This is a genomic window from Proteus sp. TSJ240517 (assembly GCF_047921575.1).
Taxonomy (GTDB): Bacteria; Pseudomonadota; Gammaproteobacteria; order Enterobacterales; family Enterobacteriaceae; genus Proteus.
Map to the genome: position 1 here is coordinate 173,015 of NZ_JBLRMH010000002.1, position 57,671 is coordinate 230,685.

General features: G+C 35.6%; 48 protein-coding genes and 1 pseudogene (2 of these 49 running past the window's edge). 31 read left to right on the plus strand and 18 right to left on the minus strand.

Annotated features, from left to right (window positions below; all coding sequences use genetic code 11):
* The 7 genes from ACNARN_RS04415 to ACNARN_RS04445 all read left to right on the plus strand — a co-directional run.
* Nucleotides 1-313 carry the end of an MASE1 domain-containing protein gene (locus ACNARN_RS04415; RefSeq protein WP_416304191.1) on the plus strand. The gene continues 1,244 nt to the left of window position 1, outside the view, so 313 of the gene's 1,557 nt are visible here — the last part of the coding sequence; its start codon lies beyond the left edge, outside the window; its stop codon occupies nucleotides 311-313.
* Between the two features lie 67 nt (nucleotides 314-380).
* Nucleotides 381-1,733 carry an MFS transporter family glucose-6-phosphate receptor UhpC gene (gene uhpC / locus ACNARN_RS04420; protein ID WP_311747287.1) on the plus strand — a complete coding sequence of 451 codons (1,353 nt, stop codon included), beginning with the start codon at nucleotides 381-383 and terminating at the stop codon, nucleotides 1,731-1,733.
* Between the two features lie 2 nt (nucleotides 1,734-1,735).
* Nucleotides 1,736-2,767: an ABC transporter substrate-binding protein gene (locus tag ACNARN_RS04425; RefSeq protein ID WP_069368510.1), complete on the plus strand. Its 1,032-nt coding sequence runs from the start codon at nucleotides 1,736-1,738 to the stop codon at nucleotides 2,765-2,767.
* Nucleotides 2,768-2,841: 74 nt separating this feature from the next.
* On the plus strand, nucleotides 2,842-4,920 hold the full coding sequence (locus ACNARN_RS04430; protein WP_416304192.1) for an ABC transporter permease: 2,079 nt from the start codon (nucleotides 2,842-2,844) through the stop codon (nucleotides 4,918-4,920).
* Between the two features lie 15 nt (nucleotides 4,921-4,935).
* Nucleotides 4,936-5,976 carry a ferric ABC transporter ATP-binding protein gene (fbpC, locus tag ACNARN_RS04435; RefSeq protein WP_109371582.1) on the plus strand — a complete coding sequence of 347 codons (1,041 nt, stop codon included), beginning with the start codon at nucleotides 4,936-4,938 and terminating at the stop codon, nucleotides 5,974-5,976.
* A gap of 216 nt (nucleotides 5,977-6,192) precedes the next feature.
* The gene (locus ACNARN_RS04440) at nucleotides 6,193-8,271 is read left to right on the plus strand and encodes a TonB-dependent receptor domain-containing protein (RefSeq protein ID WP_198632111.1); all 2,079 of its coding nucleotides are present in this window, start codon (nucleotides 6,193-6,195) and stop codon (nucleotides 8,269-8,271) included.
* 15 nt (nucleotides 8,272-8,286) lie between these two features.
* Nucleotides 8,287-10,656, plus strand: a complete 2,370-nt coding sequence (locus ACNARN_RS04445) for a TonB-dependent receptor (RefSeq protein WP_109371586.1) — start codon at nucleotides 8,287-8,289, stop codon at nucleotides 10,654-10,656.
* 230 nt (nucleotides 10,657-10,886) lie between these two features.
* Here the strand turns inward: ACNARN_RS04445 and ACNARN_RS04450 are convergent, their stop codons facing one another.
* Both ACNARN_RS04450 and dsdX read right to left on the minus strand, forming a co-directional pair.
* Nucleotides 10,887-12,215 carry a D-serine ammonia-lyase gene (locus ACNARN_RS04450; RefSeq protein WP_198619398.1) on the minus strand — a complete coding sequence of 443 codons (1,329 nt, stop codon included), beginning with the start codon at nucleotides 12,213-12,215 and terminating at the stop codon, nucleotides 10,887-10,889.
* A 12-nt stretch (nucleotides 12,216-12,227) separates the two neighbouring features.
* Nucleotides 12,228-13,565, minus strand: coding sequence for a D-serine transporter DsdX (gene dsdX / locus ACNARN_RS04455; protein ID WP_416304193.1), 1,338 nt, complete (start codon nucleotides 13,563-13,565; stop codon nucleotides 12,228-12,230).
* A 223-nt stretch (nucleotides 13,566-13,788) separates the two neighbouring features.
* Here dsdX and dsdC point away from each other — a divergent pair, with 223 nt between their 5' ends.
* Complete coding sequence (dsdC, locus tag ACNARN_RS04460) at nucleotides 13,789-14,733, plus strand: DNA-binding transcriptional regulator DsdC (protein ID WP_416304194.1); 945 nt, start codon at nucleotides 13,789-13,791, stop codon at nucleotides 14,731-14,733.
* Nucleotides 14,734-14,912: 179 nt separating this feature from the next.
* On the opposite strand, the gene gss is transcribed toward dsdC, so the two are convergent.
* A complete protein-coding gene (gss, locus tag ACNARN_RS04465) occupies nucleotides 14,913-16,790 on the minus strand; it encodes a bifunctional glutathionylspermidine amidase/synthase (RefSeq protein WP_198632110.1) in 1,878 nt (625 codons plus the stop codon).
* A 602-nt stretch (nucleotides 16,791-17,392) separates the two neighbouring features.
* Here gss and ACNARN_RS04470 point away from each other — a divergent pair.
* The 6 genes from ACNARN_RS04470 (at nucleotide 17,393) to efeB (ending at nucleotide 21,965) form a co-directional block, all read left to right on the plus strand.
* Nucleotides 17,393-17,680, plus strand: coding sequence for a helix-turn-helix domain-containing protein (locus ACNARN_RS04470; RefSeq protein ID WP_072063612.1), 288 nt, complete (start codon nucleotides 17,393-17,395; stop codon nucleotides 17,678-17,680).
* Between the two features lie 303 nt (nucleotides 17,681-17,983).
* Nucleotides 17,984-18,541: an iron transporter gene (locus ACNARN_RS04475; RefSeq protein ID WP_109371597.1), complete on the plus strand. Its 558-nt coding sequence runs from the start codon at nucleotides 17,984-17,986 to the stop codon at nucleotides 18,539-18,541.
* A 69-nt stretch (nucleotides 18,542-18,610) separates the two neighbouring features.
* Nucleotides 18,611-18,958, plus strand: a complete 348-nt coding sequence (locus tag ACNARN_RS04480; RefSeq protein WP_088493623.1) for a cupredoxin domain-containing protein — start codon at nucleotides 18,611-18,613, stop codon at nucleotides 18,956-18,958.
* A 2-nt stretch (nucleotides 18,959-18,960) separates the two neighbouring features.
* Nucleotides 18,961-19,797, plus strand: a complete 837-nt coding sequence (locus ACNARN_RS04485) for an FTR1 family iron permease (protein WP_198619396.1) — start codon at nucleotides 18,961-18,963, stop codon at nucleotides 19,795-19,797.
* Nucleotides 19,787-20,710 (plus strand): EfeM/EfeO family lipoprotein, encoded by a 924-nt coding sequence (locus ACNARN_RS04490; RefSeq protein WP_349442770.1) that lies wholly within the window; start codon nucleotides 19,787-19,789, stop codon nucleotides 20,708-20,710. The genes ACNARN_RS04485 and ACNARN_RS04490 overlap by 11 nt, the downstream gene beginning before the upstream one ends.
* Nucleotides 20,700-21,965 carry an iron uptake transporter deferrochelatase/peroxidase subunit gene (efeB, locus tag ACNARN_RS04495; protein WP_198630223.1) on the plus strand — a complete coding sequence of 422 codons (1,266 nt, stop codon included), beginning with the start codon at nucleotides 20,700-20,702 and terminating at the stop codon, nucleotides 21,963-21,965. The genes ACNARN_RS04490 and efeB overlap by 11 nt, the downstream gene beginning before the upstream one ends.
* Before the next feature lie 64 nt (nucleotides 21,966-22,029).
* On the opposite strand, the gene ACNARN_RS04500 is transcribed toward efeB, so the two are convergent.
* Nucleotides 22,030-22,719 carry a helix-turn-helix domain-containing protein gene (locus ACNARN_RS04500; protein WP_416304195.1) on the minus strand — a complete coding sequence of 230 codons (690 nt, stop codon included), beginning with the start codon at nucleotides 22,717-22,719 and terminating at the stop codon, nucleotides 22,030-22,032.
* Nucleotides 22,720-22,950: 231 nt separating this feature from the next.
* Here ACNARN_RS04500 and ACNARN_RS04505 point away from each other — a divergent pair, with 231 nt between their 5' ends.
* From ACNARN_RS04505 to htpX, 5 genes are all read left to right on the plus strand, one after another.
* Nucleotides 22,951-25,287 carry a molybdopterin-containing oxidoreductase family protein gene (locus tag ACNARN_RS04505; RefSeq protein WP_416304196.1) on the plus strand — a complete coding sequence of 779 codons (2,337 nt, stop codon included), beginning with the start codon at nucleotides 22,951-22,953 and terminating at the stop codon, nucleotides 25,285-25,287.
* Between the two features lie 2 nt (nucleotides 25,288-25,289).
* Nucleotides 25,290-25,841 (plus strand): 4Fe-4S dicluster domain-containing protein, encoded by a 552-nt coding sequence (locus ACNARN_RS04510; RefSeq protein WP_198619391.1) that lies wholly within the window; start codon nucleotides 25,290-25,292, stop codon nucleotides 25,839-25,841.
* Nucleotides 25,842-25,843: 2 nt separating this feature from the next.
* On the plus strand, nucleotides 25,844-26,662 hold the full coding sequence (locus tag ACNARN_RS04515) for a dimethyl sulfoxide reductase anchor subunit family protein (RefSeq protein ID WP_198619390.1): 819 nt from the start codon (nucleotides 25,844-25,846) through the stop codon (nucleotides 26,660-26,662).
* Between the two features lie 247 nt (nucleotides 26,663-26,909).
* Nucleotides 26,910-27,470 carry a LemA family protein gene (locus ACNARN_RS04520; protein ID WP_196532269.1) on the plus strand — a complete coding sequence of 187 codons (561 nt, stop codon included), beginning with the start codon at nucleotides 26,910-26,912 and terminating at the stop codon, nucleotides 27,468-27,470.
* A 76-nt stretch (nucleotides 27,471-27,546) separates the two neighbouring features.
* Nucleotides 27,547-28,512 (plus strand): zinc metalloprotease HtpX, encoded by a 966-nt coding sequence (htpX, locus tag ACNARN_RS04525; RefSeq protein ID WP_196532270.1) that lies wholly within the window; start codon nucleotides 27,547-27,549, stop codon nucleotides 28,510-28,512.
* Between the two features lie 100 nt (nucleotides 28,513-28,612).
* Here htpX and ACNARN_RS04530 read toward each other — a convergent pair whose 3' ends face one another.
* The 4 genes from ACNARN_RS04530 to ACNARN_RS04545 all read right to left on the minus strand — a co-directional run bounded on the left by ACNARN_RS04530 (nucleotide 28,613) and on the right by ACNARN_RS04545 (nucleotide 32,003).
* Complete coding sequence (locus ACNARN_RS04530) at nucleotides 28,613-28,795, minus strand: DUF2526 family protein (protein WP_198619389.1); 183 nt, start codon at nucleotides 28,793-28,795, stop codon at nucleotides 28,613-28,615.
* 87 nt (nucleotides 28,796-28,882) lie between these two features.
* Nucleotides 28,883-30,115, minus strand: coding sequence for an MFS transporter (locus tag ACNARN_RS04535; RefSeq protein WP_416304197.1), 1,233 nt, complete (start codon nucleotides 30,113-30,115; stop codon nucleotides 28,883-28,885).
* 185 nt (nucleotides 30,116-30,300) lie between these two features.
* On the minus strand, nucleotides 30,301-31,071 hold the full coding sequence (locus ACNARN_RS04540) for an ABC transporter permease (RefSeq protein WP_109371619.1): 771 nt from the start codon (nucleotides 31,069-31,071) through the stop codon (nucleotides 30,301-30,303).
* Complete coding sequence (locus ACNARN_RS04545; protein WP_109371621.1) at nucleotides 31,068-32,003, minus strand: ABC transporter ATP-binding protein; 936 nt, start codon at nucleotides 32,001-32,003, stop codon at nucleotides 31,068-31,070. The genes ACNARN_RS04540 and ACNARN_RS04545 overlap by 4 nt, the downstream gene beginning before the upstream one ends.
* Nucleotides 32,004-32,851: 848 nt before the next feature.
* Here ACNARN_RS04545 and can point away from each other — a divergent pair.
* From can to ACNARN_RS04560, 3 genes and pseudogenes are all read left to right on the plus strand, one after another.
* The gene (can, locus tag ACNARN_RS04550) at nucleotides 32,852-33,505 is read left to right on the plus strand and encodes a carbonate dehydratase (RefSeq protein ID WP_072070989.1); all 654 of its coding nucleotides are present in this window, start codon (nucleotides 32,852-32,854) and stop codon (nucleotides 33,503-33,505) included.
* 146 nt (nucleotides 33,506-33,651) lie between these two features.
* Nucleotides 33,652-33,962, plus strand: a pseudogene (locus ACNARN_RS04555) (type II toxin-antitoxin system HigB family toxin).
* Entirely contained in the window at nucleotides 33,959-34,375 is a 417-nt protein-coding gene (locus ACNARN_RS04560; RefSeq protein ID WP_198619387.1) for a helix-turn-helix domain-containing protein, read from the plus strand. Before ACNARN_RS04555 ends, ACNARN_RS04560 begins: the two are co-directional and overlap by 4 nt.
* Nucleotides 34,376-34,431: 56 nt before the next feature.
* Here the strand turns inward: ACNARN_RS04560 and hpt are convergent, their stop codons facing one another.
* Nucleotides 34,432-34,974: a hypoxanthine phosphoribosyltransferase gene (gene hpt, locus ACNARN_RS04565; RefSeq protein ID WP_151434361.1), complete on the minus strand. Its 543-nt coding sequence runs from the start codon at nucleotides 34,972-34,974 to the stop codon at nucleotides 34,432-34,434.
* 159 nt (nucleotides 34,975-35,133) lie between these two features.
* On the minus strand, nucleotides 35,134-36,714 hold the full coding sequence (gene cueO, locus ACNARN_RS04570; protein ID WP_198619386.1) for a multicopper oxidase CueO: 1,581 nt from the start codon (nucleotides 36,712-36,714) through the stop codon (nucleotides 35,134-35,136).
* 213 nt (nucleotides 36,715-36,927) lie between these two features.
* On the opposite strand from cueO, the gene ACNARN_RS04575 reads away from it, so the two are divergent.
* Entirely contained in the window at nucleotides 36,928-37,278 is a 351-nt protein-coding gene (locus ACNARN_RS04575; protein ID WP_198630229.1) for a YacC family pilotin-like protein, read from the plus strand.
* A 113-nt stretch (nucleotides 37,279-37,391) separates the two neighbouring features.
* On the opposite strand, the gene ACNARN_RS04580 is transcribed toward ACNARN_RS04575, so the two are convergent.
* Complete coding sequence (locus ACNARN_RS04580; protein ID WP_196532273.1) at nucleotides 37,392-38,429, minus strand: AbrB family transcriptional regulator; 1,038 nt, start codon at nucleotides 38,427-38,429, stop codon at nucleotides 37,392-37,394.
* A 113-nt stretch (nucleotides 38,430-38,542) separates the two neighbouring features.
* On the opposite strand from ACNARN_RS04580, the gene ACNARN_RS04585 reads away from it, so the two are divergent.
* Nucleotides 38,543-38,953, plus strand: a complete 411-nt coding sequence (locus tag ACNARN_RS04585) for a GNAT family N-acetyltransferase (RefSeq protein WP_416303464.1) — start codon at nucleotides 38,543-38,545, stop codon at nucleotides 38,951-38,953.
* Between the two features lie 22 nt (nucleotides 38,954-38,975).
* Here the strand turns inward: ACNARN_RS04585 and ACNARN_RS04590 are convergent, their stop codons facing one another.
* The 4 genes from ACNARN_RS04590 to ACNARN_RS04605 form a co-directional block, all read right to left on the minus strand.
* Entirely contained in the window at nucleotides 38,976-41,789 is a 2,814-nt protein-coding gene (locus ACNARN_RS04590) for a hypothetical protein (protein WP_416304198.1), read from the minus strand.
* 74 nt (nucleotides 41,790-41,863) lie between these two features.
* Nucleotides 41,864-43,852, minus strand: a complete 1,989-nt coding sequence (locus tag ACNARN_RS04595; RefSeq protein ID WP_416304199.1) for a hypothetical protein — start codon at nucleotides 43,850-43,852, stop codon at nucleotides 41,864-41,866.
* A gap of 222 nt (nucleotides 43,853-44,074) precedes the next feature.
* Nucleotides 44,075-44,707 (minus strand): helix-turn-helix transcriptional regulator, encoded by a 633-nt coding sequence (locus tag ACNARN_RS04600; RefSeq protein WP_006535016.1) that lies wholly within the window; start codon nucleotides 44,705-44,707, stop codon nucleotides 44,075-44,077.
* Nucleotides 44,708-44,771: 64 nt separating this feature from the next.
* Nucleotides 44,772-45,404, minus strand: a complete 633-nt coding sequence (locus tag ACNARN_RS04605) for a TetR/AcrR family transcriptional regulator (RefSeq protein WP_109371635.1) — start codon at nucleotides 45,402-45,404, stop codon at nucleotides 44,772-44,774.
* 230 nt (nucleotides 45,405-45,634) lie between these two features.
* Between ACNARN_RS04605 and ACNARN_RS04610 the strand changes: the two genes are divergently transcribed.
* Both ACNARN_RS04610 and ACNARN_RS04615 read left to right on the plus strand, forming a co-directional pair.
* Complete coding sequence (locus ACNARN_RS04610; protein ID WP_109371637.1) at nucleotides 45,635-46,846, plus strand: Tm-1-like ATP-binding domain-containing protein; 1,212 nt, start codon at nucleotides 45,635-45,637, stop codon at nucleotides 46,844-46,846.
* A gap of 16 nt (nucleotides 46,847-46,862) precedes the next feature.
* Entirely contained in the window at nucleotides 46,863-47,690 is an 828-nt protein-coding gene (locus ACNARN_RS04615; protein WP_198619381.1) for a phosphoenolpyruvate hydrolase family protein, read from the plus strand.
* An 84-nt stretch (nucleotides 47,691-47,774) separates the two neighbouring features.
* Here ACNARN_RS04615 and ACNARN_RS04620 read toward each other — a convergent pair whose 3' ends face one another.
* Complete coding sequence (locus tag ACNARN_RS04620) at nucleotides 47,775-48,674, minus strand: diaminopimelate dehydrogenase (RefSeq protein ID WP_198619380.1); 900 nt, start codon at nucleotides 48,672-48,674, stop codon at nucleotides 47,775-47,777.
* Between the two features lie 200 nt (nucleotides 48,675-48,874).
* Between ACNARN_RS04620 and ACNARN_RS04625 the strand changes: the two genes are divergently transcribed.
* Nucleotides 48,875-50,215: an MATE family efflux transporter gene (locus tag ACNARN_RS04625; protein ID WP_198619379.1), complete on the plus strand. Its 1,341-nt coding sequence runs from the start codon at nucleotides 48,875-48,877 to the stop codon at nucleotides 50,213-50,215.
* A gap of 257 nt (nucleotides 50,216-50,472) precedes the next feature.
* Here the strand turns inward: ACNARN_RS04625 and ACNARN_RS04630 are convergent, their stop codons facing one another.
* Complete coding sequence (locus ACNARN_RS04630) at nucleotides 50,473-51,816, minus strand: hypothetical protein (protein ID WP_416304200.1); 1,344 nt, start codon at nucleotides 51,814-51,816, stop codon at nucleotides 50,473-50,475.
* A gap of 465 nt (nucleotides 51,817-52,281) precedes the next feature.
* Here ACNARN_RS04630 and ACNARN_RS04635 point away from each other — a divergent pair, with 465 nt between their 5' ends.
* The gene (locus ACNARN_RS04635) at nucleotides 52,282-52,467 is read left to right on the plus strand and encodes a hypothetical protein (RefSeq protein WP_349442759.1); all 186 of its coding nucleotides are present in this window, start codon (nucleotides 52,282-52,284) and stop codon (nucleotides 52,465-52,467) included.
* A gap of 133 nt (nucleotides 52,468-52,600) precedes the next feature.
* Here ACNARN_RS04635 and ACNARN_RS04640 read toward each other — a convergent pair whose 3' ends face one another.
* The gene (locus ACNARN_RS04640) at nucleotides 52,601-53,857 is read right to left on the minus strand and encodes a hypothetical protein (RefSeq protein WP_416304201.1); all 1,257 of its coding nucleotides are present in this window, start codon (nucleotides 53,855-53,857) and stop codon (nucleotides 52,601-52,603) included.
* A 444-nt stretch (nucleotides 53,858-54,301) separates the two neighbouring features.
* Here ACNARN_RS04640 and pepT point away from each other — a divergent pair, with 444 nt between their 5' ends.
* From pepT to ACNARN_RS04655, 3 genes are all read left to right on the plus strand, one after another.
* Nucleotides 54,302-55,555, plus strand: coding sequence for a peptidase T (gene pepT, locus ACNARN_RS04645; protein WP_198619375.1), 1,254 nt, complete (start codon nucleotides 54,302-54,304; stop codon nucleotides 55,553-55,555).
* Nucleotides 55,552-56,919 carry a C4-dicarboxylate transporter DcuC gene (gene dcuC / locus ACNARN_RS04650; protein WP_198619374.1) on the plus strand — a complete coding sequence of 456 codons (1,368 nt, stop codon included), beginning with the start codon at nucleotides 55,552-55,554 and terminating at the stop codon, nucleotides 56,917-56,919. Before pepT ends, dcuC begins: the two co-directional genes overlap by 4 nt.
* A gap of 676 nt (nucleotides 56,920-57,595) precedes the next feature.
* Nucleotides 57,596-57,671, plus strand: the beginning of a protein-coding gene (locus ACNARN_RS04655) for a serine dehydratase subunit alpha family protein (protein WP_349442756.1). The gene runs 1,247 nt beyond the window's last position; only the first 76 of its 1,323 coding nucleotides appear in the window; the start codon lies at nucleotides 57,596-57,598; the stop codon falls past the right edge of the window.

The window sequence follows — 57,671 nt, forward strand, 5'->3', positions numbered from 1 at the left end:
AAATGAAACCATTATTTTTACCCTCTACCGTTTAGTACAAGAGCTGTTAAACAACATTAGTAAACACGCCAACGCGACCTATATCCAAATCTCACTGACTCAAAACCAAAACCGATTACGACTGATGATTAGTGATAATGGTATTGGCATGTTACCCACGTCATTATCAGCACAACAAAGTAGTGGCTTTGGATTACGCGGAATTGAAGAACGCATTCGTGCTTTAGGTGGAGAATGGGAAGTGGTAAATCATCACGGTACGAAAATAATTGTTAACTTACCCACAAATTCAAAAGAAAACAGTGAAAACTAAGAATAAGTCTTAGTCATCTACAACCTTATCTCATTCTTTTTCGCGACATTTTTTTTACATTTGCAACATCAAAGAGGATGTTATGTCAGGTAAAAATTCGGCATCAATAAATAAGACCTATAACTTTTGGCGCAAAAATTTAATGCTGTCGATGATTATTGGTTATGCCACCTTCTACCTCACACGTAAAAGCGTCAACTTTGTGATGCCCGTTATGCAAGTTGAATTGAATTTAGATAAAGGAGATATCGGTTGGATAGCCAGCCTTTTTTATCTCACTTACGGTTTATCTAAATTTGTTTCTGGTATTTTCCACGATAAGTGGGGATACCGCTGGTTTATGGGTGTTGGATTAGTAATGACAGGCATTATGAATATTATCTTTGCCTATTGTCTTTCGTTTCCTGCACTGCTTTTGGTCTGGGCACTAAATGGTTTCTTTCAAGGCTTTGGATGGCCACCTTGTGCAAGGTTGTTAACACACTGGTATTCACGCAATGAACGTGGCTTCTGGTGGGGATTATGGAATATCTCAATCAACCTTGGCGGGATGAGTCTTCCCATTTTAACTGCGTGGCTAGCGACGCATTATAGTTGGCAAGTCGCACTGCTTGTTCCCGGTATTATCGGCATCATCATCGGGCTATGGTTGTGTGTACGATTAAAAGGGACTCCCGCAGAAGAAGGACTTCCTACTGTGGGTGTGTGGCGGCGCGATGTGTTTGAATTACGTCAAGAACAAGCCTCTCCGCCTAAACCTATGCTAACTATTTTGAAAGAGAGCATTTTATTTAACCGAATGATTTGGTTGCTAGGGTTTTCTTATATTTTGGTTTATCTCATACGTATGGCGATAAACGATTGGGGAAATATCTGGTTATCAGAGACACATGGCGCCAATTTATTAAGTGCAAATGCCATTCTTTCTTTGTTTGAAGTAGGTGGCTTGCTCGGGGCGTTATGTTCAGGCTGGGGCTCGGATTTATTATTCCGCGGCCAACGAGCACCAATGATATTGCTGTTTTCACTCGGGCTTTTTACCGCAGTAACAGCACTTTGGTTAATTCCAATTCATCATTATGCGTTACTCGCAGCCTGTTTTTTTAGTATCGGTTTTTTTGTGTTCGGACCACAGATGTTAATCGGGCTTGCTGCAACAGAATATTGCCATAAAAACGCAGCAGGCACGGTAACTGGCTACTTGGGATTGTATGCCTATTTAGGGGCGGCAATGGCAGGTTGGCCATTAAGTCAGGTCATGGCGCATTATGGTTGGACTGGGATGTTTGCATTATTAACCAGTGCTGCGGCCTTAATGGGACTCTTACTAATGCCGTTGTTGATTGCTGATGTTAGCAAACAAGAGCATTCAGTTGGCCCACTTTCATTTTCCGATGACGACACATTTAAAAGGTTCTGAACATGAAATTGAAAACCCTCTCTACACTCGTTGCTGCTGGTCTGGCTCTTTCTGCGGTTAGCTTATCAACAAATGCGGCTGGTCGCTTAGTCGTTTACTGTAGTGCAACAAATGCGATGTGTGAAGCTGAAACAAAAGCCTTCGCCGAAAAGTATGATGTTAAAACTACCTTCGTTCGTAATGGTTCTGGGAGTACTTTAGCTAAAATTGAAGCTGAAAAACGTAACCCACAAGCTGACGTTTGGTATGGCGGTACAATGGATCCTCACTCACAAGCGGGTGAAATGGATCTGCTAGAGCCTTACGTTTCTCCTAATCTCGATCAGATCATGCCACAATTTCGTGATCCAGCTAAACGCAAAGGAAACTACTCTTCTGCGGTCTATGTCGGTATTTTAGGTTTTGGCGTCAATAAAGATCGCTTAAAAGAAAAAGGCATTGCTATTCCAACCTGCTGGAAAGATTTAATTAAGCCTGAATACAAAGGCGAAATTCAAATTGCTGATCCACAAAGCTCAGGTACGGCTTACACTGCACTGGCAACCTTTGATCAATTATGGGGCACTGAACAAGCCTTTGATTACCTGAAGAAAATCAATACAAATATCTCTCAATACACCAAATCAGGTATTGCTCCTGCACGAAATGCAGCCCGTGGTGAAGCAGCCATTGGTATTGGTTTCCTACATGATTACTCATTAGAAGTTGAAAATGGCGCCCCACTTGAATTGATCTCGCCTTGTGAAGGTACAGGGTATGAAATCGGTGGTGTCAGTATCATTAAAAATGCCCGCAATATGGATAACGCAAAATTATTCGTAGATTGGACACTCTCAAAAGAAGCGCAGGAAATTAGCTGGAAAGAAGGTAAATCTTACCAAATTCTAACCAATACCTCGGCTGAATCTTCACCTATGGCACTGAAATTATCAGACTTAAAACTCATTAACTACGACATGGATAAATATGGCGATAGTGAAGTACGTAAGGAACTGATTAATAAGTGGGTTACCGAAGTAAAAATGGGTAAATAGCTCATTAACAGAGCGAGATAACCTCTCGCTCTCTTTTTCTCATAATAATAAATACATTTACTCTCGGGGGATTTATGTCTCACACACTCGCTTTACCTGAAAAAAAGAGGCGGGATCCCATATTTTTATGGATCCTAATTGCATGGATGGCATTTGCGTTACTGCCATCATGGAGCCTTGACTACGGTCTTTTAGACTCAACAGCAGATGAATTGCTCACCTCTTATGGCTGGAGTAGCCTAAATATCAGTTGGCTCTGGTTTTTATTACCGAGTTTACTGCTATTTCGCCCATTAACTGCACCTAAACGTGAAAATCGCTCTCGCCACTATTTTGATGCGGGTTTTGCCCTATTTTGTGCATTTATTACGATAGTCAGTGCAACCCTTGAAGGGCGTGGCTTAGGTTATTCTGCGATCATCCTTTTTATTTCTCTGGGAATGATCATGAAAACCACCTTAACACGCCTTGAATGGCTGGGCGGTGATAGCTTTGTTATCGGCTCTTTGATAGCTGTTGTTGCACTGATTGGCGTCTTTATTATCTTCCCTAGTATCGCTATTTTTATTCCGATGTTTAAAGATAGCGCGGGCAATTTTGCACCTTTTGAGTTTATCGCGATTTTAAGCCAAGCCCATATTGTGCAAGTGATGCTTAACTCAATTGTGCTTTCTATTGCTGTGGGGATAGGTTGTACTTTCTTTGGTTTAATACTGGCCATTTATACGTCACGTATTGCGGTGCGCTCTGCCATTATCGGCCGTGTATTTTCTATCTTACCTATTGTTACACCACCTTTTGTTGTCGGTTTAGGGGTGACGTTAATGATGGGACGTTCGGGTTATGTGACAGAGTTTCTGGCCACTTACGCAGGACTTGAAAATACCAACTGGTTATATGGCTTTACAGGGATTTGGTTGGCGCAAGTGCTCGCCTTTACCCCTATGTCATTTATGATTTTAGATGGCGCCATTAAAACCATTCATCCTTCATTAGAAGAAGCCTCTTACACCTTAAGAGCAAACCGTTATCAAACTTTCTTTAACGTCTTTATGCCGTTGCTTAAACCTGCGTTAGCCAATGCGTTTTTAATTGTAATTGTGCAATCTCTTGCTGACTTTAGTAATCCGTTAGTTTTAGGAGGCAACTTTGACGTTATCGCCACACAAATTTATTTCTATATCACAGGCTCTCAGCTTGATTATCAATCAGCCAGTACATTAGGCGCATCACTGTTAGTTTTCTCACTATTAGTGTTCTGTGTGCAGTATATGTGGATTGGTAAACGCTCTTACGTCACGGTATCAGGTAAATCTTATCGCGGTGATGTTCAACCTCTTCCATCGTCACTGATCGCATTTGTGACTACTGTTTTAGGTATTTGGGTTGTCTTTAATATCCTGCTCTATGGCAGTATTTTCTACGGTAGCTTTACCGTTAACTGGGGAGTTGATTACACCTTAACACTCGATAACTTTATCAAATTATTTGGTCAAGGAATGAGTGACGGTGCATGGCCTTCATTATTAGATACCTTGTTATATGCGGGTATCGCCGCGCCGATCACGGCAATTCTCGGACTATTAATTGCCTATATCGTGGTGCGCCAAGACTTTAAAGGTAAAAAAAGTATCGAGTTCACAACCATGCTTTGTTTTGCCGTACCAGGAACCGTCGCAGGTGTCTCTTATATTCTTGCGTTTAACGACTCGCCTTTCTATTTAACGGGAACGGCGGCAATTGTGATTATCTCTATGACAATGCGTAACGTGCCTGTGGGAATACGTGCGGGTATTGCGGGATTAGGGCAAATTGATAAATCGCTTGATGAAGCTTCTCTAAGTTTAAGAGCGAACTCAATGAGAACCATTTTCTATGTGCTGTTACCGTTATTACGCCCTGCTATTTTATCTGCGCTGATTTATAGCTTTGTGCGTGCGATAACGACAGTCAGTGCCATCGTTTTCCTTGTTACACCAGATACACGCGTTGCAACCGCTTATATTTTAAACCGCGTTGAAGATGGTGAATACGGCGTCGCAATTGCCTACGGCTCGATTTTAATCGTCGTGATGTTGGCAATTATTTTCTTATTTGACTATTTGATTGGCGAAGCCCGTGTTTCACGCTCTAAAGCCAAAAATGCACAGTAATACGGAGTATAAATCATGACACAACAACATTTCGTTGAACTGAAAAATGTAATTAAGCGTTTTGGCACTAACACGGTGATTGAAGATCTCAGTTTGTCTATTCCACAAGGCAAAATGGTTTCATTATTAGGGCCTTCAGGTTGCGGTAAAACAACCGTATTACGTTTAGTGGCAGGGTTAGAAAAACCGACAGAAGGCAAAATTTTTATCGATGGCGAAGATGTTACCGACCGTTCGATCCAGCAACGCGACATCTGTATGGTGTTTCAGTCTTATGCCCTTTTCCCTCATATGTCGTTGGGCGAAAATATTGGCTATGGCTTAAAAATGCTGGGGCGTCCTAAGGCTGAAATCAAACAACGTGTTTCTGAAGCCTTAGAGCTGGTGGATTTAGCAGGCTTTGAAGACCGTTTTGTTGACCAAATTTCAGGTGGTCAACAACAACGTGTTGCATTAGCTCGCGCCTTAATTTTGAAACCTAAAGTGCTGCTTTTTGATGAACCATTGAGTAACCTTGATGCTAACTTACGTCGTAGTATGAGAGAGAAAATTCGTGAATTACAACAACAGTTTAATATCACGTCTCTTTATGTCACTCATGACCAAAGTGAAGCATTTGCCGTTTCTGATATGGTTTTAGTGATGAATAAAGGCAAGATAATGCAATTAGGTTCACCACAAAATCTTTATCGCCAACCCGCATCTGAATTTATGGCAAGCTTTATGGGAGATGCAAACTTATTCCCAGCCACATTGGGCGCTGATTATGTTGATATTTTCCAATATCGCCTACCAAAACCAGATACATTTAATACGACTAAAACCGAAGTTAGAGTTGGAGTTAGACCAGAAGCGATTACCTTATCTCAACAAGGCGATGTCTGTCAGCAATGTAAAATAGTGCATGTGGCTTACATGGGACCACAATATGAAGTCACGGTAGAATGGCAAAATCAAACCTTGCTATTACAAGTCAATGCCACACAGCTTCAGCCGAATGTAGGTGACAGTTATTATCTGCAAATTCACCCTTATGGTATGTTTATCTTAGAATAAGCGTCTTTATCTTATTTATCTTAAAGGCACCTTTGAGGTGCCTTTTTTCATCTCTTCTCCCTCTTTCAGAGAAAATATTTTTATATATAAATTACAATAAGTTATAAAAATATTATCATTTTGAAAAAATCACCACTTGCTAATGATAATTATATTTACTTACAATATTTACAAAATGTTATGTTATAACATTATAAAATAAAGGAGGTAAGTAAAATGAAAAAATCTGTTTTTAGTTACACAACGCTTTTTATTTCAATAAGTTATTCATTATTTGCAAACGCAAACACCACAACGAAATCAGAAGAAAAACCACAAAATGAGGTATTAAAGGTTTATTCAACGCCTTTACAAACACCACAAGAAAAAATGGCAACACCCGTTGCTGTCATTACACAAGAAGAGTTACGCGCTAATCGTAGTGCATCTATTGCTGAAACATTGACATCTCTACCCGGTTTTCATGCCAGTTTTTTTGGTGGAGGCTCAGTGCATCCCGTTATTCGTGGGATGTCAGGCAACCGAGTAAAAGTATTGCACAGTGGTAGTGATCTTATGGATGTATCGTCGATTGGTGCAGATCACGCAATCACGAGCGAACCTTTTTTAAGCCAGCGTATTGAAGTATTAAAAGGATCTTCAGCATTACTTTATGGAGGAGGCACAATCGGTGGCGCCATTAATGTTATTGATAGCAAAATTCCTATGTCAGTGCCTGAAAAAGGTTACGATGGCGAATTACATTATCAATATGATTCTGTTTCTAAAGGAAATACCGGTGCAGCAGGTTTGACATTAGGGCAAGATAATTTAGCTCTGCGTATTGAAGGCACGAAACGTTACCAAAGTAACTACAAACAACCCGAGCCATTACATCAAGGGGAAGCAAGCCGCTTAGCTGGTTCTTATCAAGATAACCAATCTGCAAATATCGGTGCATCATGGATCTTTGATGAGGGTTATATTGGAATTGGCTATGGTGAGCAACATCGCCGATATGGATTACCTGGTCATACTCATTTTCATGATCATGAGGAGGAGCATCATCACGCCCCTACTCACCCACCTTTAGTTGGTCATCATCATCATGATCACAATCATGAATACCCTGATGAACAACATGAGCATGGCATTCCCTATATTATTATGGAGAGTAAACGATGGGATCTTCGTGGTGAAAAAAGTAACCCATTTGCCGGTATTGAATCGGTACGTTTCAGTGCGGCCAGAACCCATTATCATCATGATGAAAAAGAAGGTCATGAAGTTAGTACCCAATTTAAAAACAAAGGAGATGAATTAAGATTTTCTTTCACACATCAACCTATTTTAGGCTGGCATGGTGTTATTGGCGGGCAATTTAATCAACGTGATTTTAGTGCTTATGGAGAAGAGGCTTATGTACCGTCAACAAAAACAAAAAATCACTCACTCTTTTTATTAGAAGAATACCAATTCGGCGATTTTCGCTATGAATTAGGTTTTCGCCAAGAGTGGCAATCACTGTTAAATAGAGAAACTCAAAAAAACAATAAACAGAGTGCATCTTCGATTTCTGCTGGATTAGCGTGGAATTTTACACAAGATTATTTTTTAAATTTATCACTATCACACACGAAAAGATTACCTGTTGCAGAAGAGCTTTACGCGAATGGTGTTCATGCTGCAAGTCGAACTATTGAAAAAGGCGATCCTAATTTAACCGCAGAGACGGCAAATAATATTGATATTGGGATAACTAAAGTAACAGGTGATATTCAATTCAATATTAGTACCTATTATAACCATATTGATAATTATATTTATGGCAAGTTTACTGGCGCTGAATTAAATAATGGATATCGACCATTACAATACGTACAACATGATGCTCAATTCAAAGGTGTAGAAGGTAATATTGACTATTACTATCACCAAGATAGCTTAATTGGTATTTCTGGTGATTATGTCAGAGCAAATTTACTGCATAATAAAGGAAATATTCCAAGGATCCCCGCTTATCGATTAAGCGTTTATATTAAACATAGTTTAACAGAAAATCTAAATGGACAAATTCGGGTTGATCACTTTGGAAAACAGAATAAAACAGCCGAATATGAAACGCCAACAGCATCTTACAATACAGTTAGCTTAGGTAGTGAATATATTGGCTATTTAGATAATACCAATTATACCTTGTATGCCAAAGTTAATAATATCTTTGATGCAAAAGGAAAAGACAGTACCTCTTATATTAAAGATGAAATGTATTTACCAGGTCGTAATATCATATTAGGCACTACTCTTACATTCTAAGTATAAAAAATAATTATGAAAAAAAGTAAATTCTCTATTATTTTACTTATGCTTTTGTCGTCTCCTTTATATGGAAAAGAGAATAATGAAGATAAAAGCAAAGGAAAAGAAATACCAAACGATGTTATTACTGTTAAAGCAACATCAATAAAAAACAAAGAGACTTTCTCTTCATTGTTACTGAATAATCGGGAAGAGATAAAAGGAAAACAACTTGAACAAATAAAGTCCAATACCATTGGTAATACCGTTTCAAAAGTCGCAGGAGTACAAGCAGAAGGTTTTGGCCCTAATGCCGCAAGACCCGTTATTCGTAGCATGTCTGGAAATAGAGTGGGCATTTTAGTCAATAATCTTCCTATTAATGATGTTTCATTTATCAGCGGAAATATGCCTATTCCCATTGATATGAACAGAATTAATGAAATATCGATCAGTAAAAACTCTGAAGCACTACTTTATGGAGGTAGTAGCAGTGGTGGTGCAATTCATTTGTGGGATGATAGGATAATGACACAGTTGCCTGAAAAAGCGATTTCAGGCGCCGTGACATTTAATGGAAGTACCAATAACGGTAATGGTGGATCAGCAAATATTAAATTCAGTAATGAAGAAAACTGGGTTTTTAATATTTCGGGTGCCACTAAACGAGTTACTAGATATAAAATTCCAACACATTCTAAAGCAGCACCTTGTTATAGCTATCAACAACTAAAAAGTCACTTTGCGTTACGTGATCAATGCCAAGTTGATATGAAAGTGTTTACCAGCCGTAATCCTGAAGCTTACCCTTACATTAGTGAGTTTTGGAAAAAATACAAAGTTGAATATGAATTAAGCGAAGATGATAAATATACTTTTAAAGATAAAGATTATTTTTCAGGTATTGGTTATGTTGATAATGAAGCTAACTCACAATATAAACCCGGCAGTCCCACATCCATTGAACATGTAACACCGCCTAAGCATTATGTTGAAAATAATAATAAAGAAATTCCTAATAGCTTTTTAAAAAGCCAAAGTGGTAATGCATCACTCTCTTATATTGAAGATGATGGTTATTTAGGCCTATCTATTACTGATTTTCAAACATCTTATGGTGTACCAGGATATGCTTATCTCACGTCGAAAACGACACGAGAAATGTACAAACCTATTTCAGTTTCAAACCATAATCGACGAATAGATATACAAGGAAAACATTATCACTTAACGCCCTTTTTCAGAGACAGCGCTTTTTATTACTCTTATTCTGAATCGAAAGATGAGGAGTTGGTCGGTCAAATTGCATCATCGGTATTTAACACTAAAAGCCATCAATTAGCGATAGAAACTGCACATACTCCGCTATTTAATCGTCTTAATGGTGCTGTCGGAATTAACGGTAATTATCGTGATCTGAAAACGTCTGGCTATGATGCTTATTTACCAAGTGTATTAACCAAAGAGTATGGAATATATTGGGTTGAGTCGTTAAATTTATCTCCTTTTGAAATTACTGCGGGATACCGTAAAGGCTATACCCATCATCATCTAAATATTCCCGATAATTATAATAGCGGTCGAGGACAAGGTTCAAATCTGCAAAATCGTCATTTTGATACCAGTGCAAATACATTAGCCTTATCTTTTACACCAATTGATGAATGGACATTAAAGCTACAAAAAAATATTTCTTATCGTGCTCCTGAAATTAATGAACTTTATACACATGGTCCCCACTATGCTTATTTAATTGAAGAACAAGGAAACAGTAAATTTAATACAGAAAAAAGTAAGAGCATTGAATTATCATCCATTATTGAGATTGGTAATTTTTCTAATAAACTCAATCTGTATAAAACTGACTATAGCGATTTTAAGTTTAGACGCTTAACGGGCGTAAGTCGTGGTGGCGTTACAGTAATGGAATGGGATGAAACTGATCTTGAAACAAAAGGTTTAGAATACGAATTTAAATATTTATATGAAATGCCTCACGACCATAATCTTACATTCACACTATTTGGTGATTTTGTTGAAAACAGAAGTAAAAGAAAGCTCTTTATTGCAGGTAATTATTTGCCTAATCTTCCCAATGAAAAACATGGTATTAGCCTTAATTATCAGCATGAAGAGTTAACCGCATTTAGTACTGCGACTTACTATAAAAAACAAAAAGAAAGTGGTGGATTAATGTATGGTGGGGATATTACTTTTCCTTCTTACACATTAGTTGATGCAGGAATTGGCAAAAAATATCATCTTGATAAATTAGATGTTTCTGTTGATTTTATTATTAATAATCTCACCAATACAGAAGCAAGACCCGCTTCTTCTCAGTTGAAATATTTAGCCCCTTTGCCAGGTAGAAATTATGGAGTGAATATCAAAATTGATTTTTAATATTTTCTAATTTAGCAAGATATAAAGTAAGCGAGGCACCCAATGGGTGCCTCTTTTTTATAATAATACTACGACATTTTCCCCTGGTGTGACATCCTGGTGTGAATGTTTGAGGTAATGCTTGGTGTAGCATATTGCTACGTTTTTATTGTTTTAGAAAAATACTTGTACTACTCCCTTTATTTTTTGAGAAGCTATCAGAACAAAAGCTGATAGCCTCCGTTCTCTCTCTATTTTCCTTGAGCGAGATATTTTTGCATTTCATCTGCTGGAACCATACCACCACCAGTAGCCCATACTAAATGCGTTGCATTTTGCATTTTTTGACTGTCTAGTGATAATCCTTGCAGATAATCTTTAGCTTGAGTGACATGTACAGCACCTGTCATTCCAGCTAAAGCCGAAGGTTCTAACTTAATCCCTTCTTCTTTATTTAATAAACTGAGTAAGTCATAAAGCTCTTGGTCATCAATAGTGTAATAACCATCAATTAAGCGCTCCATTGCTCGACCAACAAAGCCTGATGCACGACCGACAGCAAGACCATCAGCCGCAGTTACGTTATCGATACCAATCTCTTGTACAGAGATGCCTTCATGTAATTGGGTATAAACACCCAATAACATACAAGGTGAGTGCGTTGGTTCTGCAAATAAACAGTGTACTGCGTCACCAAATGCCAGTTTTAGCCCAAATGCAACACCACCAGGGCCACCACCGACACCACAAGGCAGGTAAACAAACAGAGGATGCTCACTATCAACACGAACACCTTGCTCTTCAAATTGGCGTTTTAAACGTAATCCCGCTACCGCATAACCCAAAAATAATGTTTTTGAGTTTTCATCATCGATAAAGAAACAGTTAGGATCTTTCTCTGCTTCTTTGCGGCCTTCTTCTACCGCAATGCTGTAATCTTGTTCATATTCAACAACATTAACGCCATGAGAACGTAATTTATCTTTCTTCCACTGACGTGCATCAGCAGACATATGAACACTCACACTAAAGCCTAATTTCGCACTCATGATCCCAATAGACATACCTAAGTTGCCTGTTGAGCCTACCGCGATACTATATTGGCTAAAGAATTCACGAAATTTATCAGAAAATAATTTTTCATAATTATCGTCTGTGCTCAACAATCCCGCGTTTATCGCTAATTTCTCAGCATGAGTCAGTACTTCATAAATCCCACCACGCGCTTTAATTGAGCCAGAAATAGGTAAATGACTGTCCTTTTTCAAACGCAATTGACCGCTAATAGATGTGTTATAACGCTTTTCAAGTGCGACTTTCATTTTAGGAATATCAACCACTTCTGATTCGATAATTCCTTGAGTAACAGCCGTTTCTGGAAATGCTTTTGCTAAATAAGGTGCAAAACGTTGTAATCTCGCTTGTGCGTCAATTACGTCATCTTGCGTTAAACCAACATATGGAAGTCCCTGGTCAGTGGTGGTCACTTTTGGGTTAAACCAAACCACTTCTTTTAAGTCCACTAAGTCACGAACTAGTGGAAAATTGCTTGTTAATTTATTTATATCTATATGGTTCATAGTCGTTCTCTTTTATATGACAAAAGAAAGCATAAATGTACCGCCTAATGCGACAAAGGAGGCAATAAAGGTCGCGACACTGTAAAAACGAAAAGTTTCACTTAAAGTTGCATTACAATACTGTTTCACTAACCAAAACAGTGAGTCTGTGACGATGGTACAACCAATAGCACCTGAACCAATTGCTAATGTAATAATTTCAGGGCTAATGTCTGGGTATAAAGGCATTAGTGGTGCAACAATTGCAGTCGCGCCCATCATTGCAACAGTTGCAGAACCAACAGCAGCATGAAGGATAATGGCGACTAACCAAGCCAATAAAATAGGATGCATATCTAAGTTAGAAAGAATTAACGCTAAAGATTCACTTAAACCACTACCTTTTAAAATGCCATTAAAAGCACCACCCGCACCAATAATTAATAAGATGTTGGCAATAGAGCTAAAGCTATCTTCTGTTTTCTTCAATAACGTATTCATGCCCATATTACGGCGAATACCTAGAATATAATAAGCAACAAAGGCAGCAATAAACATCGCAGTAATTGGGTTACCAATAAACTGTAATGCAGTATAAAGCGATGTTCCCTTTGTCATATTTAATTCTGCTGCTGTTTTTATCAACATCAGAACAATAGGCAGTAATACAGTAAAGAGAGTGGCACCTAATGAAGGTAAATCTTTTTCTTCACGAATTTCCATATCAGAAAATTCTTCAGGTACTGTTTTAAATGGTAAGCGTTCACCTAATATTTTTAAGAATAAAGAACCACCCACTAAAGATGCGACTAAACCAACTGCAAGACCCGCAACAATAACGGTTCCCATATCTGCCCCTAATTCATTAGTCACGAATAATGCAGCAGGATGAGGAGGAACAATACAGTGAACAGCCATTAATGCTGTACATAATGGAATAGCTAATTTTAATAATGAAGTATTTGTTTTTTTCGCAATAGAGAAAGCAAGAGGGATCAGTAATACCACACCCACTTCAACAAAGAGTGTAATACCACAAATAAGGCCAACCAATACCATAATAACGTCTGGAGATAACCAACGGCATTTTTGTAATGTAATACCGATGCGTTCTGCGGCACCTGATATTTCCATCATCTTACCAAGAATAGTTCCTAAACCGATAATTGCTGCTAAAAATCCTAACGTACCACCAATACCGTTTTCAATCGCATTTACCATTTCTAAAGGATTCATCTTCATTGCAGTACCCACAAAGAAGCTTGCCAATAGTAAGGCTAAAAACGGATGAAACTTAAGTTTTATTATAGTAAAAACAATGAGCAAGATACTAATTATAAGAGTACCTAGCACCCATAACGTTGAATCCATATATCCATCCCAAATATTTTATTTATTGTTAATCATATTGAATATTAATCATTCGGTACTTACAAATGATGAAAATTTACACTAAGATGAAATCAATTAACTCAAATAAGTGACACAATGCACAAATAATCACATTATGATAAGTAGCAGCATGGTATTTCATCTTAACATTAGCTTGATTGTTAACCTACGTTACTATTAACAACAAAACGAGAATAAAAGAATGTTTGAATCTTCTAGCGTGATTTTAAGAAATAAACGATTATCTAGTTATCAATTAGCAAGACATCACACTTTTGAAGCAACAGGTCGCCACCTTTCATTCGCTTTAGCAGCAGAAGAACTGTCCTTAACGCCAAGTGCTATTAGTCATCGTATTAATACGTTAGAAGAAGAATTAGGTATCAAGCTATTTGACCGCTTTCATCGCCGAATAGAGTTAACAGAAGAAGGTGAACGAATTTATTGGGCGCTTAAAAAAACGCTAGAAGATATTAACCAAGAAATTTTAGATATTCATAACCAAGAAGTATCAGGCATTCTCACCGTTTATTCACGACCTTCTATTGCCCAATGTTGGTTAGTTCCTCTTATTTCAGATTTTACTGAACGTTATCCCTCTATTGAATTAAATCTACTCACAGGAAATGATGATATTAACTTTCGAGGTTATGGCATTGATCTGGCGATTTATTTTGATGATAAACAACTACAAAATCTTTATTGCGAAGATTTAATTTCAGAATCTATTATTCCCGTATGTAGCCCTGAATATGCTAAAAAACATGAGCTTATTGGCAATATTCATCATCTATCCAATTGCACCTTACTGCATGATAGGCAAGCTTGGAGTAATAACTCTGATTTCGACGAATGGCGAGCTTGGAGTGAATATATGGGGCTTTCACTTTTTCCTAATCGTAGCAATATCTGTTTTGACCGCTCTGATCTTGCTGTTATTGCTGCGGTTAACCACTCAGGAGTAGCAATGGGAAGAAAACGTTTAGTGCAAAAACAACTGGCTAATAAAGAATTAATTATTCCTTTTGATAATAGTGAGCTTTTTTGTGCTCAGCGTTATTACCTCGTCACTCGAAATGAAAAAAATAATGCTAAAGTACAGCTTTTCATTCAGTGGCTGAAAAAACAAATCAAGGAAAGAATGTAATTTTCTAAGGAAAATCCGATGAAAGAGATGACCTTTTCAACACAACAGATCGTCGCTATTGCAAAATATGCAGGTTTAATCGTCGCAAATAGAAAACATATCACTGAGAATATTATTTATTAAAATAAACCCGCCAATTAGGCGGGTCTATCGTTTATTAATTCTAAACGTCTATGATCTTATTTAGCTAGAAAGTGTTTATCTTCAATCACAATTAAAGGTTCAATATCACTCTCTTTTTTAATAACCAGAGTTGGGTCTGAACGTAAACAACAACCGCCATAATGCCCGCCCACTGTAAAGGTGCAAACTTGGATATAACGATTTGCCACTTTTGGTAAACACCATAATTCTTGGTAAATATTTTCTTGATGATCAAACTGACCACTGGTTTCATCTAACACATTATCTTTATGATCGACTAAACCAATGTTACTACCACAACGACCTGCAATCGGTTTAACCGCATAACCACTTTGTGCAAGACGAGGTGTCACTGTGAAATCAGTATCTAACAAATAAGGATTATCAGGGAACAATTGCCATAAAATAGGTAGAATCGCTTTATTACTAGGAATAAGTGTCCAAAGAGGTTCAAAAACGGTAATTTCAGGACGTAAAAGCACATCGACCAAGCGGACTTCGCCTTCAGGATGCCCTGTACGAATAGGGATCAGTGCTTGTTGTTCACTCTCTTCTCTTAGTTGGTCTAATGCTGTTTCCCAAGCCCATGTTTTCCAAACACATTCAACAACCCGCTTGTCTGCATCAATCAATTGACCACGACTATTCCAATGAAGTTCATCTAATCCACGTAGAATTTTACTGTTATAACCTGCTTGATTCAGTGATTGTTGCATAAAGAGAGCGTGATAATCTTCTTCACTATCATCATCTTGAAGAATATGCACAAAAGGTTTTGCATCACAGTGTTTCCAAGCATCCGCTAATGCATCAAGTAAGCGTTCACCAGGGTTAAAACCCTCTTTAATTCCACCTTTCTGTGCCCATTTCTCGATGATTAAGCCAGCTTCGGTATGGCAAGAGGCAGAGTCAGCATTATATTCATAAACTTTGACACCACGTTCATCCATACAAAAATCTAATCGTCCCGTGATCATTTGATGGCGTCTGTTTTGCCATGACAAACGAATACGAGGCCACAACACTTCAGGAATATCGAATAAACGCAGTAGATTATCGTCTTTCAACACTTTTTCAGTTGCATGCAAATACATCAAATGCATTTCATTACTTGCACGAATAAGTTCCTGCTCTGCACTTTCTGAAATGGTGAAATATTCATAGCTATCTTGATTGATGATATGACCGTGTTGTGCGACGACATACGCTTTTTCTAGCGGTGAACTTTCATCTAACCATTTGCCATCCAACTGGCCTTTATTCTCAAGTTTTTCCGCATGAATGGCTAACAGTTCAGGCGCAATTTTAGGTTGAGGAAGGCTATAAGCATTAGGCTCTGTTTGGATCATCCAACCTAATAGAGTTGTATTATCAAAAGTATCTTGAATAAAGTAACCGTTATCCGTCACTTTAAGCGGTAATTCTCGAGTCCACTGTTGCCCAGCAGGTAATCGAGTGTGGATAACATTTTGTTCCGCAATACGAATTTTATCTTCAAGCACTTCAGTAATAACCGCAACATGCCCTGTTACTTTAAACTCACCACCTTCTTGCCAAATCAGCAAAGCACCCACTGCTGGTGGTTGTTTACTACCATTGGCAAAGGCTTGTAATGGCAATATATCGTCATTTATGGTTTTGCGTAAAAAACGCAGCGAAAATATCTCATAAGCCATTCCCACATCAGTAAATACAGTTCCATAATGTAAATAGAGAAAACGGCGAGCAAACTCAACACACTGCCACTTATGCCCCATATATTCATTACCAATATAACTACGGAATGAATCATTAGCGGCATAGTCTTCTTTATCAATACTGCTGTAATCTGAAGAGTAAATCGCGACACCACCAGGCGCATAGCCTAGCAATGTTCCAAATGGTTCATGACGAATGATATCTTTTACATTCATAATCTCGACCTTGACGATAAATAGATAATTACCCTGCAATACTTATAATTTGCCTAAGTATTATAGATAACAATCTTAACGCCGTAGACTATTAGATGTGAATGTAATTTTATAAATAACAATAAAATGAAAATTATTGTTTGGGTTTGACGCTATTTTAAGAAGGGAAATCGCAGCGAGATAAAAAAAAACTCAAAAATAACCCATTATAAAAAGCCTATAAAAGGTATTTTCGAGTATAAATACAGTCAAAGAGGGCTTTATCTTTTTTATTGTGATTGCATTATTTACTCTTTATTAATCATAAATGCGAGCATAAATAACAGAATAAATGGTGTTTAGGCAATATATAGCACTGCTTATCAAAAAATCCTCGATTATCCTGCTAGAAAAAAGAAAGATCTCAAAATAGTTTAATGAAAATTAATATCATCTTATAACGTAACGGGTATAAATAATTCATCCAATTAACCGATAACACAGTAGTATGGATTTGACTCATTCAAGCTGGAGTGCTTGTTTATTTTGAAGATCCATCACGGAAACTTAATATTCAATTTATTGGATATTATTGGTGGTTGATAGGAAGAATGAGGTCACTAATGTCAAAGATTTATCCCATTTCTCAAATTATTGGGCATAAAATTCGTAAACAACGCCAGCAGCTTCGCTTGTCAGCAAAAGTTGTCGCGGAACGAGTCGGTATTAGCCAGCAACAATTTTCACGTTATGAGAATGGGCTATGTAAGATTGATGTTGATATGCTCTTTCATATTGCACAAGAGCTAAAAGTCACTCCTGCATTTTTCCTCCCACCAAATGAAGAGCAAGTTTCAGCTGTGGCGCTGACACAGTCCAAACAGTTTTGGAGTGCTCAAAGTCAAATTTAATATTCTTAATATGGAAGTCTTCTATTTTATCTTCTTATTATGATAAATAAGATTTCCATATATCATTCTTAATTAGATGATTTCATTGAGTATTATTACCTGGAATTATTAATCCCATTCATATATTTCTTTCAGAACAACAAATTTTTTTCTTTTATAAAAGAAAACGTTATCACTATTTTCACTGACTTCCCTGCCAACTTAAGCGATATTTTTCGTATAGATTATCTCCTATTTCTAATACAAATTATGTTAACCTTATTAAGAATAATAACAATTATCATTCAATAATAGGGGTTAAACATGAAATATCGCTATGCACTCTCTCTCACTGCACTCTCATTTCTTTCTGCGTCCGCTCTCGCTGTCGAGTATCCAGTTGGTCATCCTATTCTTAAAAATGGTATGGAAATTCAAGGGGTTTATCTCCAACCTATCACAATGGATACCGAAGAAGGTCATCATGCGATGAATCACTTGGCTGCTGATAAGGCAGATATCCATTTAGAAGCAGATATTCATGCTACGGAAGATAATCCGAATGGATTTGCTGAGGGTGATTGGATCCCTTACCTCACCATCGAATACACCGTAACAAAATCCGACGCGCCTGCGAAAAAACAACAAGGTACATTTATGGCGATGGTTGCCAACGATGGCCCTCACTATGGTGAAAACCTGAAACTAGACGGGAATGGTCAATATAACGTGACCTATAAAATTTACCCGCCTTCATACAACAAAGATATCGCTTTTGGTCGCCATATCGATAAAGAAACAGGTGTTTCACCTTGGTTTGAACCCTTTGAAGTGTCATGGGATTTCACCTATAGCGGTACGGGTCGTAAAGGCAGTTACTAATTAGCTTGATAACGGATAAATCCAACCCTTTGGATTTATCCTTTTTCTCTTTTTTTAAGTGAAACGCTGATGATCAAAACTCTCTCTAAATATACATTATTACTACTGTTAATGGTGACATCCTCTGTTTTTGCAGCAGAGAAATACACCGTTGAATTAGAAATGAAAGATGGCGAACTTATTCCCCAAGTACTTGAAGTCCCCGCTAAAACACCTATTAGAATAAAAATTCGTAATACAGGCACTAGCCCTGTTGAATTTGAAAGTACACAGCTACGTAAAGAAAAAGTATTAGCACCGGGCGCCAATTCTGTCGTTGTAATCGCACCACTAAAACCAGGCCGTTACACCTTCTTTGATGATTTTCACCTTTCTCATCCTCAAGGTGAAATTGTTGCAACTGAAAAGGCAGAGTAATTATGGGACAAGTTCTGTTTGTTGTTTGGCGAGAAAGTTTTGAAGCGCTATTAGTGGTAGGCATTATTTATGCGTGGATAAAACGTTCACCAACACCACAACAAGGTATGAAATATTTATGGGGTGGCGTGGTATTTGGGTTATTTCTTGCCATTATTCTAGCGCTAAGTATTTATGGCGTATTTAGCTCACTCGAAGATATGTGGCAATCTCTATTTATGATCGCAATGGAGATCCTCGCTTGTGTACTTATTGTGCAGATGGTTTATTGGATGAATGGGCAAGGAAAATCATTAAAAGCAAATATAGAAAATGAACTCACCCAAAAAACACAGCAACAAAGTGCATGGGGTATTTTATTGATTATTGCCATTGCGATTGCCAGAGAAGGCAGCGAAGTCGTAGTATTCCTCTCTAGCCATATTATGGCCCTAAATGCACAAACAGCACTACCTTTCTTTATTGAGGTCTTTATTGGCTTACTTGTCGCTGCATTCACACTATGGCTATTTTTGCTGACTTCAAAAGTTATTTCATGGCGCTATTTCTTTACCGTAACAGGATTTTTATTACTATTTCTTGCCGTTTCTCTGTTATTAAAAGCCGTAGAAGAAATTGCAAATCTATTGATTGAAATGGATTTTGAATTACCTGATTTCTTTATTTATCCGCTTTGGGATATTAGCCATATTCTTGATGATTCCAGTGTCTTTGGTAATTTTTTAGTCTCGTTTTTTGCTTATCGCTCTCAACCCATTGGTTTAAGCGTGGTGACATTTATTGTGTATTGGGTGGTTGTAGCACTGTTATTTAAACGAGGCGCTCGCCATGCTAAATAATGTAAAGTTGCTAAGTAAAAAGATCACCATTTTTCTATTTATCTTGTTGTTTTCTTTTCCTATTTATGCCGAAAAAATTATTCAGGGTATTATTCAAGATAGCGACAATGTCGTTATTGCCAAAGGGGATATCCCCACTCCTAAAAAGTTTGAAACCGATATTTTAAATTATCGAGAAAAGGCTGTTGAAAAATTAACGCTAGTTGAAAAATCGCTCGATAAATTAATCGAAAATAGTGAAAAAAATCAGCTTATTAATGCACAAAATGCTTATCAACAAGCGCATTATCATTATGAAGTGATCCGCCCTATTATTGCCCTTTTTGGTACAAGCGAACGTTTATTGAATAATCGAGCCGATTTCTTTCTTGAAAGAGAAAATTCACCTCGTTTTTCAGGATTTCATTTAGTTGAATATCAACTGTTTAAATTAAAAGATCTTCAAAAAGCCACCGAATCAGCAAAAGCCCTTTTAAGAGGCATTAGTGACTTAAAAAAACGTGTCGCGATTGAAGATATTCCTATTCCTAAATTGGTTCAATCTGCGGGTGATAGCTTAGAGTTTATTTTAACTGACAAACTCGCTGGTATTGAAAATCAATATTCAAACAGCGATCTGGGTGATAGTTATGCCAATTTATCTGGATCGCGCTTAATCGTAGAGATCTTATCTAATCATATTCCAACGACAGAATATCAACTGCTTATCAAACAGTATGACGATATAGGTGCTCTGCTTTTAAAATATCAGCGCGATGAAGGTCTATTCCAGCCTTTAACCGCGCTTCCTGAAACAGAAAAAAGTTGGCTTTTTTCTCAAGTGACACAATTAGCAGAGCAAGTGGCAAACTTGCGTAGCACGCTCAATATTGATGTTTACTATCACTATAAAGAAGCAAGTGATGAAAAATAAAACTCTCTTTAAATCGCTATCAAAAAATCCTGTTAACCTAAATAAACGTACAACGTTAAAATGGTTAGGAGGGAGTCTATTACTCGCCAGTATAGGAGCGAAAGCAGTAGAAAAACAAAGCGCTTCTTCAATACCTCGTTATCAGCGCGCTATTGCCTATTTAGGTAAACATCAAGCGGGTGTTATTACGCCAGAACAAAAACATGCCTCATTGATTGCACTTAATCTGACAGTAACAAACGCCGATGATATAAAAAGAGTATTTACAACACTGACACAACGAATTGCATTTTTAACTCAACCCAGAGAACTTCAACAAAGGGCTAACCCGCATCTTCCCCCTGCTGAATCTGGTATTTTAGGAACACAATTACACCCTGATGAATTAACCGTCACCGTTGCTTTAGGTGATAGTTTTTTTGATAGCCGTTTTGGTTTTCAAGCTAAAAAACCTAAGCGCTTAGAGCCCATGAAACCCTTTCCTAATGACCGACTCGATCCTAAATGGTGTGGTGGCGATGTATTACTGCAACTTTGTGCGAATAGCCCAGAAAGTGTAATTTATGCGTTAAGAGATATTTTAAAACATCTGTCAGGGAAGGTTTATGCTGTATGGAAAATCGATGGCTTTCTTCCTTCTCGTGATATCGATAATCGACAAACACCTATTAATCTTTTTGGCTTTAAAGATGGCTCGGGCAACGCCCCTTCTTCAGATAATAGTTTGATGGATGATCTTGTTTGGATCACTGAGAAACAAAAAGAGCCACAGTGGTGTTTAGGTGGAAGTTATCAAGCTGTTCGCCTTATTCGTTTTGCTTTGGAATTTTGGGATAGAACACCGCTTGAAGATCAAGAAAATAACTTTGGGCGCCATCGCTCAACGGGTGCACCAATAGGTATGAAGCAAGAGATGGACGATCCTCAATTTGAAAAAGATCCCCACGGTGACAGAGTGCTATTTGATTCTCATATGCGACGAGCTGAACCAAGAAATCCAGAACGTTACAGTGCAAAATTACGCCGACGTAGTTATAGCTACTCATTAGGATTAACGCCTTCAGGTCAACTAGATATGGGGCTGATCTTTATCTCATTTCAAAATAACCTTAAAAAAGGGTTTATTGATACCCAAAAACGTTTAGATGGTGAACCCTTAGAGCGTTATATCAAACCTTTTGGCGGTGGATATTACTTTGTGTTACCCGGTGTTTCACAAGAAGGCGACATTCTGGCAAAAGGACTATTCGATTAATCAACACACGATTTTAGGCACTTTGCTTTTAATGCAAAAGTGCCTAAATACGTTCTTTAGCAAATTAATGGGATAAATGCGCCATTTTTGCTTTTAATGCATTGCCTAGCTCCACTTGCCTTTCAGGTTCAATAAATCCCATCGTCAATACTGCCGCCACCATTTCCCCTTTTTTATTAAATACAGGACATGAAATAGATTGTGCGCCAGGAATACCATCAGCAGGCTCCTGACGAATAGCAAAACCTTGTTGGCGAATAGTATTTTGCTGCTTTTGTGATAAATCTGCTTCAATCATCAAATCACTAAAGGTGGCAAAAACAGCACCCGCGGCACTAATTTTATGAGGAACAGGAGTATCAGGCAAAAAATCGATATCAACATGTTTAAAGCTACGGTTGTAACGTGTTAAAAACAGTTGATTACCTTGAGATATCACCAATCCCGTAGACATATTATGTTCGTCTCTGAACTCACATAATAGCTGATTAATCTCATCCACAAAGGATTGTGGTTTTGGCGTTGCCTGCGCTAAAAAAAGAATTTTACTGCCCAAACAATACTGGCTTCCTTCACTTTCTTGATACAGCATTTCTGAGCGACAAAGTGAAACTAAATACTTATGTAAGCGACTTTTTGAAAGCGAACAGGCTTTTGCAATATCTGACGATCGGGCAATCCCCCCATTCGACGCAATAAATTCGAGAATGGTAATAGCGATATCAACCGAGTTAACTCCTTGAGAATTCTGCATTTATTTTCTTCACACCTATTCGTTATTTACTTTGCTTTATGACGATATCCCATTATTCTTTTTTTGTCATTTTTACTAGTTTATTTCACTAAAACCTTATTTTAAATAGGGCTTTTTAATCATTTTCTATCGATTATTTTCTTTGTCTATTTTTAGATGATCTAACTCAAGGTTAACTATATATGAATTGAGTTTATATATAGTTAACTTTTCTTGTGCGTGAGAATGTCTATGTCTAAAAATCAAAAATGGGAATTAAATAGAAGAACGTTGTTAAAAGGAATGGGCGCTATTGGCGTGGCCGCTCTTTCTCCTAACGCGTTCAGTCTAGTTAATGAAAATAAACCCATATATAACCAAAAAGTACGGATCAAATTATCCGAATATAAAACCTTTCGTTCAACCTGTGCGATGGAATGTTTGCACTGTAACCTAACAGCTTTTACACATAATGGGCAACTTATCAAAGTTGAAGCCACTGAAGGCTTTAATGTGAAATGCTGTTTGCGTGGTATGAGCCGAACTAAGTGGGTATACCATAAAGATCGTTTAACCACACCTTTATTACGTGTTGGCGAAAAAGGGAAAGCCGACTTTAAACCGATCAGTTGGAATGAAGCGCTTGATCTTATTGAAAAGAATATCAGAGAAACCATTGATAAGTTTGGCAATGAGGGGCTATTTATCTCCACTCATGCAGGCAATATGGACTCGATTAAAAACGATATGGGTAAAGCGTTTTTCGATTACTTAGGAGGCTCCACAAAACAAGCTGGCTCTTTATGCTGTTCTGCTGTAACCGCAGCGATGATCCCAATGGTGGGTCTACGCTATGCAGATACTCGAGATACGGTAAAAGATAGTCGCTATATTCTTTGTTGGGGTAATAACCCAGCAGTCACTATGCAAGCCTATTTTAAAAACTACAACCAAGCTCGCCGAAATGGCGCCAGAATGGTGGTTATTGATCCTCGCTTTAATGAAACTGCGGCTAAAGCCGATGAATGGCTCCCTATTGTACCTGGTACAGATACCGCACTCGCTTTAGGAATGATCAAAATTATCATTGAAGAAAATCTCACTGATAAACCTTTTTTACGGGCGCATACCGGTGCCGTTTACCTTGTTGACTCACCACAAAAACTATTACGCCAATCTGATGATGATAAAGATAGCTATCTGGTTTTTGATACATTAAGTCAGCAACTTGTTCACCATGAAACAGCGAATATTGTTCCTGCGTTAACTCATGATGAACTGCCTGCTAATGCTGACTATGTGACAGTTTTTGAGCAAATTTATCAACAAGCACAACCTTGGACTATCGAAAAAACCAGCCAAGAAACGGATATTCCAAAAGAAACGATCATTCGTTTAGCTCGCGATTATGCTACCACCAAACCAGCGATGATTGTGCAAAATATGTCAGGCGCTCAACGAACAGAGTTTGGTGCTTATGTCGCAGCAAGCCAGTTTTATCTCGCCTTATTAACCGGCAATATCGGTAAAAAAGGTGCAGGAGTTTGTGATGCGGGCGGTGCTCGTCAAATGGCGAAATTTAGCCCGATTATTCCACCAGCACCTAATGCAAAACCCATTAAACCAATCCCTGTTGCAAAAGTCGGTGATTGGATTGTCAATGAAAGACCACACCCAATTAACTTTTGGTGGATCATGACAATGGGGGTGATGACGCAACTTCCTAACACAAATATGGTGCGTAATGCACTGAAAAAAGTACCTTTTGTTGTTGTCGCAGATAACTTGATGTCATCCACGGCACTTTATGCCGACCTTGTGCTTCCTGTTACCACTATTTTTGAAGATACCAGTTTAATGGCGGGTGTTCGTAGTCAGTATGTGCAATTAATGGAAAAAGCTGTTGAGCCACCAGGAGAAGCAAAACCTGATTATTGGATCTTTGCTCGCCTTGCTGAGCGTTTTGGCTTTGGTGAAGTCTTTAATCAGCCTATCGAACATTACATTGATGCTTGCCTAAAAGGCTCTGGTATTACTCGAGAAATGCTTGAAAAAGGCCCAGTACGCCCAGTTGAAGGCGATTGGATCCCATTTAAAGATGGTATTTTCCGTACTTCAACGAAAAAAGCGCACTTCTTTATTGAAGAGTGGCAGGGAAAAAATTACTCCCCTATTGCCACCTATTATCCAGTAAAAGAATCGATAAAAGGCTCACCTGAACTTGCCCAAAAGTATCCTCTTATGGCGGTACAACGCAAACTTGCCCGTAGTGTTCACTCCAGTCATGGTATGAATGAATGGATCTTAGAAGTACAGCGTAATCAGCCGAATATTCTTATCCATCCTAATGATGCCTTAGCTCGCGGTATTAAAAATGGTGAATGGGCTATCGCGTTTAATGATCGAGGTGAACACCGCGCGATTGCCGTTGTGACCACTCACATTAAGCAAGGTGTTATCTCATTAGACAATGGATGGTGGGAGCAACAAGGCGGAAGTAGTAGCCATGTCACCAATGATCACGTAGAGCCTTTAGGTAATGGTCATTGCTGTAATAGCACCTTAGTTAACGTAAGACGGGAGGCATGATCATGGCGAAGAAACAGTATGGTTTTCTGATAAATACCAAAGATTGCTACGGTTGCCGCACCTGCTCTATGGCATGTAAATCTGAAAACGTAACACCACCCGGTGTGCTATGGCGTCGTGTTCGTGAATTCAACGAAGATCAACCTAATGCACAAGCCTTTATTACTATGTCTTGTAACCATTGTGATGATCCACAATGCCTAAAAGTCTGTCCAGCTGACACTTATACCAAACGTGAGGATGGTATTGTCGTGCAAGATCATGACAAATGCATTGGTTGCCAGATGTGTATTATGGCCTGTCCTTATAATGCACCCGTTTATGATCCCGTTGAAGGCAAAACCAGTAAATGCAACATGTGCGCAGATAGACTGGATGAAGGCTTGAAACCACGTTGCGTCGAGTCTTGCCCTACGAGTGCCATCGAATTTGGTGACATTGAAGATTTACGTAAAAAACATACAACAAATTGGACTTTATTGGAAAAACGCTATGGCGTTCCTGATCACACCATCAGTAATCCTAATATTGTCATTATTGGTATGGAGGATTAATCATGCATGATTATCAACTGCCGTTAGTCCTGTTTACGGTGATGAGTCAGTGGGGCATTGGTGCCGTATTAGCACTTTCACTGTATCAATGGCAAAACCAGACACAAAACTCAGCGATATTAAATACCAAAGCGTTACGAACAACGATTGCACTAATTTGGCTAATTGAAGTTGTTGGCTCCTCAATGTCGATGGGGCATTTGGGTGATCCACTTGGCGCTTATCGTTCTGTATTAGGTATCGCTCACTCTTGGTTAAGTCGCGAAGCTATTGCCTTCGTGATGCTAAATGGATTGATTTCATTATGGGCATTAGCCAGTTGGGTACAACCTCATGCCATCCGCCGTAATAGCCTACTTGGCTTATTTTGTGGCGTTATTGGTTTGCCTGTTATTTTGGTTACGGCACAAATCTATTACCAAATGCAGGCACACCCGTTATGGCATACACCAGCAACACAAATTAGCTTTATTGGTACAGCCTTGTTGCTTGGCTTTGGCTCGATGATCCCTTGGTTACGTTTACAAGGTAAAACCATTAGCAATTCATTAAAAATAGGGACGTTAATCGGCGCATTATTAGTACTTGTGGGATTAGTTATGAGAGCACAAGTACTCGGTGCAGATGTAGCAAGCCTATTATTATGGTGGCAAGTCATTGCTAGTCTGATTATGGGTATTTGTATTATTACGTTGTCTCATAGTGCTTCATTTAGCAAAACATCGCTCTCTATTATCGCTATTTTGATGCTTTTTAGTGGCGAAATTACAGGAAGAATGTTGTTTTATGGCAATGTAATGGCGCAAGCACCTTGGTTTTAAGTATGTTATTTCTCTAGGTTAAATAGCTTAGTTAGCTTGCTTATTTAACCTAGCATTACTTTTCATTTTACCCCGAATTTATTCGGGGTATTTTTTTATCTCGCCCATATTATTGATTTTACCTTATCAGTACTCTTTTTATCTTTGTTGAAATAATCATCTGGCTATCTTTATCAATAATAGGCAAAATTAACATTAATAATTTAGCACAATTCCCTGTTTACTATTAGAAAAGAGAGCGCTTCACATGACTGGATTAATTATTACCATCGCGTTATTAGGTCTTATTTTTTATTATTACAACCGTATTATCTCTATGCGTGAAGCGGTTATCTCAAGTGAGACTGAAATTTCAGTGCAATTAGATCGTCGTGGCAAAGTGTTTGATAGCTTATTAGCCACCGTTAAAAAATACCTTAGTCATGAGTCTGAAGTATTTACTAAAATAACCGAATTAAGAACACAATCTCAAAGCGCAAATACCAAAGAAGCCAAAGCGGCTGAAGATGAGTTATCAAAAATTGTCTCAAGTGGTGCCATTAATGTCGCGGTTGAAAATTACCCTGAATTAAAATCCGACACTATCATGGCGAATTTACAAGAAGAGATTGTTTCAACAGAAAATAAACTCTCTTTTGCAAAGCGCGGTTACAACCGTACTTTAGAGCAATACCGTGCTTTCATCGCCTCTATTCCTGCGGTATTTATCGTCAAAATTTTCCCAAGCCTTGTTATTGATAAAGAGTACTGGCGCCTTGATGAAGAAACCATTAAAGCAGAAGAAGCACGCCGCATTAATTTCGATTAATTTGATAGTGATAAAAGATACTTATTACTTCTAGATTGATAAAAACAGCACTTAACGGTGCTGTTTGGAGTCACTAATGGATTTCAGAAATGTTCTACGAAAAAATGCTATTCGAACTCGTTTTGTTATAGCAACATATTTACTCTTAATGCTTATGATCGGTTTGCTGGTGGATACTGCTATTGGAGCCAATCCTTATTTAGATCTTACTGATAATATGTTGGCATTTCTGACTTTCAAAACGCTCCCTATTGCAACATTAATTATTCTCGCCATCTCGATTTTATTGCTTATCTTTATTCATTTTAAAGGGCATAAAATTATGCTCACGGGAATGAATGCGCGATTAATTAGCCCTGATGACACTTTAAATGCACAAGAGCGCCAACTCCTTAATATTGTTGAAGAGCTTAGCTTAAGTGCAACTCTTGGCTACATTCCTAAACTCTATCTTCTTGATACACCAGAAGCGAATGCCTTCGCAGCGGGTTGGTCTGAGAAAAACGCCTTTATTGGTGTAACAACAGGCTTATTAAATCGCCTTAATCGCCAAGAAGTACAAGCAGTATTAGCGCATGAAACAGGGCATATTATTCATGGTGATTCACGACTAACGTTATATGTTGGTATATTAGCTAACGTTATTCTGACGGTAACAAATATCTTTGGTAGCCGCTTATATATTGCCTCTGGTAACCGTGGTGGTAAAAGTAATGATGCAGCAAGTAAAGCACGACTCATTTTAATTATTCTAAACTTGGTGTTGCCGATCATTACACAGGTGCTCTATTTCTATTTGTCCCGTACTCGTGAATATATGGCTGATGCCGCTGCGGTTGATTTAACCCAAGATAATCAAGCGATGATTAATGCATTAAAGAAAATTTCAGCACAACATGACACTGAAAATTTTGAAGATGGTTCGACGGGACGTGCTTATCGTAAAGCAGCCTTTATTTTTAATAAAGGAGATTCGTTTTTCTCAACGCATCCCTCCATTGAAAATAGGATCGCAGTGTTAGAAGGTCGAAAAACGTTTTAATTCATGTTGATACAATGTAGTAAAAAGAAAAAAGCGTTTTCACCATATTGATAAACAGGTGAAAACGCTTTTTAATTCTTATTTCTTAGCAACAATCCGACTAACGATATTTTTCACCGTGATGGAAAATAGCCGTACGTAAACGCTCTTGTTGCTCATAACGCTGTGGAAACTCAATCGTTTTATCTTTACCTAATTCCACTAAAAGTTCATTCATGGTTTGAATACTGGTTGTGGCAATAGCATCATCAACCTGTTTAACCACTTCATCATAATGAGACATCGTTATTTCCTTTTTCTCATAAAAATCTTAACTGCTATCATATTACAAGAAAGAGAAATTCTATATTTTTAGTCGCACAAAGCATGACTAAATTGAGTTAAGTGGCTTATTTTTTGTCTCTTGCCCCAATAACATCACTGCTAATATTCCAATTACAATCGAAAAACTGAATATCAGAAATATTGAGCTTATTTCAAATTGATATTGAACCGAATATCCCACCATTAAAGGTCCTAATATTCCACCAATACGCCCTATTGCAGTTGCTGTTCCGGCACCCGTTGTCCGAATTCCATCGGGGTATTGTTCTGGTGTATAAGCATATAAAGCCCCCCAAGCCCCCAAATTAAAGAACGATAACAACATCCCGAAAATAAGCAATGTTGCAGTAGAGTCAGCCACACTGAAATAATAAGCACTAATGGCTGTTCCAGCTAAATAAGTCACTAAAACAAACTTTCGCCCATAGCGCTCAATTAACCAAGCTGCCGTAAAATAACCGGGTAACTGCGCTAATGTCATAATAAGCACGTATTGAAAGCTCTTAATTAAACTAAAGCCTTTTAACATAGCGACACTAGGCAACCACAAGAAAATACCGTAATAAGAGAAGACCACACAAAACCATAATATCCACAACATTAATGTTGAACGACGATATTGAGGTGACCAAATCAATGCCATTGATTGGCGAATAGATAAGCGTGTTTTTTTCTGTGAAGTGTGAGGAGATACAGGCTCAGGTAATTTTGAACGTAGATAAAGGGCATATACCGCAGGTAATGCGCTTAATAGCATTGCCATACGCCAGCCATAATCAGGAATAATAAAATACGCAATCAGAGCCGCAATTAGCCAACCTACCGCCCAAAAACTTTCGAGTAAAACAACAATACGACCTCGTTCGTGGGTTTCAACACTTTCACTGACCAGTGTTGAAGCAACAGGTAATTCCCCACCTAATCCCATACCAATAAAAAAGCGTAAAACAAGCACGACCATTAAAGAGCTTGCTAATGCCGTTAATCCACAACCTAAGCTAAACAATAGCAATGTGAAGATGAAAACAGGCTTTCGCCCTTTTCTATCCGCCATAATGCCAAATACAAAAGCGCCTACGGCCATACCAATTGAGTTTACACTACCAATCCAACCCAATTGCGATGCGGTTAATCCCCAATCTTCTTTTAATGCTGTGAGTAAAAAAGCCAATAGTCCCACATCCATTGCATCAAAAGTCCATCCCATACCTGCAATACATAAAAGTTTATTACGAGAGATTGCCTCAGGCGCTTTGCCTGTTTGGCTTGCCGTTGTCATTACATTTCCTTTCCATCCCCATCAAAGTGTTTAGTATACTAAACAAGAAAAACCATTTTGTTAATAGCGAAGTCATTATTTAAATAAAAATTAACATTTATGCTGAAAAAATAGCTAAAAAAAATCGGTATCTCTAATTAAGATACCGATTTCAAACTTTATAACTATCGATCGTGTCTTTTTGATTAGCTTCTTAAACCACGACCTTTTTCAATTAAATACCATGCAATAACATAAAACACAGCAATGAAAAGACACAGTACGCTAATCGTCACTGTTAAAGAGACATCAGTAATGCCCAGAAAACCATAACGGAAACCACTGATCATGTAAACAATCGGGTTTAATTTAGATACACCTTGCCAGAATTCAGGCAAGAGTGACAGTGAGTAAAACACACCGCCTAAATAGGTTAATGGTGTTAAAACAAAAGTTGGAATAATACTAATATCATCAAAGGTTTTCGCAAAAATCGCATTTAATAACCCCGCGAGTGAAAACACAATTGAGGTCATCAGTAATGTCACGACGACCATTGTCCAAGAGTGTATTTCCAATGGTACAAAAAAGAGTGAAACTACCGTCACTAATACTCCAACACAAATACCACGAGCAACACCCCCACCGACAAAGCCCGCAATAACAACATGCGTTGGAACAGGTGAAACTAATAATTCTTCAATGCTACGTTGGAATTTAGCACCAAAAAAGGAAGAGGAAACATTGGCATAAGAGTTTGTTATTACTGCCATCATAATCAGGCCAGGAACAATAAACTGCATATAATCTACGCCCCCCATATCGCCAATTCGTTTACCAATTAGGTTCCCGAAAATAACAAAATAGAGAGACATTGTTATCACTGGTGGAATTAATGTTTGCACCCAAATACGACCAAAACGGGTGACTTCTTTAATCCAAATTGTTTTGAGGGCTACCCAATACAGCTGAATCATTCCCTCTCTCCTTCTACTGTATGATCTTCATTCACTAAATGAACAAATAATTCTTCAAGACGATTGGCTTTATTTCTCATACTTAACACTTGAATACCTTGTGCATTAAGTTGAGCAAAAACACTGTTTAATCCTTGTTCTCTTTTAACATCGACTTCTAAAGTAGATGTATCAACCAAGCGATATTGATAATTTTGTAATTCAGGTAATGGGCTTTTAGGTGCTAAGTCTAAAATAAATGTTTCAGACTCTAATTTACTTAATAAACCTTTCATACTGGTATTTTCAACCAGCTCACCACGTTGAATAATACCAATATTCCGACACAGCATTTCTGCTTCTTCTAAATAGTGAGTCGTTAAAATAATGGTGGTACCTTCAGCATTTAATTGTTTTAAAAACGTCCACATTGAGCGGCGTAATTCAATATCAACACCCGCGGTAGGTTCATCAAGAATAAGCAATTTCGGTTGATGCATTAATGCACGCGCAATCATTAAACGGCGCTTCATCCCCCCCGATAAAAAACGTGCTCTATCATCACGTTTTTCCCATAAATCTAGCTGAGTTAAGTAAATTTCGGCACGTTCTAATGCTAATTTACGAGGCACGCCATAATAACCCGCTTGGTTGAGAACAATTTGTAATACGGTTTCAAACGGGTTGAAATTGAATTCTTGTGGCACTAATCCTAACTGGCGTTTTGCATTTACCATATCGGTATCGGTGTCATAACCAAACACTTTTACTTTGCCGCTACTCTTATTGACTAAAGAGCTAATAATACCAATCGTGGTCGATTTACCCGCACCATTAGGACCTAATAAAGCATAGAAATCGCCAGCCTCAACGGTGAGATTAATACCTTTTAGCGCTTTTACGCCATTGTGATAAGTTTTCGTTAACTCCGTTAACTCCAATGCATACGTCATAAGTGGGAATTACCTTTTATCAACTGCATTATTCAGCATTGACTGAGCTGAAATCAGAAAATAGCTATTCAACTAAACCTTGCTAATGCTAAGCATTGCTCACACGCTTCAATTCAGAAAATAGGCTTAGTTCAATAAGATCAAAATGGAATAAGGATATTCTAGAGAAAATAAGGTCGTAAATAAACCGTTTTAGGGTTTATGACACAAACGAATAAATAAATATTTTTTAACTATTTTAATAACAAAGAATAAGACCTGAAGAGAATGTAAATTAGCAATCAAGGCTCAAGGTTCTTTTATTTCTTACTGATATTCTGATGTTTTAATAAATTTATCCCTTAGTGCAATCATTTAGCCTAATTGATACCAATAAAATTATTGCCTTTGTTTCTCAAGTTTACTGATGAATATTATCTCGCCATTCATTACCTCAATCAATGATGTTCTTTATTTTTTATCATTTATGCTTTCAGTATAAAAATAAAACCAATAATCATAATCATTAAATTTATTTATATAATATTTATAAGTGTCTATTTTTGAATAATACAACAGTAGGCTTAACAAACAGTTATCTTTTTATACATTTGATTTACATCAAAGAATGTATTGATAAATTCATTAAACAAATGCTATAAAAAGATCTATCTTATTTGAACGCGAAAAAATACAAGCAATTATCTGTCACTTGGCTTTAAAAAGCCCTCTGATTAATTCAAAAGTAATGGTATAAAAATACCCTTTCTTAACGGATCTCTCGCATCCAACAATAACACAAGAGCTATTTCGTGTTGGCGTACTGTCAGCGCAAATGGTGGGAAACCGAATTTACAGGCAGTCACGTCATGATGAGAAAAATTGAAGAGCTGTTAGCCAATAACAAGCAATGGTCAGAATCTGTTACTGAAGAAAACCCTCAGTTTTTTAAAGATCTCTGTAAAGGTCAAAAACCTCACTTTTTATGGATCGGTTGCTCTGACAGCCGCGTTCCAGCAGAAAAATTAATTAACGCAGCACCTGGTGACCTCTTTGTTCATCGTAATGTCGCAAACTTAGTGATCCACACTGATTTAAACTGTCTTTCTGTGATCCAATATGCAGTTGATGTATTACAAGTTGAACACATTATTGTCTGTGGTCACTATGGTTGTGGTGGTATTGAAGCAGCGATTGAAGGCACTGAATTAGGTCTTATCAATAACTGGTTACTGCATATCCGCGATATTTGGTACAAGCACAGTTCCATGTTAGGTGAACTGGCACCACATGATAGATTAAACCTACTTTGTGAGCTAAACGTTATCGAACAAGTGTACAACCTTGGTCACTCGACGATCATGCAAGCAGCGTGGAAACGCGGACAAAAAGTGATGATCCACGGTTGGGTTTACGGTTTAAATAACGGTGAGCTACACGACCTTGATGTCACTTCTGATAGTCGTGAAAAACTTGAACTTTCGTATCGCCAAGCGATGGCAAAATTAAGCCATCCGCGTTAATTTACTCACCATAAAAAGTCATTAGAAGCCTTGATATTTAAAATAATATTAGGGCTTTTTCATATATTAAAAATATGAAGTTGCCTATTTGGCAACACCGAAAAAGAGTGCTATGCTGTTGTCAAATAGGAAGCAAGGGACAGGGAATGCACGTAATATCACGAGAGCCTTTTGATTTAGCATCTACACGTTTCCCCAATTGTACTCAATCACTTACTGATACTTACAGAACGCTAAAGCAGAATACTTATCAAACACCTGAAGCATTAAAAAAATCTTCCCAAGTTTAGATAGAATGAAATATAGAGAAAAATGGTGGGTTATCAATATTGGTGGAAATACGCTAAGGATCCTATTCTTTGCAGATTTTGAACGCGACAAAATATTTGTAAAACATATTTCTACTCATGCTGAATACGATAAACTCATTGATTACTATCGGAGAACAAAAGAATGATGATTATTGATGCAATTAAGGCTGCTAATAGCCTAGTCAATATAGTTCCTATTCTTGGTCGTAGCCAATCTCGTAAAGACTATGAAGAAGGTGTCAAATTAGTTGAATACTTAGTAGAACACGACCCAGATAATCCTTTAATTGATATGCTTTGTCATAAAATTGATGAATATGAGAATAGTGCTCCTGAATTTAGAGCATTCAATGCAAGACTAAATCAATGTGATGATGCCATTGCTGTTTTGCGTACATTAATGGAGCAATATCAATTAAACACCACTGATTTTAAAGAAGAATTAGGTTCGCGCTCTTATGTAAGCCGCATTTTAAATGGTGAACGTAATCTCACGCTAGAACATATTAAAAAACTAGCAGCTCGATTTAATTTACCTGTATCTATTTTTATTAAATAAGACCAACAAAAAACCCGCCTACAGCGGGTTTTTCACTTCTATTTTAAGTAAATTCATTACTCATCTAATAACGTTACATGCCCAATATAAGGCAGGTGGCGATAACGTTGTGCGTAATCGATGCCGTAACCGATAACAAATTTATCTTCAATGGAGTAGCCAATCCATTCAACAGGTACATCAACTTCACGGCGTGATGGTTTATCCAATAAAGTACAGATAGAAATAGAAGCTGGCTCACGTAAGCTTAAAATCTCTTTAACACGATTTAAGGTATTACCTGAGTCAATAATATCTTCAACAATCAGAACATCTTTACCACGAATATCTTCATCGAGATCTTTAATGATTTTAACGTCACGCGTTGACGTCATACCATTACCGTAACTTGATACAGTCATAAAATCGACTTCGTGGTTCACATTAATTTCACGACATAAATCTGCCATAAAAATAAAAGAACCTTTTAACAAGCCGATTAAGACAAGATCGTGTTGTTCTTGACGTGGGCGGTAATGTTCTGTGATTTCACGACCTAGCTCAGCAATACGCTGTTTGATCTCTTCTTCAGAGATCATGACATCAACAATATGTTTCATGATTTATTTCGATTGGGTTAACGGGGAAAGCAAACGATTGTACCAGAACTTCCTTCATCATGCGATGATCTGATTTAATGAAAATAAAGACACAAAATATTAATCTTGTGCCTTCCATTAGTTTATCTTACTGATATTAATGGTTTTTACAGTGTTTGATTATTTACTAACGGTAAAACCCGCCATCATACCGGTATCTTCATGCTCTAATAAATGGCAGTGCGCCATAAATGGATGCGCTTTTGTGGCTAAATGATCGAATTTCACCAAAATTTCGCTAAATTGACCTTCAACTTTCACGATATCTTTCCAGCCTTGGCGATGTTTTTCTGGTGCTCGACCATTTTCAGATAAAATACGGAATTGCGTACCATGCACATGGAATGGATGTAACATCATGTCACCACGACCAGAAACAACCCAACGTTCATAAATACCCTGTTTCACATCGAATGCAGGCTCTGTCATTGAGAATGGAATACCATTGATACTATTAGCAGTATAAATATCTAGATCTCCATTACCATGGCCACAATTCATTCCACCGCCCATCATGCCATTGCCATTACCTTGGCGCATATGACTCATTCCATGATGAATGCCCGCTAATGCTTTATCACCATAACGCTCTGTTAATGCCATCATACCTTGCATATCTAAACGCATATCCATACGTAAATGTAATGTACGAGTTGCAATGTTACTGAGGGTTGGTAATGCTGGAATTAATGCTAATTGATCGGGTAAAGTACCTTGTGCTTTTTCTGCTGACGGTAATAAACGTAATACAGGTAATACATTATCAAACGGTGCTAACACCATGCCCATTTGACGTACAGGTAAAGTGACAATATCAAAATCACGACCATCTGAGGTATCCACTAAAACCTCAAAACGCTCTCCCATTAAAATAGGGAGTTCTGTCACTTTTACAGGTTCTGCTAATAATCCACCATCACTGGCGATCACATACATGGGTCTGCCATCACTAGTGGCCAGATTTAAGCTACGTGCATTACATCCATTTAAGAATCGTAATCTTACCCAGCCTTTTGGCACAATATGCTGTGGTTGGATCGCCCCATTGGTCAACATCATATCGCCAAACCAGCCAATCGCCGCACTCATCACATCAAGCTGATAATCAATTTGTCCTTCACTATCTAAACGTTTGTCTTGCAAAATAACGGGTAAATCATCAATACCCCAGCGATTAGGTAATTTTCGGCTTGCAGTTTCATCATCTTCAATAATCACTAATCCGCCTAACCCCATAGCCACTTGTTGACCTGTTACACCATGCGTATGAGGATGGAACCAACACGTTGATTCAACTTGGTTTGGTGTAAAAGTCACTGTGCGAGATTTCCCAGGTGCAATCGTTGCTTGAGGGCCGCCATCTTCTTCGCCACTAATTTCAAGCCCATGCCAGTGAACGGTTGTCGTTTCGGGGAGTTGGTTATTGATATTGATAGTGACAGGTTGACCACGTTTCAATTTCAATGCAGGCCCTAATAAACTGCCGTTATAACCCCAAGTTGTTGTACTTGCCGTCGGAATAAATTGAGAAACACCTTGTTGAATATTAAGAACAATCTTTTGTTGAGCATCTGGGGTAATTTGAGGTGGAATAGCCAATGAAGGCGTGTTACTTTGGGCAAACGCAAAACGACTCCAGCTCGGTAATAATGTTACAGCACTTAATGTGGCGCCTAATTTTAAAAATTCGCGACGTTGCATAATATATTCCTTTGAATAAAAACAAGTTATTATGTATTTATCGAAATAAGATGAATAAAAAAGCTTTGTAAACTATTACTGATGCTAAAGTTTCCCCTTACTGGAAGGTCAATTTAAAACCCAACAAAATAGAAGGCCTTTGCAAAACTTTTAACTACATTAAGCCAAATAACAAAACTTGCTAAATCATCACACAAAGGAATAGCACGCCTAATGAAAAAAATGTTCGCCTTGTTCTGCACACTAACGTTTTCTTTTACTATGCTCTTTTCTTCGAGTACAAAAGCGTTAACTTACACGCAAGCAGAAGACTTGGCAGATTTAACCGCTATCTACCTTTTTCTAAATAAAGATTGTGGTTATGAGCAAATATCAAAACCTAAAATTGAAAGAGCATTAATGGTTTTTTCACGGTCACAACAATGGGATGTTAGTAATTACTCAACGTTGCCAATGAGTCAATTAAATGAAGATAGCTATAAAGATTTGAAAGGTATTGAAGTAACACACAGTAAGAAATGTCAGCTATTAGCGAATAAATCGCTAAGTCTATTAAATTATTAATACTTGTGTTAATTCACTATTGGATAAATAAAGCGAGATAACCTCTTTAAATACAGTTGTGATATAAAATGACTCATAGAGGTTATCAAAAGATTTTTCTACCTTTCTTTATGCTAATTATTTTTCTTCTGTCTATATTCGTTCCAATACAAAGCCACAGATGGAATACTTTGAATAATCAGCATTCGAAAAATATGATTCGACATAACAAAAGCCGCATCTACATTCATGGTTATCGCAGCAAAAGTCATTGCTTCCATACTTCCCGGCGCCCAAGCTAATACTAACGTTGCCCAAGGCACACCTGTTAGATAAGCCGCCCCATACGCCACAATCACGGTTAAAATCACATTAATAATCACAACTTGCACAGAAGAAAATGCATTTTTAATCAGTGATGAAAGCGGGAAAACAACAAAATGTGCGCCAATATTCATACCAATTAATACCATGCTCAATTCATTAAGAAGCATTGGAAACGTAATAGGCTCACTCACAAAAGATTGAACCAATATCGCGCTGCCTAATGAGGTCAGCATAAAAGGTGCAGGAAATCGGATTTTCTGTAATAAAAGCCCAGAGCCCAACCCTAACGCAATAATCAACAATAACCACAACAGAGAAATTATCGTCATTTCGGGTATTGCAAATTCAGGCATATTGGCTTTATCGGCTCCCACAATAAAACCCGCCATAATAATCAGCACCATTAAACGAATGGTATGAGAAATAACGATTTTTTGTGGTGGTGTTTTAGTATGATCAGTAAGAGCCAAAATAGCCGCCATCGCACCGGGTACGGCACCTAACATCGACTCTTCTTTTGTCCAACCGATATGACGATGAAACCAAAAGAAACTCACAAAAAACTGAATGGCTAAACAAACAACTAATGTCAGTAATAGAATAATTAAGTTATCAGCACTGCCTAAATGAACTTGATTAAACATTAAGCCAACCGACGAACCTAAAGTCAGTTGAATAAATGTCAATGTGTGCTTAGGCACTGACAGTTCCCATTTAAAGCGATAAGCAATGATGACAACAATAATCGGCCCAAACATCAGTGCCATAGGTAAACCAGAAAGGGTTAGCACACCACCAATTAATGCACAAAACAAAATACCCGGTAGAGTTTTCAAAAACGACATGTTGTGTTATCCAGCTTTTTTAATTATTGTTTCCATCCTAGCATTTGTATAAATATTTAATAACCAAATAGTGATAATGTAATTATTATTTTTTTTAATGCATAGAGCCGATTATGTCGCTGAAAATAACCACAAATCCCACATCAAATGAGATCAATGAAATTTATGAAGGTTTATTAACACATAACCTCAACTATATTCATATGGATCAATACACACCACTTGCGGTCTTTAAGGAAGAAAATGGTAAAAAGATGGGTGGGATAACAGGTGATATTTTAGGAAATTGGTTACGTATTCGTTATTTGTGGGTAGATAAAGCCTATCGAGGAAAAAATATAGCAACAGAATTACTGCAAGCTATGGAATTTGCTGCAAAAGAAAAAGGTGCCAAATATGCTGAAGTGGATACCTTTAGTTTTCAAGCCCTGCCTTTTTATCAAAAGCAGGGATTTGAAATATTTGGCACGCTAGAGAACTATCCAATTAGTGATAAGAAGTATTATTTAAGGAAAAAACTTTAACGCTAGTCTTATTCTTTAATATCTATTTTTTTGATAGCTCATTGATTTTATCAATGATATTTTTTATATCGCCTTTAATTTTCTCTTTTACCTCACTTATTTTAGACTCTAACATTCTATTTTGTATCTCAATTTCTTTTTGATCGTTATTTTCATCGAGTTTTTTCTTATTAATTTTATTACTTTTAGAATCAATTACTCTGCCTGCTTTCAACTTAAATATTACATCTTTTATTTCCTTTATTTTTTTCAAGTTTCCCTTTATTATCTCATCATCAATAATATATTTTAAACTTTTAGCCACTTTCTTGTTATCATAATCCACTCTTAAATAGGTAACTCTATTTTCACTTATATTAAAACTAACATTTTCAATGTTTTTATTTTTATTTTTGTAGTCTTTAATCAAGATAATATTTTCATCTTTTATTTCAATGTTATTCACGGAATCAATATCAATAGAATGCTCTGTTCTTAATTCACCTTCAAAATTATCATCAATTACACCTCTTCCATTAGCTATGTTATTTTGTTTTGAATTTTTATTATTACCTTCACTTAATGTAATTTTATTGCCGGTGATTTCTTTAGATTGTTTAATATCATGATTACTGATATTATCATCGATACTGATATTATTAGTTTTTATTTTTTCTCTACGTTTTGATCCTTCATTAATTACATTTAAGTTGCTAATATAATTTTCATTTGCTTGTTGGTTTTCTTTACTGTATCGCGCTTTTGATTCCTCTAATTTTCCTTTAAGCAAATGTATTTGCTCCTGTAATTCTTTTGATTTTTTAGTACTTTCAATGTATTTGTCATTTAACTTATTTTTAGATATATTGTTAGAATCAATAATCATATTTTTTTTATTAATATACTTATTTTTTAACTCTTGAACTTTACTTAATTCTGAATTAGTTACAATTCCATTTGTAGTATTATACGATAAGCTTTTAACCTTATTAAGAATATCAGACATATCACTACTTATCTCATTTACACTATTTTCTAAAGATGAAAAAAATTCGTCTACATTTAATTCGTCAACATTATTTTCATGTAACTGCGATGTAATATCGATATCTTCACTTTCTACTAATGGCGTACTCTCATAATTAACTGATAAAGGCTTATCAACAATATTAGAATTTCTTGATTTTTGTTTAAAAATATCACTTAACCTATTAATTTCATTATCTAAATAATCATTTTTTGAATTTAATATTATTTTATCAAGGTCTTTTATCAAACCATTAATGATAGTTTTCTTATCTTCAATATTAAAAACTTGTATATCCTTTAGACTATTATTCAAAATTTCCAAATCATAATTTAAAGTATCTTTTATACTTTTAAAATTATCTTTGTTTTCATTATCTAATATTTTATTAATTTCTTTAAAAAGTTGACTTATTTCATTTTTGTATGAATCAATATTATGATAAAATTCACTACTTGATTTTATATTTTTTAAAATATCCTCCTCTTCAAAATCTATTTGACTTAATGCCTCAGAAATATCATTAAGCCTACTTTTTATATTATTTATATTATTTATATTATTCACATAAGATTCAAATTCAGAATAAAAACCTTCATGTAAATTTATTATTTCTTCTTCTTTAAGCTCCATTTCATTTAAATAATCAGAAAATTCATAGAACTTACTTTTTAACGATGATAATAAAGTATCAGGATCTTCAATCGGTTCCTTAGATAACGGAAATCCAATATCATCCATAACTTCGTTATTATTTGTATCATCAAAGCCAACACTACCATTTTCTTTTTCAATATTTTCGTCAGAAAATAGCTCTCTTTCACCAAAAATTTCTTGTAGCCAGTCATTAGTGAAATCTTGATTTAATTCGATTATTAAATTATCTGTATTCGTCTCTACAGATTGATTTCCCGTTATATTAAGATCCTTTGTATCTTGATCTTGCCTAACAGATATATTATCTTTTATATCAACTCCCTCTGTATTCACCTCTACACTTCTATATTTTCTAATATCATATCCATTAATATATGTATTCGTCCAATCTATCGATAATTCTTTAAAAGAAGCATTTTCATTATTTCCTAATGCTACTTTTAGTATTGTTGATAAATTATTTTTTATTCTATGACTAAGCGTTTTATCAAAATTACTCAGTATACTTAATTCATCTTCAGCGATAACAAGTAAATTAACACAATCTATAAAGTTCTCTCTTTCTTTCTCTGTTGAAAAGTTACTCATAAAATCATATCTTTTATTTAAATGAATATTTTCAAAATTAAAAATTGAATTTATTAACTTGAAAATATTTTTCATACTTTTATCATTTATTGAAGTTATTCTATTTACAATAATTTCATTTAAATATTCTACAATTAATTTACTGTCAGAGCCTTCTTTTTCTGTATCATCTTGTACTGAGAAAAAATCTTTAGCTCTTTTTACTTCAGTTAAATATTTACAGAAACTGTAAAAATCAAATTTATCATTTGCATGAGAAATTATGTTATTTATAGAATTTAAATTTTTATTTTTTATTTCAATATTTTTTTTATCTATTTCATTAAAAATATTACTATGTTTGTTTGTATCAACAGTATCAAATAGTTTATTGTTTTTTATATCTTTTATAAGAAAACCAATCTCTAGTTTATGAAATAAAGAAGTCAACACATGAATAATTCTCTTACCAAAAGAAGGTGAAACTGGTGTATTTCTTATTTCAGTTATTTTTTTTGTAAAAATATAATCTTCCTTTTTGGGAAGATAATGCTTTTTATTTACAAATGACACGTTGGGTTTAAATAGATTTGTTTTGCTAATCATAAATCATCCACCTATATACCAATAAATATAATTAAATCATTAAAAATACAAATAAAAATAATTTAATGAAATTATTAAATATGTTCAAAATAATTAGCAAAATACTTTCTTAGCACTTCATCTTTAGATTTATCTAAATCATCAATACTTAACCCTAGTCGGCTAAAAATACTTTTTAAGTTATTTTCTACTGCTGTTTTTTGTGTACTACTAGTACCATTACCGCCATCTGTCACTTTACCGCGACTAACGTAATCAATTGTTACATTCTTTTTATTTTCAAAATAGCTATAATTAATTAATAAAACAACAGCATCTTGCGCCCATTTATAATTAATATTATTACTTGAGTTTTTAAATAGCCGAGTAAGAAAATCATGTCCATTATCATTTTTCTTTATATTTTCATAAAAACTATCATTAATTAATTTTATTTCTTTATCCGTTTGTTCTCCCATATTCTTATAAATATCTTTGCTCACCATCCTTATTAAGTTGTCTACTTTAGCAATAGAGTCTTTCTCGCCAATAAATTTTTCATCTTTTGATAACTGGTTAAATAATTCTTTTGTTAAACTTAAAGATGTTTCTTGTTTGATTTCTTCGAAATTACCATCAACAGTTTTTTCAATTTCTAATATATTCTCTTTATTAAAAATAGAATTAATAATTTTATCAATAAAATTCTCAATCTTTACATCCTTATCCTGACTATTGATTTTTTCTTTTATTAAATTTTTCAACTTATCGGTTGTCTTAGAAGAGGATAATTCATCTATATCTGAATTTAAAATAGCGTTTAATTCATTCATTATTTTATCAGGTAGATCAGAATAATTATTCTCGAATCTATTTTTAGCCAAATCAGCTTTAAATTCATCATTTATCAGTTTAATATCATTAACAAGCTTACACTCCAAAGCTTTTTCTAATGTATGATATTTGATCATAATATCTATTTTGTTATTACTATTTACTTTTTTAGATATTACCTTATTAACATTATCAGTAAATGTTTTATTAAGTTGTTCTAACTTAATTGAGAAATTGTTAAATGCATCATTATCATTTGATATATTATTAAATTTAAATGTATTTAACGATTTATTTATATTTTTATTCTCAAAGTTTATTTTTATAGGTAATAATGTTCTATTTATAAATTTAAATGGTGAAATTAAATTTACAATTAGATTTTTAAAGCTCCTTTTTTTCTCACTTCTAAAATAAAGTTTTTGTTCTGTATTTAATTCCTTCTTTCCTGAATTAGTAATAAATTCTGAAAGTTTATTTCTAGCTTCTTTTTTCAAATCACGCCCAGAATCTATTATATCCTCAGCACCACTGACTAAGTTAGTAATTGAATCCGCACTTTCTATTATTTTATTAAAACATTCTTCTATTTTAAGTTCATCCGTATTTTTATAAAATATATTTTCTTTATTAACTACATTTTCTTCACCAACTACATTTTCTTTATCAACTACATTTTCTTCACCAACTACATTTTCTTCACCAACTACATTTTCTTCACCAACTACATTTTCTTCACCAACTACATTTTCTTCACCAACTACATTTTCTTCACCAACTACATTGTCTTCACCAACTACATTGTCTTCACCAACTACATTGTCTTCACCAACTACATTGTCTTCACCAACTACATTTTCTTCACCAACTACATTTTCTTCACCAACTACATTGTCTTCACCAACTACATTGTCTTCACCAACTACATTGTCTTCACCAACTACATTGTCTTCACCAACTACATTGTCTTCACCAACTACATTGTCTTCACCAACTATATTTTCTGTTCTAAGATTTCCAGAATGGGGTTTATAAATATCAGGATTTGTTTTATTTAATATATTCTGACATTCTTTAATATACTTTGAATAATTTTCTTGTAATATTTCTTCTCTTTTTCCTTTATCAAAAGGAACAGTAGTATTACCGATGGAATTTATATTTTTTGTTAAACCCAAATTTTTATTTGTTTTATTATCAACCGTATCTATAGATGAAGATAAAATTGGTTGTATTTCTGAAATTTTCATTTTAATACCTATCAATTAAAAATTATTATAGACAGTCTATTCCTTTTATTTTTTTATGTTTATAAAAATCACACACAAGTAATTAGTTAACTAGTTTCAATAAAAAAACACTATATTATTAAAATTTAAAAATAGAAATAAAAAAAGATATCAACAAGTGATATCTTTTTTTATTTTACTGATTTATCTTCCGCTGGAATTTAAAAATAATTTATTTCTTAATCATTCTTTTAAATCGTTATATACCGTTGCTCTTGAAACACCAAGGTATTGGGCAGTAATTTCCATCGCCTTACGCAGCGAAAGATAACCTTCATCTTGTAAACAGAGTAACAACTCGCGCCGTTGATGCGGTTTTAATGCTCTTGGTGTGACTGAATAAGTCGCAGAAAACTCATCAATACGTTTTTTTAGCGAATCTTCCGTCACTGAACTAAAGGTTTCAATAATGTCATTACCTTCTTCAAGGGTTGCAAATTGGTTAAGTACCATTTGTAATCCTTTGATCATCGAAATATCAATATTTAAACATAACGCTGCAACATAATTGCCCTGTTTGTCTTTAATACCGATAGACGTACTTTTTGCCGTTCTTCCATCCGGAAATTGATTGGGGTAATTCGCCACAATCTGAGGGAAATCTGACGATTCAATACGTGCCATTCCTAGCTCAGTTGCTCTATCCCCTACTTTTCTACCTGATAGATTATTTTCAATGACCATAATGGTATTTTCACTATCGGTTAGATCATGAAGTACAACTTCACAAAAAGGCGATAATGTTTTACCAATGCCTTGTGCAATAAATTGTAGTTGTTCTACCAGCCACTCTTGGTCTTCTGTTTTATGTGACATAACGATCCCTGCAATAGCTAAAACGTAAATGATTTATACAATTTTAACTGATTTATTCAAATAATTAATCGTTATCTGCAGGATAATCAGATTTTGCCTGATTTAGAATAGCTTTTGCCATCCATTGAGTCATATCAATGACCTGCTGATCATCCATTTTCCAGATATCTTTCATTACCAAAAAGACTTCAGACCCATAAATTAAAGAGAAAGATTTAATCACCTTATCCCACATTTCTTCAGGATAGTGTGCTTTTAACGGTTCAATAACTTTGAGTAAAATCTCTTTACGGTGACCGCGAATAAATCGTTTTTCTGCATATTCACTTGATTGCCTCTCTTTTGCCCACTGCTGTAATGAGACTTGTAATGCACCACGCAGTGCACCTTCATGTTTAAACATTTGAGGATAGGCAAGATTGAGCAATTCAGTAATGCGCTGTTGCGTATTATCTTCAGGAGTGGGGTTCCATGCAATGATCGGTGCTAAACTTGCATCAACAGTGGCACTAATTAAATCACTTTGTGTTGGAAAATAACGATATGCGGTTGCTCTCGAAACACCTGCATGTGCCGCTAATTCCGACACTGTCGGTAACATTCCTTGCTCAAAAAGTCCCAATGCTGTTGTCACCAATAATTGATGGGTTCTTTTTCTTGTACCGGACATAGCATCCGTTTCGTCATTGTCACTCATAGAAAATCCTTCGTTATTTCCACACTTTATGTGTCTAATTTATTTTAAGTCAAATACTCACAACACTTAACGTTTACTTTAGGTGATTAATCACACCTTATCGACCTCTAGAGTATAAAAATAAAAATAATGAGACAAGAGTCTCAAAACGATGTTATGATAAATGAAACTCGAGTCTCATTATGGTTATAATCTATTCGTCGATAATCATAAAAGGTAAGGGAAGGCTTATGAAACAGTATTCTGGCTCTATTTATATTGCCACAACGCTTGATACTAAAAGTGCTGAGATTTTTTATGTCAGTGATTTAATTAAAAAAGCAGGCCTTCCTGTTAAAACCGTCGATTTGACAACTAAACCCACGACACTCGCCAAAGAAGCTGATGTCACCGCAGCAGAAATCGCAAGTTTTCACCCTAATGGTAAAGACGCGGTTTTCTGTGGCGATAGAGGTAAAGCCATAGAAGCGATGTCTATCGCATTTGAACACTATTTAACTCACCAAGATGATGTCTTAGCCATTCTTGGACTAGGCGGATCGGGGGGAACGGCACTGATTACACCAGCAATGCAATCTTTGCCAATTGGTGTACCTAAATTGATGGTATCGACGATGGCGTCTGGCGATATTTCAGGCTATATCGGTGCAAGTGATATCTCAATGATGTACTCCGTCACAGATGTATCCGGCTTAAATCGCATTTCTCGCAAAGTCCTAAGAAATGCGGCGAACCAAATAGCTGGCGCTGTTTATTTTTACCAAGAAGAACATGTTGTTGATAAACCGGCTGTCGCATTAACGATGTTTGGTGTAACTACGCCTTGTGTACAACAACTTACACAAAAACTTGAAAATAATTATGACTGCCTTGTTTTTCACGCAACAGGAAGTGGCGGTAAAGCCATGGAAAAACTGGCAGACAGTCACCTACTTCATAGCGTGCTCGATCTTACAACAACAGAAGTGTGTGATTACTTGTTTGACGGTGTACTTGCTTGTGATGAAGACCGTTTTGGTGCAATCGCCCGAACCAAAACCCCTTATATAGGTTCTTGTGGCGCATTAGATATGGTGAACTTTGGTCGCCCATCGAGTGTTCCTGAGAAATATAAAGGGCGTCAATTTTATCATCACAATGCGCAAGTCACCTTGATGCGTACAACACCAGAGGAAAACCGTCAATTAGGTATCTGGATCGCTGAGAAACTCAATCAGTGTGAAGGTCCATTGCGGTTTGTATTACCACAGGGCGGTTTTTCAGCTCTGGATATTGAAGGAGCCCCTTTCTGGGATCCTCAAGCAAACCAAGCTTTTTTTGATGCATTTATAACAACATTTAAAGAGACAGAGACTCGTCAGTTAGTCATCAGTCCTTATCACATAAACTCTGCTGAGTTTACTCAGCAAATTTATGATTTGCACCAGGAACTTATTTGTTAACCACGGAGAAAGAAGAATGACTCATTCACGTGAAACGTTACTAAAAAAATTCAATGAAATGATTGCACGCCATGAGCCAATTATTGGCGGTGGTGCGGGTACAGGGCTTTCAGCTAAGTGTGAAGAAGCAGGTGGTATTGACCTTATCGTTATTTATAACTCTGGTCGTTATCGTATGGCTGGCCGTGGCTCTTTAGCGGGTTTATTAGCTTATGGTAACGCCAATGAAATCGTTATGGATATGGCAAAAGAAGTATTACCTGTTGTTAAACATACACCTGTACTTGCTGGCGTTAATGGTACAGATCCTTTCTGTAACTTTGATAAATTCTTAGATGAAGTTAAAGCAACAGGCTTTGCTGGCGTACAGAATTTCCCAACGGTAGGTCTGATTGATGGTAATTTCCGCGCTAATTTAGAAGAAACAGGTATGGGTTATGGTCTTGAAGTGGATATGATCCGCAAGGCTCATGAAAAAGGTTTATTAACCACACCTTATGTCTTTAGTCGTGAAGATGCGATTGCAATGGCTGAAGCTGGCGCAGATATTATTGTACCTCATATGGGATTAACAACTGGCGGTAATATTGGTGCTGAAACAGCATTAACCTTAGCGGATTGTGTTCCTTTAATTAATGACTGGGCAAAAGCGGCAAAAGCAGTGCGTGCTGATGTGATTGTGCTTTGTCATGGTGGTCCAATTGCAACACCAGAAGATGCACAATATATCCTCGATAACTGCCCTGATTGCCACGGCTTCTATGGTGCAAGTTCAATGGAACGCTTACCAACAGAAGTGGCATTAACCGCAACAACCAAAGAATTTAAAAGTATTAAACGCTAATTCAAAATCATCAAGTTTGCCTAAGCGTTAATCTATATTGCCCACGTTATGTGGGCAATATTTTATGCAGATACTCTTAATCGATTAGACGAGTTTTGCAATTAATGTATTTAAATCCCCAGCTAAGAAATCAACTGGTGGAATTTCAATAACCGTATAAGCACCTGCACGTTGTTTCATACTTGCTCTTGCAGCAGACACCATAAATTGAGACGTCAATGCAGGGTTGTTAATACGCATTGAATATTCAAATAATTGATTATGTGTTTTACCCGAAACCCCTTTATGAGACATTTGCACACCATGTCCCACATCTTTTAAGCTATCAACACAATCGACTTGCTTAATATGAGTTTCATCAGAAGAGAAATAGCTATCTGCTTTAATGGCTTGCTCTACTTGATTAAAATCTACTCCAGCTTCTAATTCCACGTAAACCATACGACGATGAACGCCAGTTCCTAATGGAATAGTCATTGAAAGTGCATCTTTTACACCATCAATTGCTTTAGCCGCTACGCTATGCCCCATGCTCATACCAGGCCCAAAATTAGTATAAGTGATCCCTTTTGGTGCCATAGCTAACATTAGCGTACGAATAATAGAATCAGAACCCGGATCCCAACCTGCTGAAATAACAGCGACACGGTCATGTTTTTTTGCAACTTCATCTAACTCTGTTTTTAATGCCACAATTTCACTGTGAACATCAAAACTATCTACTGTATTAATGCCTAAGCTTAAAATAGATTTAGCTAATTCTTTAATTGCACGAGTCGGTGAACATAAGAGAGCAACATCAACATTACCTAATGTTTTAATATCGTTAGTCACGGTAATATTTTGCAGTTCTTCTGGAACATTATTGATATCACGACGAACAACACCCATTAATTCAAAATCTTGAGCAGCTTGAACCGCTTCTAATGCAAATCGACCAATATTGCCATAACCGACAATAGCCACTTTTATTTTAGTATTCATTCATTCCCCTGACTTTAACGTTAATCATCTCTTAATGATAATAGTGATTAGTTATCAATGAATAAACCATATAAACATCTTTTTTGCCAGATAAACATTATTTGCACTATTACCTTATAAATAAACCTTGTAGAATCTCTTATCTTCCTACGCGTTATATTAATAATATCGATTTCACTCTGTTTTTAAGAAGGTTTTCAATGCATCAGTCTGATGTAGCGGATCGCTCGCTTTTTTCCCTTAGTTGGCCAATATTTATAGATATTTTCCTACATCTAGCCACACTATTAATTAATACTTACATGGTAAGCCACGTTTCTACGGCTTACTTAGCTGCTATGGGCGTCGGTAACCAAGTCTTTGATCTTTTTATCACTATTTTTAGCTTTATTAGTGTGGGATGTAGCGTTGTTATTGCCCAATACTTAGGCGCGGGTAAAAAAGAAAAAGCCAGCCAAGCAATTCATATTTCTATCGCGTTTAACTCTTTGTTAGGTATTAGTAGTGCCTTGATCATTCTTTTCTTTGGCTACAATATTCTTAACATAATGAATACGCCTGAGCACTTGGTGCAAGATGGCTACAACTACCTGCATATTATTGGTATTTGCCTTATTCCTGAGGCCATTTCGATTATTCTTGCAGCTTGTCTGAGAGTTTATGGTAAATCTAAAGCAGCAATGTATGTCACACTGATCGCCAATATTGTTACTGTCATTGGTAATATGATTGTGCTTTATGGCTTTTTTGGTTTACCACAATACGGATTAGTGGGTGTTGCGTGGTCAACGGTTGTTGGTCGTATTATTGCAGTTATTTTATTATGTGGATTACTGTTCTACGGTTTGCGTATTAAATTCGAAGCCAAACAACTCGTCGTATGGTCTAAAAATATGTTAGGGAAAATCCTACATATCGGTTTACCTGCTGCGGGTGAAAACTTGGTTTGGATTTTACATTACATGACTGCATCGGCTTTTATTGGATTAATGGGCGAAGTTCCTCTTGCAGCACAAACTCTCTATTTCCAACTGTCACTGTTTTTAATGCTTTTTGGCATAGCGATTAGTATTGGTAATGAAATATTAGTGGGTCACTTAGTGGGTGCAAAACGCTTTGATGATGCTTTTAATCGTGGGTGGAAAAGTTTAAAAACGGGTGTGATATTTACCATCGGGGTGGTTATTGTTTATTGGTTTATGCGTGATCCTATTTTGTATTCGATCACAGAAGACCAACGCATCATAGACCAATTGATCCCGCTGTTTATTTTGTCCGTCTTTTTAGAACCAGGTCGTACTTTTAATATCGTGATGGTGAATGCCTTGCGTGCTGCTGGTGATGCTAAATTTCCGCTGATGACAGCTATCTGCTTTATGTGGGGTGTTGCTATTCCGGTGGGCTATTTCCTTGGTATAAAAATGGAAATGGGCCTAATTGGTATCTGGATTGGTTTTCTTTGTGATGAATGGCTACGTGGCTTAACTAACGCATGGCGTTGGCGCTCTCGTAAATGGCAAACTAAGCGCTTGGATATTTAAATTAATATTAATAATTAATTTTCTGATAAAAAAGCTCCCTCATATTTCAATATTTTTTGAGGGAGCAACTTAATGTAATATCTATTTATTCTTAAAATAAAGAAGTGTTAACTCTATATCAATCATATAATAAAACTGGATATCATTAGGTATTTTATTTATATTATAATCTTTGAGTTCTTCAATAAAAGAATTAATTACACCATTGGTAAATTTTCTATTTTCTTTACTTAAAAGCAATTCCTCTGGTATATACTCTATTTTTTTAAAAAATCACTCGTTATTTTCTTTTTTACTTCACTTTTATCAATAATTAAATTTGATAAATTATCCATTGATAAAAATGATCCATTTACACTTTTTTTTATCATTTTTATTATCAGCATTTCTTTACTTTCTTCTGATAGTTTTATTTTATTTAATAAACCAGTTTTATTTAATTTTTCCACACTGGATTCAATTATTTTCTTTAACTGATTAAAAGCATTTTCCTTATTTCCAATAAACTTACCCTTATGTTTAATTAATTTACTTAAGTAATCTAATTTTCCTTTTATCCCGTTTTCTTTATTATTCAAAATAATTACTAACGATTCAATTAACGTTTTTTTATCAATAATACAGTCTACTATTTTCTCTACAATATTTGCATATAAATTTATCTTTTGGAGTTCATGTAATTTATTAATCTTAGAAAAGTCTTCTGTAAAAAAACCAGTAACATCTTGTTTCACATTTTTATTAAAGATATAAGAATACACAAATAAATAGTTTTTAATGTCATTAATTAATTTTTCATCATTTTTAACTATCTTATAATCCAAGGGTAAACCACTATCAATATAGTAATATATCAGATCTTCAATATTTACATCATCTATATTTTTTAGTGAAAATATTTTCAAAGAAACTTCGTTATTAAATCCTTCAATTAATTTATGTTTAGATATTTTAATTTTTTTATTAGTAAAAGCATTTTCTATATATCCTGCTAGTTCTGATTTTATCTTTGATGTAAGAATTTCTTTTTCTTCAGAGGTCAAATTTCTTTGGGGGAGTTTTGGTCTTGAATTTCTAATTTCTTGTAGTTCACGCTCATTAAAATCGTTATTACCACGCTCTGCTTCAGCATTCTGTTTATCTGTACTATCATTCTTTTCAAGAACAACATGATGTAATGCTCCAGTCATATCCATATAGATACTCTCAGTAGCTTCTGAGGACTGATCGCTATTGCTAACAATATCCGTTGAAACATTGCTATCATCTAACGGCATATATTTTACATAAATACCCTCTTCGACGTAGTTTGAATAGCATTCTTTATTTTCTTTTAAATCATGAGAGGTTAATTTTACGCATGATTTATTAGTCATGTTTTTATTTTCGACTGATAAAATTTCCTCACTAACATAATTTATAGGTTTTTCTTTATTATCACTTACAAAATTGGATTCTAAATATATGTTAGGAGTAAAAACAATACATCTATTATCTAATGATGAAAATTTTTCAGCCATGATATTATCTGATTTTTTTTCGAAACTATTATTAAAAAAATGATTTAGAACTATATTAGATGAAGTAATATTAGAATGCATAATTATATCCTTATTAATCTATTTGTCATTATTATAATATCCTTTATAACTTATCTAACTATCAATTAATAACCTAAAAAAAACATTTTATTTTAAGAAACTTTTTAATGGTTTTTCACAAGAAATATGGCTTAACATAAATTTAAAAATATTAACAATAAAAAATAACCATTAATTAATATTAAATATTTATTATAAAAAATAATTATTTTTCTATAATTCTAATCGTTTTTTATGGTACAAGTAAGTGTTGGTTTTTTCTTATCAAGAAGATGAATTAGATTAAATAAAGAGAGAATACAAAAATCAAATGCAATGCAATCTTATAATAAATCTCGTTGATGGTTTATTTCTTATCCGAAAGTTAATACCACCACAAATAGGGAAAATGACTCTGCGGGAATTATGCCGTTATCAAAAGACCCGCGTGTGCTTGTATTATAATGAGTTAAAGAATTAAAGGCGTTGGATGTTAAGAATATTAAAATCCACGACACTATAATTGTAACAGCAATACTACCTTCAGATCTTAATTACGATATTCCTACCATTGCCTTCTTTGGCCATTTAGGTACCAGTGCAGAACAAGTTAATAAGAAAAAAGCGCAAGTTATTCCTTATAAAGGTGGTTATCTTTATTTAAACAAGTAACTTGATATCTATTACGTCATTTAGCATGGTAACAAAACCATTTTGTGTGTTTTTATTTTTAAACATTATCAATTTCATCATTGAAATTTAAAATACAGCCACAATAAAAACCATGGGCACCACCATCATAATTTTAGTTTTTTTTAACTTTTTCCAATAATTCTTTTAATGTAAGATGCTTATTTTCATTCGATATTTTAAGCTGTTCGTCTATTTCATCTAAAAAACCACCAATTAATTTATTATTATTTATTAAATTAAATCTAGCTTTATGTACTTTCTCTATCAATGCTAGATTTCTTTCATTTATCTTATCCTTTCCTGCTAGAATTTCTTTTTGTTCCTCTGTTTCTTTTAATTTCTCCTCTTCACTAGGCTGCTTAATAATTTCTTCTACAACACCATTTTCATGCTTGCTTTGCTCATTTTTTAAATATTGTAAGTAAATAATATCATTAACTTTTTTAGTTAATTTGAAAAAAGAATCTGATTCAACCAATTTATTTAAATAATTTTCCTTATTAAAACCGTTTGATTTTTCTTTATTTTCAATTCCATTATAATCTTCTAAAAAATTAGAGACTTTAGCAAGAAAAGTATAGCCATAACTATTATCGCCATCTGATAATCTATCTAATAATGATATGTCTTTTGTTGTTTCAATCAAGAAAGATTTAAATTTGTCCTTTTCAATATCTAATTTGTTTTCATTAGAATGAAATTCAACTTTACTATCATTAGATTCTATCGGTGTATCATCGTTATTTAAATTAGATAGCGTTGATAATTCTTTTTCATCATGTTCACTTATTTCATAAGAATGAAAATTTACAGATTCATATCTTGCATCATCAAATTTACTTTCTTTTAAATAATTAGAATTGGATTTCTCTAGTAATTCAACATTATTATTCATTCGAGGTTTAAATTTCATATCTGTAATATAATCAATTAATAACATCTTACTCTTCAACAAACTATCTTGTTTACATGAATGAAGAGCGTTAATAGCTTCATCAATTGGAATCAATTCTCCATTCGGAAGCTCAATATCTTTCAGAATATTCAGTCTTTCTTTTAAAGTATTTTTTTCATTATCTATGTGAGTAGACTCTATCATTTCATTATCTATGTGAGTAGACTCTATCATTTCATTATCTATATTGTTTTGTTCTTCATTACTGACAATTAAAATTTTAGGTTTTAAAAATGTACTCTTTGTATTATATATATTTTTATTTTCATAACGATTAGGGTGAATAAATTCATTTATTGTATTCATCACCTTGATAGATAGATTAGAAATAGAGAGTTTTATTTTCCCACCTATGGAGACTATTTTATTCGCAATAGAGGGTGATTTTCTACCAATTTCATTGATACCATTCATTATCATAATACTCATGTTATTTATATATAAATAATATTTTACTCTCAGTATTTCTCTCATCTATCACTTCTCTTTTCTATTTTTTTAAATAAATAGCATTTATTTTAAGAAAAAAACTTAATAACTTTCAAAAAAATATATTAATTATGATAAAGAAATAATAATGAATTAAATGAAGTTTAATGATTAACTTCACAAAAATAGAAGTCATAAAGTAAATAAAAATAACCTCACCTATACAAAACACGATTTTTTTTAATAAAGAAAAAACCAAAAATTAAACATTGATTAACATTAAAAAATTACTGTAAAAAAAATTATTTTCCTCTAATTCCCTGCTGGTTTTTTTATGATACAACAAGTAGGTGTTGCTCTTTCCAATAAATGAGACAACTAAGCTTTAATAGAGAGAATACAAAAAATCAAACACAATGGAGTCTTGTCATGAATCTCGTTGAACGTTTTATTTCTTATACAAAAGTTAACACCACCACTAATAGGGAAAATGGCGCTGCTGGCATTATGCCTTCATCAGAAGGTCAGCGAGTGCTTGCACTGCAATTAGTTGAAGAGTTAAAAGCGTTAGGTGTTGAGGATATCAAAATTCGTGATACTGCAATTGTTACCGCAACACTCCCTTCTAACCTTGATTATGAAGTGCCAACGGTTGCTTTCTTTGGCCATCTAGACACCAGCGCTGAACAAACGAACGATACCAAAGCACAAATTTTACCTTATAAAGGTGGTGACCTTTGCTTAAATAAAGAGCTCGATATTTATCTACGTCAAAGCGAATTTCCTGAATTAGAAAACTATATTGGTGACGATATTATCGTGACCGATGGCACAAGCCTATTAGGTGCTGACGATAAAGCCGCTATCGCCTCTATTATGGATATGTTGCAGTACTTTAAACAGCATCCTGAAGTTAAACACGGTACAGTTAAAATTGGTTTTGTGCCAGATGAAGAACAAGGTTTACGTGGTGCAAAAGTTTTTGATACTAAAGAATTCGGTGCTGATTTTGCCTACACCTTAGATTGCTGTGGTATTGGTGAATTAGTGTACGAAAACTGGAATGCAGGCGATGTTGAAATCACCTTTACAGGCGCATCAGCGCACCCAATGTCCGCCAAAGGTAAATTAAAAAACTCACTGTTAATGGCACATAAATTTGTTGCTATGTTACCGGGCGGTGAAGCACCTGAATATACAGAAGGCCGTGAAGGTTATTATTGGGTAAAACAATTAGCAGGTAATAGCGCGCGTACTGTATTAAAAATGGATGTGCGTGATTTCACCGAAAAAGGTTATGCGCACCGCATGGCATTTTTAAAACAACTCTCAGATTATTGTGAAGGTTTATGGGGTGAAGGCTCTGTCACTTGTAAACTCGCAGATCGTTATGCCAACGTGTTTAATAGCCTGCAAGGCGATAAGCGCTATCCTATCGATATTGCAGTGGCTGCTTATGAAGCGAATGGTATTACACCTCGCCCAATCCCAATGCGCGGTGGTTATGATGGTGCAGCACTCTCTCAAAATGGCCTGCCTTGTCCTAATATTTTTACTGGTGCTCATAACTTCCACTCTATTTATGAATATCTGCCAGTTAAATCGCTTTATGCGGCAAGTGATGTCTTAAAATCTGTCGTTAAGATCACCGCTGAACGTTTTGCACCTGGAGCTAAAGCATGATCCAAATTCTTGCGGTCTTAGTTGTCGTTGTTATTGTCGCTAGAATGATCTTGAAAGGATATAAAGCAGAACCTGTTTTGTTAGTGGCGGGTTTAGCCTTAATGGCGCTAACGATGATGTTTGGTTGGGGAGATATTCTTCCTAAAAATGTCAAAACAACAGGTATTGGCTGGCTAGATCCTTTTGAAGTAATGCGTGATCTCTTTAGTAGCCGTGCGGCTGATCTTGGTTTAATGATCATGGCGCTGATGGGATTTGCACATTATATGGATCATATTGGTGCCAATGAGGCCGTTGTCCGTGTTGCAACTCGCCCATTGAAAAATATGCGCTCACCTTATGTGTTGCTATTTTTCTCTTTTTTACTCGCAAGTATTTTGCAACTTGCTATTCCTTCAGCAACAGGATTGGCCGTTCTATTAATGGGTACGATGTTCCCGATTATGATAGGGCTTGGCTTATCCCCCGCTTCCGCGGCAGGCGTAATTGCAACATCATTGGGCGTTGCTTATACCCCAACAGCAATTGATGCCATTCGTGGTGCAAAAGCGGTTGATTTAGGCGTTGTTGAATATGTGCTTTATTACCAAGGACCTGCGGCGATTGCTACCGTATTAGCCGTTGGTATTACACATATCTTCTGGCAACGCCATTGTGATCGCAAAGCTGGGTTTGTGCCTCAATTAGGCAAAATGTCTGAAGAAGCAAAGAGTGATAAAAATGTACCCGGCTTTTATGCCTTACTGCCAATGTTACCTATCATTATGGCAGTAAGTTCATCAAGCCTATTTGTTGAAGGTATTCACCTTGATGTAGTCACTATTGTATTGATTTCAATGGCAATTTGTATGCTGATTGAAACATTACGCTTACGTGATTTTAAATCAGTGTGTGCGGGCTTCCAGCATTTCTTAAAGGGTATGGGTTCTGCATTTAGTAATGTTGTGGGATTATTAGTCGCAGCGGGTGTTTTTGCTCATGGTATTAAAGTCAGTGGTGCAATAGACAGTCTGATCGTTATGGCAGAATCTGTTGGCCTACCACCATTTGCAATGGCATTGGTCTTCGCTGTCGTAACATTAGCTGCCGCGATTATTATGGGGTCAGGTAATGCACCTTTCCTTGCCTTCGTTGAACTTATTCCACAAATTGCCCATAGCATGGGCGTAAACCCAATTGCGATGATTTTACCAATGCAACAAGCGTCACATATGGGACGAGGTATGTCTCCAGTGGCGGGTGTGATCATTGCCGTATCGAGTGGCGCAAAATTACAGCCGTTTGATGTTGTAAAGAGAACAGCAGTACCGCTTATGGTCGGTTTTGTATTCCATAGTGCTATTATTGCTATCTTCTATTATTAATAAATATGCCTGAAGCAATAATTGTTGCTTCAGGTTATTTTCAAATAATAAACTTCTTAAAAATAAGTGAAGATAATTTATTGTTATTTTCATAAATAAAAAATTAGTTATATTTTATTTAAAATATATTTACTCAATCATTTTAAAACAAAGATAAAATCACTAAATTAATGAAAATATTAACAAAACAATAAGATGTTATTCTTATACAGCAGAAAATAAAACGCCTATTATTTATTTTGTTAAAATGATGACATGATATTAAACGCACTCACTCATTGCCATTTATTTTAACTATTCTGAGTTAGCCCACATTAAGTATGATAATTATACTAGCAATAGAATGGTGTATTCGTTCTATTGCATTTTTATTTAATCTTATTATTAGATATTAAAACCATCTCATTCTTTTTTATTTCTCATCACTTCTTTTTAAGAAAAAAACACAAAATGCCTCTCTTTTTATCAATAAATACTGCAAGAGAGCCAAAACGGTTGCTTTATCTTTGATATAGAAAAAATTACCAGTTTTAAAGTTAATAAGGGTGATATTTTCTCAAAATTTGTACAATCTTAGTAAATTCAGAAAAAACTTTCTCCCATAAATTCAGTATGATGTTTGTATTAAAAATAGAATAACCCATTGAATTTTCATACTGTTTATTGGATGCATGCAATGAAAGAACAATTATCTTCTCGTTGGAAAATATTGATAGCGGCAGTTAAGCAACAAGTAAAACCCGCTTTAGGTT

Bases quoted from the DNA above. Each gene is read 5' to 3' on its own strand.
- ACNARN_RS04600 (WP_006535016.1), bottom strand. From the start codon at position 44,707: ATGTCACATAAAACAGAAGACCAAGAGTGGCTGGTAGAACAACTACAA.
- fbpC (WP_109371582.1), top strand. From the start codon at position 4,936: ATGACACAACAACATTTCGTTGAACTGAAAAATGTAATTAAGCGTTTT.
- ACNARN_RS04475 (WP_109371597.1), top strand. From the start codon at position 17,984: ATGAAATATCGCTATGCACTCTCTCTCACTGCACTCTCATTTCTTTCT.
- ACNARN_RS04575 (WP_198630229.1), top strand. From the start codon at position 36,928: ATGAAAAAAATGTTCGCCTTGTTCTGCACACTAACGTTTTCTTTTACT.
- ACNARN_RS04640 (WP_416304201.1), bottom strand. From the start codon at position 53,857: ATGAATGGTATCAATGAAATTGGTAGAAAATCACCCTCTATTGCGAAT.
- ACNARN_RS04545 (WP_109371621.1), bottom strand. From the start codon at position 32,003: ATGACGTATGCATTGGAGTTAACGGAGTTAACGAAAACTTATCACAAT.
- ACNARN_RS04515 (WP_198619390.1), top strand. From the start codon at position 25,844: ATGCATGATTATCAACTGCCGTTAGTCCTGTTTACGGTGATGAGTCAG.
- ACNARN_RS04585 (WP_416303464.1), top strand. From the start codon at position 38,543: ATGTCGCTGAAAATAACCACAAATCCCACATCAAATGAGATCAATGAA.
- ACNARN_RS04540 (WP_109371619.1), bottom strand. From the start codon at position 31,071: ATGATTCAGCTGTATTGGGTAGCCCTCAAAACAATTTGGATTAAAGAA.
- ACNARN_RS04630 (WP_416304200.1), bottom strand. From the start codon at position 51,816: ATGCATTCTAATATTACTTCATCTAATATAGTTCTAAATCATTTTTTT.
- ACNARN_RS04485 (WP_198619396.1), top strand. From the start codon at position 18,961: ATGGGACAAGTTCTGTTTGTTGTTTGGCGAGAAAGTTTTGAAGCGCTA.
- ACNARN_RS04440 (WP_198632111.1), top strand. From the start codon at position 6,193: ATGAAAAAATCTGTTTTTAGTTACACAACGCTTTTTATTTCAATAAGT.
- ACNARN_RS04510 (WP_198619391.1), top strand. From the start codon at position 25,290: ATGGCGAAGAAACAGTATGGTTTTCTGATAAATACCAAAGATTGCTAC.
- ACNARN_RS04530 (WP_198619389.1), bottom strand. From the start codon at position 28,795: ATGTCTCATTATGATGAAGTGGTTAAACAGGTTGATGATGCTATTGCC.
- dsdC (WP_416304194.1), top strand. From the start codon at position 13,789: ATGTTTGAATCTTCTAGCGTGATTTTAAGAAATAAACGATTATCTAGT.
- ACNARN_RS04445 (WP_109371586.1), top strand. From the start codon at position 8,287: ATGAAAAAAAGTAAATTCTCTATTATTTTACTTATGCTTTTGTCGTCT.
- ACNARN_RS04605 (WP_109371635.1), bottom strand. From the start codon at position 45,404: ATGAGTGACAATGACGAAACGGATGCTATGTCCGGTACAAGAAAAAGA.
- ACNARN_RS04425 (WP_069368510.1), top strand. From the start codon at position 1,736: ATGAAATTGAAAACCCTCTCTACACTCGTTGCTGCTGGTCTGGCTCTT.
- ACNARN_RS04610 (WP_109371637.1), top strand. From the start codon at position 45,635: ATGAAACAGTATTCTGGCTCTATTTATATTGCCACAACGCTTGATACT.
- cueO (WP_198619386.1), bottom strand. From the start codon at position 36,714: ATGCAACGTCGCGAATTTTTAAAATTAGGCGCCACATTAAGTGCTGTA.
- ACNARN_RS04480 (WP_088493623.1), top strand. From the start codon at position 18,611: ATGATCAAAACTCTCTCTAAATATACATTATTACTACTGTTAATGGTG.
- efeB (WP_198630223.1), top strand. From the start codon at position 20,700: ATGAAAAATAAAACTCTCTTTAAATCGCTATCAAAAAATCCTGTTAAC.
- can (WP_072070989.1), top strand. From the start codon at position 32,852: ATGATGAGAAAAATTGAAGAGCTGTTAGCCAATAACAAGCAATGGTCA.
- gss (WP_198632110.1), bottom strand. From the start codon at position 16,790: ATGAATGTAAAAGATATCATTCGTCATGAACCATTTGGAACATTGCTA.
- dsdX (WP_416304193.1), bottom strand. From the start codon at position 13,565: ATGGATTCAACGTTATGGGTGCTAGGTACTCTTATAATTAGTATCTTG.
- ACNARN_RS04470 (WP_072063612.1), top strand. From the start codon at position 17,393: ATGTCAAAGATTTATCCCATTTCTCAAATTATTGGGCATAAAATTCGT.
- ACNARN_RS04595 (WP_416304199.1), bottom strand. From the start codon at position 43,852: ATGAAAATTTCAGAAATACAACCAATTTTATCTTCATCTATAGATACG.
- ACNARN_RS04625 (WP_198619379.1), top strand. From the start codon at position 48,875: ATGCATCAGTCTGATGTAGCGGATCGCTCGCTTTTTTCCCTTAGTTGG.
- ACNARN_RS04500 (WP_416304195.1), bottom strand. From the start codon at position 22,719: ATGCAGAATTCTCAAGGAGTTAACTCGGTTGATATCGCTATTACCATT.
- ACNARN_RS04590 (WP_416304198.1), bottom strand. From the start codon at position 41,789: ATGATTAGCAAAACAAATCTATTTAAACCCAACGTGTCATTTGTAAAT.
- dcuC (WP_198619374.1), top strand. From the start codon at position 55,552: ATGATCCAAATTCTTGCGGTCTTAGTTGTCGTTGTTATTGTCGCTAGA.
- ACNARN_RS04520 (WP_196532269.1), top strand. From the start codon at position 26,910: ATGACTGGATTAATTATTACCATCGCGTTATTAGGTCTTATTTTTTAT.
- pepT (WP_198619375.1), top strand. From the start codon at position 54,302: ATGAATCTCGTTGAACGTTTTATTTCTTATACAAAAGTTAACACCACC.
- ACNARN_RS04490 (WP_349442770.1), top strand. From the start codon at position 19,787: ATGCTAAATAATGTAAAGTTGCTAAGTAAAAAGATCACCATTTTTCTA.
- ACNARN_RS04430 (WP_416304192.1), top strand. From the start codon at position 2,842: ATGTCTCACACACTCGCTTTACCTGAAAAAAAGAGGCGGGATCCCATA.
- ACNARN_RS04450 (WP_198619398.1), bottom strand. From the start codon at position 12,215: ATGAACCATATAGATATAAATAAATTAACAAGCAATTTTCCACTAGTT.
- ACNARN_RS04535 (WP_416304197.1), bottom strand. From the start codon at position 30,115: ATGACAACGGCAAGCCAAACAGGCAAAGCGCCTGAGGCAATCTCTCGT.
- ACNARN_RS04560 (WP_198619387.1), top strand. From the start codon at position 33,959: ATGATGATTATTGATGCAATTAAGGCTGCTAATAGCCTAGTCAATATA.
- ACNARN_RS04620 (WP_198619380.1), bottom strand. From the start codon at position 48,674: ATGAATACTAAAATAAAAGTGGCTATTGTCGGTTATGGCAATATTGGT.
- ACNARN_RS04615 (WP_198619381.1), top strand. From the start codon at position 46,863: ATGACTCATTCACGTGAAACGTTACTAAAAAAATTCAATGAAATGATT.
- hpt (WP_151434361.1), bottom strand. From the start codon at position 34,974: ATGAAACATATTGTTGATGTCATGATCTCTGAAGAAGAGATCAAACAG.
- ACNARN_RS04505 (WP_416304196.1), top strand. From the start codon at position 22,951: ATGTCTAAAAATCAAAAATGGGAATTAAATAGAAGAACGTTGTTAAAA.
- htpX (WP_196532270.1), top strand. From the start codon at position 27,547: ATGGATTTCAGAAATGTTCTACGAAAAAATGCTATTCGAACTCGTTTT.
- ACNARN_RS04580 (WP_196532273.1), bottom strand. From the start codon at position 38,429: ATGTCGTTTTTGAAAACTCTACCGGGTATTTTGTTTTGTGCATTAATT.